Genomic DNA, 41,130 nt, shown 5'->3' on the forward strand with positions numbered 1-41,130 from the left:
CTCTTTCTTCAACAAATTCACATGTCAATCCTTCAAACAGCACCAAGTCACGTTGAGGACCAATGAAAAAAACTTTACGTGGTGCAGCAGAAATGAGATCCCGCGTGACATCCCCTGATGTGATAATGGCATCATAATAGTCACGATGAACCTTCATACTTTGTAATTGGGCTGCAACATCTTCCCGGAGTCGAGGAGAATTGGTCAATAAAATGACCGTTTTTCCCATTTGTCGAATTTTATACAATGCTTTCAACGCTGGTTCAAATGCCTGTACACCATTATGCACAACACCCCATACATCACAAAAAACAGCATCATAACGTTCTATAACAGTCTCAATATGGGTAAGTTCATTCATGGGGGACCTATCTCTATTTGTCATTGATCAAGCTGTTTTTTACTTCAAAACTACTTAGCGAAAGATAAGACTTCTGTCATCTTCTTTCTCAAACCATACCCCAACTTTACATCATTTATTAAAGATTATAAGAAATGATAAAATAAATAAGGGATCAAAAGCCCGTGCAAAATACACAAGTTTTTATTTGGAAAATAAACGGATAAGAACCCCAAATATCTCTTCTTATTTGATTAATAAGTAGAATGAGCAATAAAAAACACTTAAAGATAAAGAATAAAATATTTCTTCCTCTCAAACGCAAAAATTATCGGAGTATTTTGAATTGACAGAGGATTGGAAATATGCACCATTGTATATCTTTTTTTCAGGAAAGATCAAAACATGGCGTTTATCCTATCCATAGAAGCTTTCCCTTGCTACACGCCACGCAGCACCATTCATGAAATGAGTACGAGCCTTGAGAAAGATCTTTTTAAAACAAACAGGTGAATAGATAAAAATCCAATCTATTCTGTTTTTGTGTGTTGCATGAGGGATGTTCACTCATGAAAACTTTTCCCTCTCATTATGATATCTCAACCACATAAGAAAAACCATTTTGGTTATTGATCAAAGACCTCTTTAGTTCTCCCCTAAGACGCTTAATCTTAAAATCCACAGAGAGATTGTTGCTCCCTTCACAAATGCAGAGCTGATGGCATAATTTTGATGAGCGCATCTTAAAAAATTTGAAAGGCAAACAGTCTCTCCTTCAATAAATCTATACCCATTTTAAGAAAAACAATTTTTATTGCCAAGCTCCTAAAATTACTTTACACATTAAAGGATGTTTTGGCCGTCTACGCAACGACCAATAGGGAAAACAAGCCCGAAACCTCGATACATAAATTTATCCCGCTTTGCGTTTTTTTTTCGAATTCCGGGAGATTTTGCTATGTCCAGGTGCTTCCCAGCACTAAAAGCAAAATGCTGACTAGGGTTCAGTATTTTCAAGCTCCCGGAATACTAAATGCGAGGGCGCTCGCAACCGGAGGGGGCAAATGCAAGCTCAGAACCTTAATATTGATCTTTTTGTTGGCAAAAAAATTCGCTTGAAGCGAAAAATGTTGGGAATATCTCAAAAAACCTTAGGAGACGCTTTAGGGGTAAGTTTTCAACAAATTCAAAAGTATGAAAAAGGCTTAAACCGCGTGAGCGCAGGACGTTTAAAGGAAATTTCCGATATCCTAAAAGTTCCGGTTTCCTTTTTTTATGCGGATATTATCACAAAAGAAAACACCTCGTACCCTCATGAAGAAATTGCATCAAGCAAAGAGGAATTTTTGCTTTTAAAAAGTTTTAGAGTCCTGACCTCTGTCAAACAAAAAGCCATTTTAAAATTAATTTCTGATCAAAATTAAAACGTTTTAAATGACCTTTATCCTCTAATCTGCTTTCTATTCTAAGAACAAAGCCCTGCAATTTATAAACAACGCGTTTTTTTACAGGTTCTCCTTGATTGACTTTATAGGATAGAAAGCACGACTTTTTCTTCATAAGCCTTCATGCCACTTCATCAATATTTTTCTGAAAATATCTCGCAACACATCATGGAAAGAGTGCTCTCATTGAGCCATCATGAAAACAATTTATGATATAAGCCTTTAAATATTGAGCGATACTTCTTTTGACTGTTCCAAATTTGAAAAAGTTCTATCCTCTCCCCTGCGTTTAAAAGGACCAGCTTACAATCTGATGTCTTGTCTAACAGTTTCACTGAGCTGACTTCAACATCTCAAAGGACAATGTTCCATGAAGCTCTACGAGCAAAAACGTCCTAAAAAGCTAACTTCCTGCGCACCTAGAAGCACAAAAACGCTTCAATCCAATCCAGTCTGTCAATAATGCAACAATCCAGCTTTTTAAGTGAGCACATTGACTTGATTTATTTCATATCACCAACCTCAAGGAACCGCCTCTCATGAGACTGTAAGGTTTATCCTGATCTCACACATTTTTGCAATAAACATCAAGGAGAATCAATAAAACCAATCACGGGCTTGCAAAGGGGTTGTAAGATCCATTATCTTGCCGCCATTTTGAAGGTTCGGTGAAGTCGCTTGACCAAAGACCAATCTTGTTGTTACGTGCTTTTTCTTCTGCATGATGGTACTGCGTTGGAAGAGGATTTTTGCCCTCCTTTGAGAGCACCAACATCCCTTCTGTAAGACCTGCCTCGGCTAAATCAACCCCTTGAACAAAACATTGCGCATAATACACACCATTGTGCATAAAAGCCCGCTTACAAGATAAATCCTGATCAAGTGTTTTGGTAACAAGCCAAGCCATTGTAACCACACCACAGGGCCATTCTTGATCCTTTAATTTTGCTTTTTGGCGGGGTGCGCATGTGTCCACACCATAAAGATGAATATCACGAGTCATATGAGATCGCCAAGATTGTGCAGAAGGCGTCAGCAATTTAAACGTAACCCCACTGGTAACCGATGCTCTCCCATGAAAAACAACTGTATTATTTACACCATCGCTTGATAAAACTGTCTTCTGCTGATCGAGCGCTGGTCCATTTTTTTCTAAGGACTGTTGGGTGATCGATTGACTTAATTTTTTTTCTTCCCGATAGAGATCCACAATATCTTGGATATCTTGCGTTTTTAATATTTTAAGAAAGCTGAAATCTATTTTATCTCTATATTGGCTTAATCCCCACACTATGGACCCCATAATGTAAATAATAACAATCCATTTAAATAGCATTTCTTAACACGCTCACTCAAAAAGTTCATATTTTTCTATCATTTTACATTATTTATCAGCAATCCCCTTGTTTTTAAAGAAAAAAATATAAATATCTGTTTTGTATATTAACCACATTTTGTAAAAAATAATATTCTCTCTCACCTTATTTTAATATTGTTGTCTTAACCAGAAACACAACTTAAAATTGCCATTTTCATATAACACAATCTCAGTTTGAAAAGACTTCTGTCTCTTTAAGAAAAGCGTTTGAGAGTGAGAAAATCCACGATCAAGACTTTAAAAACAAAAAAAAACAAGGAGTTTAAACTGTCAAAAATAACAGAATTCTCCAGTTGTTAGAGGCAATGAAATGTCAACAGATGAACAAATATTGTTTGTTAAAGAGAGGTAAAATGACAGATAATAGATTTCAGAACATCATTTTTATCGTGACCATGCTGCTTTTTACAGCAGTATTTTTGTCCGATTTTTCTTATGCTGCTCCTTCTTCTACTAGTGGGGATGGACTAGGGAATCTTGATGGTGTTTTAGGCAACATTGTCACAATGATGACGGGTCCAACGGCAAGACTCATTGCCATTATATGTGTTGCTGCTGTAGGTATTGGCTGGATGTACGGCTTTATTGACTTACGCAAAGCAGCTTACTGTGTTCTGGGTATTGCGATTGTTTTTGGGGCTCCTGCCCTCGTCACAAAACTAGCAGGAACCACATAAAATGAACGAAGATACCCTTTTCTTGGCCTGTACACGTCCGGCCATGTTTGCCGGTGTTACAATGGAAGCGATGGCACTCAATGTTATGGCAACATCTATTCTCTTTATTTTGACCAGTGGTTTTACCATGTTTGGTTTAGGCATCGGGATGCACTTTATTTTACGTGAAGTGACAAAATATGATCACAACCAATTTCGCGTATTATTTGCGTGGCTCAATACAAGAGGAAAACAAAAAAATCTCAGCCGATGGGGAGGCGGTTCTACCTCCCCTTTACGCCTTGTCCGCACTTATAAGGAACTACGCTGAAGGAACAAAACCGGTGAAACAGATGTCAATGATGAAACGGGAAACTTTGCCTGAAGAATATATTCCCTATATACGCTACATCAACCAGCATATCATTGCTTTAAACTCACGCTGTTTAATGGTTGTGATGGCTGTTGAAGGTGTCAATTTTGACACAGCAGACATTGATCAACTCAATTCTTTACACAACCAATTAAACACTCTTTTGAAAAATATCGCAGATGAACGGGTTGCTTTATATTCTCACATCATCCGTCGTCGTGAAACAATTTATCCAGAAGGTCATTTTCTTTCATCTTTTGCAACAACATTAGATGAAAAATATAAAAAGAAAATGGTTTCGCAAGAGCTGTATCGCAATGATCTGTTTATTTCACTGCTTTGGAATCCCGCAGCGGACAAGACACAACAACTAGCTTCATTTTTTCAGCGCTTGAGCAAAGCAAAAAAAACACAATCTGAACCCGACGCAGAAGCTATTCGGAAACTCGAAGAGTTAAGCCAAGATCTCATGCAAGGTTTAGAAGAATATGAAGTCCGTCTCCTATCAATCTATGAACATGAAGGACTTTTATTTTCCGAACAAAGTGAATTTCTCCACCAACTGGTGGGAGGAAGACGTGAACGTATTCCTCTTACATTTGGCACCATTGCCTCAACAATTTACTCAGATCGTGTTATTTTTGGGAAAGAAATTATTGAAATTCGCCATGAAAGCAATGAGCGCTTTGTCGGCATGTTTGGCTGGAAAGAATACCCTTCAAAAACCCGCCCAGGGATGACCGATGGTTTGCTTACGGTCCCCTTTGAATTCATCTTAACACAATCGTTTGTTTTTAAAAGTAAAGCAGTTGCCAGTGCCATTATGAGCCGCAAGCAAAATCAAATGATTAATGCCGCCGACCGTGCTAGCTCACAAATTGATGCACTGGATGAAGCCTTGGATGATTTAGAGTCAAACCGTTTTGTTTTGGGCGAACATCATATTTCTTTAGCCGTTTTTGCGGATCACCCCAAAATATTGACGGAGAACTTATCAAAAGCACGTTCTCATTTAACCAATGGGGGTGCCGTAATTGCCAGAGAAGATTTAGGATTAGAAGCCGCATGGTGGGCACAATTGCCTGGAAACTTTAGCTATCGTGCGCGTTCAGGCGCCATTACCAGCCGAAACTTTGCAGCTTTATCGCCCTTCCATTCTTTCCCCGTTGGCAAATTGAACGATAATGTTTGGGGAGCAGCTGTCGCATTGCTCAAAACACAGGCTGGTTCACCTTACTATTTTAATTTTCATTATGGTGATCTTGGCAACACTTTTGTTTGTGGTCCATCGGGATCTGGTAAAACAGTGATTGTTAATTTTCTTCTTGCACAATTACAAAAACACAATCCGACCATGGTTTTTTTTGATAAAGATCAAGGAGCGGAGATTTTTGTCCGCGCTGGAGGTGGAAAATATAAACCTCTCAAAAATGGACAGCCCACGGGGATTGCTCCCTTAAAGGGCATGGAATACAATGAAAAAAATAAAATTTTTCTTCGTCATTGGATCTTAAAGCTCGTCACAGCTGAAGGGCAAATTGTAACAGAAGAAGAGCGACAAGATATCGCCAAAGCCATTGATTCTTTAGAAAACTTACCCCCAACACACCGCTCTCTTGGAGCCCTTCAACTGTTTTTTGACAACACATCCAAAGAAGGGATTGCCATGCGGCTACAACGCTGGATTAGAGGCAATGATTTAGGATGGGTTTTTGACAATGATCAAGATGATCTTAATTTAAATGCACAATTCATTGGCTATGACATGACCGATTTCTTAGACAATGAAGAAATTCGGCGCCCCTTGATGATGTACCTCTTTCACCGCATTCTTGATCTGATTGATGGACGACGCATCATTATTGTCGTTGATGAGTTCTGGAAAGCTTTGGAAGATGATTCCTTTAAAGCTTTTGCGCAAGATCGGCTTAAAACAATCCGTAAACAAAATGGCATGATGCTCTTTGCAACCCAAAGTCCTAAAGACGCTTTAAACTCCACAATCGCCCATACCATTATTGAGCAATGCCCCACCCAAATATTTTTCCCCAATCAAAAAGCAAATTACAATGATTATGTTGAAGCTTTTAAACTCACTGAGCGTGAATTTGAACTGATACAGTCAGAATTAAGTAGAGAATCCCGTCGTTTTCTCGTCAAACAAGGGCAAAGTTCCGTCGTTGCAGAACTTAACTTACGGGGAATGAACGATGAGATTGCCGTTTTAAGCGGCACAACAAAAAATATTGAACTTATGAATGAAATTATAAACGAACATGGCGCAGCCCCTGAAAAATGGTTGCCCATCTTTTATCAGAGGAGAAAAAAACAATGAAAAAATATGGCTTAGTGACACTGTTATCTTTTTCTTTTATTTCTCATGCGCTCTCAGAAATGTCCCCCGATGCAGACGAATATTATAGGCAAGCGCTCGAGAATACACAAAAACTCGAGGCTGCAAAATCAGAAACCGCTGAGACAATTTATAAGACTGCTACTGAAACGACAAAAAAAATTAAAGAACTAAGAGATCAACTTGAACAACTTAAATCAAAAATAGAGGGAACAAAAACTGAAACGACATCAGACGCTGACAAAAACTCTAAACTTGAAGAATTGCAGAATCTTCAAGCTCTTCGACAAGAGCTTCAAGTAAAAGTTTCTCTTCTGCAAGCCGATCTTCAAGCGAATGCTTTAAAACTTCAGTCTCTTGATATGATTCAAGCCAGAGATACGAAGACAAAAGAAGAGCTGCGTGAAGAAAAGGAGCAACAAAAACATAAAACACTTCAAGCACAATTAAAAGAAAAAGAAGAAAAGCTAAAAGAAAAACTTGAAAGTACTAGTGCAGATGTCAGACTATAATTTTCCTACATTTGATAAGTTTTCTCCCTTTGAAAGCATTTCTGGGTATATTTTAAAGCCCCTCGATAATGTGATGGACACAACGGTGAGTGGGTTATCTTCTGCAATTTCAGCGCCCTTAAATCTTGCCGCAATCATTTTTATTTTTCTTTATGGCTATAATGTTATGACAGGTCGCGTTGCCCTTTCCATGCATAGTCTTCTCAATAATGTTGTTAAAATCGTTGTTGTAACAACGATGGCAACGAATGCGGAAACGTTTAATAGTTATGTTAAAGATATTTTCTTCAATGACTTGTCCAACGCTATTGGAAATGCGTTAAACAGCAATCCTGCAAACTCCAATGTTTTTGATTATATTTTGTTAAAGGCAAGTGACCGCTATCAAGAAGTTTTATACAATGCTTGGTTTTTTGAAAAGATCATTGTGGGTCTTCTTGGTTCTATCATGCTTCTTGCTGTTATTCTCTTTTGTATAGGTGGTTTTATTGTCCAAATGTTTGCCCAAGTTGCACTGGTCATGATTATAGGTCTTGGACCTCTGTTCATTAGTTTATATTTGTTCAATGCAACGCGAAAATACACCGATGCGTGGATTACAACTTTGGTTAATTTTACCATTTTACAAGTTCTCGTAATCATGCTTGGAACAATTATATGTCAAGTTATCATACAGGTCCTCAAAGTTTCCTATGAATCAATCTACATTCTTTTTCCCCCTGTCATCGTCATTTCGATCATAGGTGTTATTATCTTCCGGGCGCTTCCTGGTATTGCCACAGCGCTGGCCTCTGGCGGACCATACTTTAGTGCTGGTGTCTCTTCAGGAGGACAGATCTTCACAATGCTTGCCAATAGTGCAAGAGCGAGTGGTAATGCTGTAAAAAGTGCTGCTTCACAAATCTCAGGAGCTGCCGGGAATGCTGCTAAAGGTGCAGCAGGCGCGGCAGCAAAAGCAGGAAGATTTGGAGGTGGTCGTGGTCGGTTTTAAGATAAAGCATTTCTTTAAAAGAAGAAGCATTTTGGTTTTTGCTTTGCGTGCGCCCTTTGGCGCACGCACCATGATCCTGTTCCATGAAAGACTTAACATCTTGGGTCTTACAATAAAACCAATCACAATCTTGCCTCCCATAAACTTGTAAAAGTGTTCAAAATAAAAGGCTCTCATGCATTGTATTCCAAGATATCTGTGAGTTCAAAAAATGAAACGAAAACTAACTTTTGTTATGATCCTAACAATCGCGCTTTCCGGCTGTGCCTCTTTGAGTGGTCCCAAAAAACCACCACGCTGTAATGGCAAACAGACACGTGCTTTAAATAAAGATAAGTGGAATTGGGACAATAAAAACGTTGCCTACCCAGAAAAGGCTGTAAAGCCTGTTACCACACCTATCATTCTCAATACTTTGGAAAGTGAAAAAGCAACAGCCAACTTAGCAATTCACCCAGCTTTATTAAAGCCGGCTATTCATGAAGCACGATCTGACAAAACTGTGGAGGTTCCGCATGAAAAGTGATGCCCTTGAAGAATATATAAAAGAAGCCCGCTCATTTGATATTGATCGCATGCATGGCATGCGTATACGGATGAAAATTTCCATGGCTTTAACAGTGCTTTTTGGATTGATGACGATTGCACTGGCTTTGGCTGTCGCAGCTTTAACGCCTTTGAAAACGGTAGAGCCTTTTGTTATCCGCGTTGATAACTCAACAGGCATCATCGATACTGTAAGCGCCCTAAAAGACTCTCCTAATGACTATGATGAAGCGATAACGCGTTATTTTGCCAGCCAATATGTTCGTGCGCGTGAAGGTTTTCAAGCCTCAGAAGCAGAAAACAATTTTCGCTTAGTCTCTCTTTTATCTTCTCCAAAAGAACAAAACCGTTTTGCAACATGGTACGCAGGCAATAATCCAGAAAGTCCGCAAAATATTTATCATAACATGATTGCAACGGTCACAATCAAATCAATCTCTTTTATAAGCAAAGATCTTATCCAAGTTCGTTATTATAAAACGGTCAGAGACTTTAATGAAAAAGAAAATATTTCCCATTGGATTTCAATCCTAAATTTTTCTTACGTAAATGCACATATTTCAACGTCTGATCGTCTCATCAACCCACTTGGTTTTCAAGTATCGGAATATAGATCTGATCCAGAGGTGATAAAATGATCAGACTTTTACAAATAATCTTTTTAATTTTTACGATCACTCTCAGCTTTCACACAGTTTTCTCATTTGCGGAAACAGCGCCTGTCAGTGCCCGTAAAGATAACCGCATCCGATTTGTCAATTATGACCCCTACAACGTCGTACAAATCATTGGTTCCATTCGCTCTTCCGTTCAGCTGGAATTTGCCGATGATGAAGAAGTAACCTATGTAGGAATTGGCAATTCGGTTGCTTGGCAAGTTGCGCCAGCTGGCCATTTTGTTTTTCTCAAACCGCGTGAAATCCAACCTGTAACCAATTTACAAATCGTCACAAGCCGCCAAGATGGAATACAACGCTCTTATCAATTTGAGCTGCAAATCCGTGACGGCGACGTTTCAGCCGGTAATGAGACCTATTTCTTGGTCAAGTTTCGTTATCCAGAAGATGAAGCCTTGCGTAAAAAATTAGCCGAAGCAGCAAAAGCCGAACAACGTGAAGAAAACTATGTCAATGATATTTTAAATATCCATGAAGATTTTGGACCCCGCAATTGGGCTTATGAAGCTCAAGGCTCATCCCTCATTGAACCTGCTTCTGTCTATGATAATGGGAAAACAACCACCTTTACCTTTTTAGGCAATGTTGAAATTCCCACCATTTACCTTGTAACGCCTGATGGGCAAGAGGCTCTTATTCCTAAATCAATCAAAGGCAACAAGGTTATTGTTCATGCGACAGCGGCACAATTCACGCTACGGCGTGGGAATGAAGTATTGTGCATCTTTAATAAAAGGTTCGTCCCACAAGGAATTAACCCTGAAACAGGGACCACATCCCCATCTGTACAACGTAAAGTGAACATAGGAAACAGCCATGAATAATACCGTGGATGAAAAGAACATTAATGATCGCGATACCATAAAAAATGCTCAAGGAAAAAGTCAACAGAGCAATGTAGGCAAAGCAATTGCCCTTATTATTCTTTTCAGTGTCTGTCTTTATTTAGCCTATTCAACGCTTGTCACAGACAAAACACAACCAACAGAGAAAAAACAATCGATTGAATCTTTAAAAGAAGGAAAAGTTATCAAACAAACAGAACTTTTTCGCCCTGCAAAACCTACCCCTCCCTCCCCTGAACAGGCGCATCGAAAGGACGGTCTGTTACCCAAAGTCGAGCTCCCAACACCCAACATCAATCAATTAAATTCTGATGATCCCCTGTTGGAAGCCGCACAACGAGCTCCTGTATTAGCTTATGCGAATGCACAACAAAGCAAAGGAGATTCACAAACCAATAACAGCGCTTTGCCTCACCAACTGGAAAGCAAGCCCGATGAGACAACACAACGCTTTAATCATCTTCTCAAACCCACACTGCTTGAAGGGATTCGTGCTTCAACCCTTGGCAATCGAAATTATATCATTACGATGGGAACGTCTATCCCTTGTATCTTAGAAACAGCCATCAATAGTGATCAACAAGGTTTTGCCAGTTGTATTGTCTCCAGGGATATTTTATCCGACAATGGTCGTGTTGTGCTTCTTGATAAAGGCACCCAAATTGTTGGAGAATATCGCGCTGGATTGAAAAAAGGCCAAAAACGCCTCTTTGTACTATGGAACAGAGCAAAAACCCCTAATGGTATCATTATATCCTTAGCTTCACCGGCAACAGACAGTTTAGGACGCTCTGGAATTGACGGTGATATTGATAATCATTGGTTAGAGCGGATTGGATCTGCACTTCTTGTCTCCCTGATAAAAGATGTAACAAGCTATACCAATAAACGTTTATCAAAAAAACAAGAAAAAGAAGAGACTGAAACAATCTCTTCAGGACAAAACATCGCCAATATTATTGTCGAAAATTATGCCAATATTCCTCCAACCTTATCCAAAAACCAAGGGGAAATGGTAAACGTTTTTGTTGCCCGCGATTTAGATTTTTCCGGCGTTTATAAATTGAAAGTCATCGAAAACAAAAAACAGATTATCAATCGAGCTGTTTCAAGAAACTTTTACAAAAATTCTGCGATACCTTAAATGACCCAAATCTTACACACCATGAGTGATGAAACCGTCGCGATTGTTCTGACAAAACTTGAACCGATCAGTATTTTTTTGAAAGATGAGAGTCTTTTTGAAATTGTGATCAATCGTCCCCATCAAGTGATGACGGAAGGGATTGATGGATGGAAAACAATAGAAGCACCGGCTCTCTCTTTCAATGAGCTTATGGGAATTGCGAAAGTTATCGCGTCCTATTCCAAGCAAAATATATCAGACAAAAACCCAATATTATCCGCAACTCTACCAGGCAATGAGCGCATTCAAATTGTCATTCCACCAGCTGTTGAAAAAGGCACGATTAGTATGACCATTCGTAAACCATCATCACAGAGTTTTTCTCTCGAAGAACTAGCGAATAAAGGTCTCTTTTCGCACTGTGAGCAGGTTTCTTTCACACCATTGAATGATTATCACACGCATTTTAATGAACTCAAACTCAGCGAGCATAACTTAGCCACTGCCTACTGCAATAAAGACTTTGTTTTCTTTTTAAATCAAGCTGTAAAATGCCAGAAGAACATTTTGATTGCGGGAAAAACTGGTTCGGGAAAAACAACATTATCAAAAGCATTAATCGCTAAAATTCCTCAAGACGAGCGTATTATCACCATTGAAGACACACAAGAATTGGTGATCCCGCACCCTAACCATGTCTCGATGATCTATTCAAAAGATGGACAAGGCTTAGCTTCTGTTGGCCCCAAGGAATTACTTGAATCATCTTTACGGATGCGTCCTGATCGTATTCTTTTGCAAGAACTTCGAGATGGTACAGCCTTTTATTATATCCGCAATGTCAATTCGGGCCACCCAGGTTCCATTACAACGGTCCATGCCTCAACAGCCCTTGCTGCCTTTGAGCAAATGACCCTTTTAGTCAAGGAAAGTGAAGGAGGGGGTGATTTAGAGCGTGATGATATTCGAGGTTTATTGATTTCAATGATTGATATCATCATCCAATGCAAACGGGTTGAAGGGAAATTTAAGGTCACAGAAATTTATTATGATCCCTTCAAACAACGGAACATTTTTGGCGGGGACTAGAATAAGATCACATCGATTGAAGGCTCTTTTAAAGCAACGATTGAACATACATCGCCCATAAAAGGAAAAATGCATGAAAAGCAAAACAACAGGAAACAGAGAAAACCTTTTATTGATGACAGCGGAAGAATTAAAACAACGCTGCCAAGCCGTTGATGCCGCCATCAACACCCATACAATAGAAGGGATAAAGCTTCATTCCACAACGCTAAAAATTTTAGAAGAATACGCAAGGGGAAATATTTCACTCGAAGAATTTAATACGCTTATGGAAAACGCGCCACTATAAGGAGATTAACAATGCCCAAAGCAAAAGCAAAAACAAAAAATATAAACACCCCTTCTCCCCATAATTATCTCTATCCTAAAACTGTTACGTTAAAAAATAAATATGGCACAAAGGACCTTGATACTTTTTTGAAAAAATGTTCGCATGACACAGCAAAGGCGATGATTAATCTGCGCGAAGAGTCCTTACCAGAAAAGTTCGATACCACCTATCTATGCCATATTCATAAAAAATTGTTTAGCAACACATTTGAGTGGGCTGGTTTGACTCGAAATATCCCCGTTACATTTTCAGATGGCACCACAGCCGTCATGCCCGAAATGAAAAGAACAGGCTGGGAAAATGCTTTTGCAATCGGAGATGAGATCCAAGAAGGTTTACAACAATTAGATCAAACGCTTGCCGAAAAAAACAATTTGCAAGGCTTATCGCGCGAAGAATTTAATTCTGAAGCAATAAACTTATTTAACGCTCTCAACCAAATCCACCCATTCAGAGAAGGCAATGGGCGCACACAACGGGCATTTTTTGAAAATCTCGCTCAAGCCGCAGGCCATCAACTTGAATTTTCGCTTGTCACAAAAGAACGCATGCTTCTTGCCAGTGTTGCAGTAGCAGAAAAGGGTGATCTAGAACCGATGCAACACCTGTTTGAAGATATTTCCAATCCAGAAAAGGCATATCTTTTAAAAGAATTCATGGATAACATGAAAAACAGCGGACGCAATGTGAATGATCGTCCTGTTATGGTTGTAAAAGAAGGTGAAACTTACACGGGCATGTATAGAGGTGCTGGCCTTAACAGCTTTGCCTTCAATGTGAAAGGAGCTTACATCATCGGAAATAAAGAACATCTCACACCAGAACAACTCAAAACATTAAAACCCGGTGATAGATTTACCTTCACCGTTCCACAAACACAAGAGTTAAAAGGCATTCTCATTCCTGAAGAGAAATTAGCCCCTTTGACAAAAAGTGAAAAGGCTGAAAGGGTTGCAGAAGATGCCTGTGTTCAAACAGCACGAAACCAAATTCAGCAGTTGGCAAAAATTGTTTATGGCAACACAAAAACATTAGACGAACAAATGGTCGCGATTATTAAAAAACCAAGCTTAGGTCAACAGCTTGCCAACCAGATTGAAAAGGCACCAGACTCTGTTGCTCATCTTGCAGGTTTTAATTTATGTGGGCTCCAAAATCAGACACGTGCAAACGCTAAAAACCATGTTGATCTCCTCTGTACTGCTGTTGCAAATTTCGCTCATGCTGTAAAACATGCGGAAAAGGAAATTGCTCAAGAACATAGAGCAGAACAAGAACGCCTTGCAAAAACAGTAGAAATGCCAAGTCAAAGCTTGCAAGATCTTTTTGCCTTGCCAAAAGAATTACAGCAAGAAGTTTTAGCAAAAAATCTTGGACTTCAAAAAGAGCTGACCAGCTTTGTCAAAAACATCAATAGCCGTCTTTCCACAACTGAACATAAAGCTGTCAAAAATAATGATTATGAAACATTGGCTCAAAGCATTGGTGTCTCAGAAAATAAAGCCAAGCAAATTACACAAACCATTAAGCAAGTCAAAGAAGCACACCAACAAGCTTGCACGCGTACAATCAACCGTTCAAATGTGCTCGCTATGGCCAGCTAAGAATGGATAAAACCTTCCTCTTTCATGAGAAGAGCGCATAAACGAAAACGGGTTAGCGTTATCTTGCGCCTTTGCAAAAAAGAGTACTGCACCCCTGAAAAAAGAGCATTTTACAGCATATTCTAAAAAGAATTGAAAGTAATATACAATGAAATATACCAAGACACAAATGGTTCTTATTTTAACCCCTATTGCTTTAGGTGCTTTAACGATATTCCTTGTCCCTCATTTTTTGTTGCTGATAACAAATGGCCTTAAGAGCGATCAAATGTATTGGACCCTTCGTTCAGAGCCTTTATTAGTCTTAGCACTAACAGCTGCTGTTTCATTGTTGTATAGTCTCTCGCAAAAACTGCACTTGCGTAAAATCATCACTTTTGTTTCCTTGGTCTTTTTTGGCACCATTGCTCTTTACTATGTTGGGGGTGAACTAAAACGTTTAAGTCCCTATGTTGGCCAACAAGGAATAACGTGGAGCTATGCGCTTCAATTCATGGATCCCATGGTTATCTTTGGCATCATCATTGGTGTTTTTTTTTCCATCATTCAATTCATCACAACCTCTCCCCCTAAAAATAGGGTCAAGCGTGCCAAAAAAGGTGTTTTTGGGGATGCCGCGTGGATGAATTTAAATGAAGCAGCAAAAATCTTTCCTGCCAATGGGCAAATTGTTGTGGGAGAAAGATACCGTGTTGATCAAGATAATGTGTGCAAAATTCCCTTTGCCCCTGGCAATAAAACAACATGGGGCAAGGGTGGAACAGCCCCTTTGCTAACCTTTAATCTCGATTTTGGTTCAACCCATATGATTTTTTTTGCTGGTTCTGGTGGTTATAAAACCACAAGCACAGTGGTTCCTACGTGTTTAACCTATCCAGGCTCTATTATTTGTCTTGATCCTTCAACAGAAGTTGCCCCAATGGTCAAATTTGCGCGTCAAAAAATGGGCAATAGAAATGTTATTGTTCTCGACCCTAATTCACTTTTAACAAAAAATTTTAATGTTATCGATTGGCTTTTAGATGACAGCGTCCCACGCACACAACGTGAAGCGAATATTGTAAGCTTTTCCAAACTGCTTCTTACAGATAAAAAATCCGACAATTCTTCAGCGGAATATTTCTCGACACAAGCCCATAATCTTTTAACGGCTCTTCTTGCTCATGTTATATTTTCTGATGAATATGAGGACGATGAGCGCAATTTAAAAACATTGCGTGGCATTCTCTCACAATCAGAAACAGCGGTTGTCAATCAATTACGCATGATTCAAGAGACCACTCCTTCTCCTTTTATTCGCGAAATGGTGGGGATTTTTACAGAAATGGCAGAACAAACCTTTTCAGGCGTTTATACAACCGCCTCAAAAGATACCCAATGGCTTTCTTTGTCCAATTACGCAAATCTTGTCTGCGGCGATGATTTTTCCTCCTCAGATATTGCCAATGGCAATACAGATGTTTTTCTCAATCTCCCCGCCAGCATTTTAAACAGTTATCCAGCAATCGGACGTGTGATTATTGGTGCCTTTCTCAATGCCATGGTCACAGCAGATGGTAAGTATAAAAAGCGTGTTTTATTTGTCTTAGATGAAGTTGATCTTTTAGGCTATATGAATATTTTAGAAGAAGCGCGTGATCGTGGACGAAAATACGGAACATCCTTGATGCTCTTTTATCAATCTTCTGGTCAGCTGGTCAATCACTTTGGAGAAGCAGGAGCACGTTCATGGTTTGAAAGCTGCTCCTTTGTCAGCTATGCTGCCATTAAAGACCTTCAAACAGCGAAAGACATTTCAGAACGCTGTGGTCAAATGACCGTTGAAGTCACCGGAACGAACAAATCAAGAGGTTTATCTTTAGGAAAGAGTTCTTACAACATCAATTACCAACAAAGAGCTCTTATTTTACCCCACGAAGTTATTCAAGAAATGCGTCAAGATGAACAAATTATTCTTATGCAAGGACAACCCCCTCTGCGATGTGGTCGTGCCATCTATTTCAGAAGAAAAGAAATGCTAGCCGCAGCGGCAAAAAACCGCTTTGCCCCACAAAAGAAAAACTAACCCTCATCAATGAGATACTGAAAGAAAAATAACAACAAAAAAGTATACATTGCTGTTTTTTTTAAAAGCCTATGAACAAAAAAACTCCCCGCTACCATACAAGAAAAACAGGGTCAAAAAGCCCGTGATTTTTCTTTTTTATATTTTCCCCTTTCTATTTTGCGTATCATTTTACCAGCGCCCATGATCTTTAAATTTTTATAAAAAACGCCCATCCCCCAACCAAGAGCAATATCAATATCTCCACTTGGAAAAGAAACACCCTCTCACAAAGTTTTTCATATATAATTTATGACAACACATTTATTTATAATGATAATTTATCTAAATTTGTGCTAAGTGAGAGACCCAATAGCCTAAGACGCTCTCATTTCAAATCTATTCTATGATTAAAGAACGCAATCAACAAAAGCGTGCGGCAATGCCTATCTCCTTACAGACAAGCAAAAATATTTAAGAACGCTCATAACCAATCTCAATGACTAAAGAAAAACAAAAGATTTCCCTTTGAGACAAGAGCTCTCCCCCCACAATAAGCATTGATTTTTTCCTAAAAACATTCAGGAGATACACCAAAATGAATAAATCATTCTTATAGAAGCTTCCCCCCCCTTTACGATATCATAATGTGTTCTATTTTAACAACTAAGCGCTGAAAAAGCGCCTTTCTTTCTCACCACAGAAAGTTTTTTCCCTCTTATGGATCTTAAAGGAGCACAATACAATAAGAGTAACAAGACCAAGTAAAAAACATTTTGTTTTAAATATAGACCAACAAGATGTTCACAGAGACCAAGAAGAAAAATATTATGGAGTAAAATTCTTGATGACTGCTTTTATTCATAAACTTCCCAATCTAAGTGCTGTATATGAAAAGTCTCAAAGCCATCCGATCACCAAGAGCAATTCTCTCCGCCATATCCGCATCCTTCATCAAAGCGCTTTTGCAAACAACTTTACTAAAAGTAAAACAGCAAAAATCTTAAACAATATTTTTCTTTTTAGCTTCTTTCCCTTACCTCAAAGAGGGAAGAGCACTTTCTCTCATAGCACCCAAAATCTCAAAAGAATACGCGATGGGGGACTTTCAACATGACCCGCGTTTAAGGGCGCGTATCAATTCCTACCCTACTTTCTCAGGAGAGACGATATGTTAGAGCAAAATTATCTCTATAAAGGAACCCCAACATTAAAAAATAAATATGGCATCAAAGACCCCCAAAAACTGTATGAACGCAGCGCCCACGACAGCGCAAAAGAGGCTGTTAATTTTCGTCATGAACCACCCCCCCTAAAATTTGATGCCGCTTATCTATGCTTAATCCACTGGAGCTTTTTCCACAAAACTTTTGAATGGGCAGGTCAGACCCGCGATACATCCTTTACCTTTGAAGATGGCAGCACTGCCCGTATGCCGGCGATGCGCCCTAAAGGATATGAGGTTCCTTTTGCCATCGGTCCGCAGATAAAAAGAGAGCTCAAACAACTCGAAAAAACACTGAGCGAAAAGGATAATTTAAAAGGCTTATCGCGCCAAGAATTTGCTGAAAGTGCCGCTGAAGTTTTTATGGCGCTCGAGCACGCACACCCTTTCCGAAAAGGCAATGGACGCGTTAATCGAATGTTTATGGAAAAACTTGGACAAGCAGCAGGCCATACCATTGACTTTTCGTTCATCACAAAAGGACGCATGACAGCAGCTTGTATTGAAGCCATGCAATATGGCAATCCTCAACCGATGAAAGATCTTTTTGAAGATGTTACCCATCCGCAAAAATCTCTTGTTTTAAAAGAATTTATCTCTCAAATGCGAGAAGCTAAACTGGATGAAATTAACAATCGCGTTGTTGTTGCAGCAAAAGAAGGTGTTTCCTATGACGGCATCTTTAGAGGCACTTCAGCAGAAGGTTTTGTCATGGAAGTCGGAGGGGGATTCGTCGTGGGCCACAAAGATGATCTTCCCCCAGAACAAATCAAAACGTTACAGAACGGCGACCACCTCTGCTTTCAAAAAACCAACGTTCAAAGTGTAAAAGAAACCCTCATTCCACAAGAAACCTTAGCTCCTCTCACAAACGACGAGTTATTTGCAAGAGTTTCAAATGACACTTATGTTGAAGCAAGCCGAAAAGAGGTCGAAGAACTATCAAGGATTGTTTATGGTAAAGCCCAAGCCTTAAAGACAAAACTAGATATCATAACGGCAGCTCCAAACTTAGGAAATCAATTTGCCGATGAAATTTTAGAAAATCCTCAATCCGTTTCTAAACTTTCAGGGAGAAAAATCCTTGATATGAAAAGTCCAAGTCGCAGACATGCCGAACAGACCGTTCCACAACTCAGCCAAGCTCTTAAAAATTATGGTGCCATAACAAAACAAACAAAAGATGAAGTTTTAGAACAACACCAAAGAGAACAAAAACGCCTAAGCCACGTAATTGAAAAACCTGGAAAAAATTTACAAAACCTTTTTGCCTTACCAGAAGAACGACAAAGGGAAGCTTTATTGCATTCTCCTGCACTCCGACAAGAACTCCATACCTTTTCACGCCAATTACACAATCGTCTCTCCTCAGAAGATCGTAAAGCCATACAAGAAAAAGATCATCCAAGATTGGCTTGCCTCCTTGGAATATCGGAAAGCAAAGCCAAAGAAATTGCACAGGCTGTCAAGAACACCAAAGACGTCCAATGTCAAGCCCGCAGCTTGAAAGTTAGCCGTTCCTCATCACTGGCTCTGACCGGCTAAAAGATGCTATCTTTTGTCTTCCAACGGAAATCTTGACGCCAACCTTCATCGTGATTACTCTCACGAATTGTTTTAGAATATTACAAAAAATAGTCCCCAAAATGAATCCTGTAATTTATTATAACTTATTGATAAAATTTCACAAAAAAACTGTATTAAAGACATAAATCTCCATTAAACTAGGGGCGAATAGCGCGAAATCTTTGGAGAGCATTCAATTTGATATCTTCATTTGCTTTAGATTTATCAAAAAAGTGGGGAATGCACCAAAGAGGTTTTCTAAAAATATTGAAAGGAAACAGCCATGAAAAAAAGCCACCCACACCAAGAATCTCAAAACCCAGAAACCCAGAAGCCAGAGCCTCTCTACGCACAAGTTGATAAATCACGCAAAAGAGGTCCGCGCACCCAAAGTCCAGAAGACTTACAAGCAGCAAATAGAAGTCAACCAACCCTCCAAGAAGATTCCCCCTACAACACACCGAGAACGGAAGCAGCTGGATATGATACCCCTCCTTCTCAACGACCACAAGAAACTGTCTATGCCCCCCAAAATCCACTGGAAGGAACGATCTATGCACCCCAATACCCATTAGGATCCACCCATGCAGCCGTTAGAAGGGGATCGCGTACCCCCTCCCCTGACAAACTCGTAGATCCCTATGCAGTCGTTAATCTAGCGACGGGTGAAACAGAGTCCGAGCAGCGAAGAAACCCCCTCTATGACTCACCAAGCGGAAGCGATCAAGATCTGCGCCATCCCCCAAGACCAGAAGAACATCTCTATGCAGAAATTGATCCGAGAACAGAAGTCAGACGCGCTCCCTATAAACCAGTAGAAACGATCTATACAACATTGGGCATGGGCGCTGAAGGTGGACAAGAATCCCAGCAACGGGAAAATCCCCTCTACGAAGGCGTTGGCAGAGCAACAACGCCCCCTCCCAGAACCCAAAAAGATGTGGTTACGACAAAGCTCTTACAACACACAGACTTTCAATATGGTGTAAGAGAAACCCAAGAGTGGTGTACAGTTGTTTATGGTAATCCACATGCCTTGAATCAGCAACTTTCTGAGATTCTTGAAAATCCTAAAGGGGCAGAAAAAGTCTTATGGAGCCTTGCAGCCAATCCTGAAAGTGTTGGTAGGCTTGCAGGAAGCAAAGTCCTTGGTATAAAAAGCCCTGACCGCAAAGAGGCTGAAGAGGGTTTTCGCCACCTTTGCTCAGCTCTTGAAAGACATATAGATAAGACACAAAGGCTCCACAAAGACTTTACACGTGATCTGGAAAGAGGTCAAAAATACGAAAGCCCAGAAAGAAGCCCTGAACACAGACGTCACCATCACCACCATCGTCACGCCAGAGGGCAAGAACAAAATAGTCCAGAACACAGCCCACAACGACAAAGAAAAACAGAGATTAAAGGAATGGCTCATGCCATGTAAGAGGGTATCAACATAAAAACAGATCAATTTTTGTTTTTCATATCATCTCTTTTTCAGTGAAATTCTTGGCGCAAATTGTTTTATAGCGGTTGCGCCAAGAGTTGTTTTAGAATAGTACAAAAAATAGTCCTAAAAATGAACGCTGTATTTTATTGTAACTTATTGATAAGATTTCATAAAAAAACTGTATAAAAGACACAAAGGTCCGTTACACTGATCTCGAATAGCGCGAAATCTTTGGAGGTCATTCAGTTGGATATCTTCCTTTGTATAAAGGTTATCAAAACTAAAAGTGGGGAATGCACCAAAGAGGTTTTCTAAAAATATTGAAAGGAAACAGGCATGAAAAAACATCATCCACACCCTTCTGCAAATCCAGAAGCCCTCTATGCAACCGTGAATAAACAAAACAGAGGAAACCAGCGCAGTCCAATCCCTGAAGAGGAAGTTCTATACGCATCCGTGAGCACTGTTTCCCCTCTTTCAAGAGGCAGACACCATAATCAAAGGCACCAAGAATCTGAAACAGACTATACAACGGTTGCTCCTCCAAGACGCGAAGAGGAAGTTACATACGCATCCGTAAGCAGCGTTTCTCCTTCAAGGGCTGGACGTCATCAACAAAGACTATCAGAATCTGAAACCGATTACACAGAGGTTTCCCCACAACAAAGAGGAAGAGCTCCCCTTACAGCTGACAAAATGACTGTACAGCTTTTAAAAACCCCAAAGGTGCAAGCCTATGCGGAAGAGGTCGTGTATTGGAGTAAAATTGTTTATGGACAAGACAATATTTTACAGCAACACTTGCAAGATATCCTTACAAATCCCAGTAAAGGAAAAGAACTGTCAGATCAACTTGCTGAAAATCCTGAGACTATTCATAAACTCGCTGGCCGCTCCGCACTTGGCATGAAAACTCAAACACGCAAAGCCGCTGAAGAAGGTTTTAGACCGCTCGTTGATGCTCTTGATGGTTATACAAATGCTGTAAAAGAAACAAGGGATAGGCTCTTGCAAACCCCTCACGCAGAACAAAGACGCCAGAAAGAACTTTCTCAGCAAACTGAAAGGGCTCACCATCGTCATCATCACACAAGAGGACAAGAACAAAATAGTCCGGAGCACAGCCCTCACCGACAAAGACATGGAATGGCTTATGCCATGTAAAGGGACATTAATATAAAAAAAGATCAATTTTTGTTTTTTATTTAATCTCTTTTGCAGTGAGTTTCTTGGCGCAAATCGTCTTCTTACGATTGCGCCAAGATTTGTTTTAGAATGGTACAAAAAATAGTCCTAAAACGCTCCTAAAAATGACCCCTGTTATTTATTGTAACTTATTGATAAGATTTCACAAAAAAACTGTATAAAAGACATAAATATCCGTTACTCTGATCTCAAATAGCGCAGGTCTTTGGAGCACATATTAGTTCGATATCTTCCTTTGTCTCAAAGTGATCCAAGCATAAAGAATGAGTATGCACCAAAGAGGTTTTCTAAAACAATTTTTGAAAGGAAACGTGCATGAAAAAAGATCACCCTCACCCTTTTCCATCTTCTTCAATCAAAGAACTCATAGAACTCTATGAAAAAGCAGCAGCAGAGGTCTCAGGCACCCCCCCTCTCCCTAAAGAAACGTCTTCAAAAAGCAAAAGATTATCAACGATACTGGAACAAGATGAAGAAAGGCACTCTGTTTTAGAAGAAGAAACGATTATGGAGACAAGTGCACAGGCATCTGTTAGAATGACGCACTCAACAACGCCTCTTTCAAGCACGCGCGCGACCCAAAGACCGCAAGAAGCTGAAACAACACGCACAACAGCTGCTCCACAGGTTACCCAAGGAGCAGCAAGAATTCTCTCAGAGGAAGAAATCTCTCGATTACTTCCCCACCATTCATTGGTTAAAACCTATCAAGAAGAAATCGAGCGTTTATCCGCAAGAGCCTATGGCAACCCCAACATTTTGCAAGAGAAAATGCAGGAAATTCAAAGAAACCCTCAAGCGGGAGATGAGCTCTCATGGCGCATGGCAGCCCATCCTGAAAGCATTGCTAAACTTTCCGGCAAAAGCATTTTGGGCTTAAAAAATCAAGCACGCAGACAAGCAGAAGAGAGTTTTTCCGCCCTCTGTGTCACCGTTGATTGTTATACAGAAGCCGTAAGACAGGCAAGAGAGAGCCTCTCACAATCTCCAGAGCAAGAACTCAAAAACTATCAACGCCTCATGGGAAAAAACGCCGTCTCTGAACTGCTGAAAAAACCGGGTCATTCTGAAAAGGAAAAAGAAAGTCTTTCAGAAGCAGACATGTTCACCCAAATTCATCAAAATTCAAAAGTCAAAAGACACCATGCACAAATCCAATATTGGTGCAAAGTTGTTTTTGGCAACGCAAACACTTTGCAATCACAAATAGAAGAGCTTTTCCAAAACCCTGAAACAATAGAACAGCTCGCCCAGCAACTTGCTGGAAATCCTAAGTCTTTTAACAAATACGCTGGTCACAACTTTGCGGGCTTTAAAAATCAAGCGCGCAGACATGCTGAAGCGGGTCTTTCTCACCTCATTGATGCTGCTGACAATTATGCAACGGCTGTCGCACAGGTCAGAGAGAGCATTTTACAAACTCAGCAGGCAAAACAAGAACATCGTGAAACATCTGAGCAAACACAAAGCTTGCAGCAGCAACAAAACGTTTCACAATCTGCTCAACACCTTGAACCTTCAACAATAACACATGAAGGAATAACGCCCTCTGGCTCACAAAGAGAAACGGATTTGCATCCTCGCAAAACTGTTGCTCCAAAAGCAATGGCTTTTGCCAGCTAAGCAGACATAAGTTTTCACGTTGAATCCAACATCTTGGCGCAACACAAGAGAAAGGTGACTTGCGCCAAGAAAGAGAAACGTTGGAACACAGTTCATCTCCCCACCACTTAATCTAAGCTATTGATAAAACAGTCTTTAAAGAGTGATCATAAACGACATCAAAAGAGTGAAATCGTGTGAGACCGCTCAGTTTCACATCCTCCCTCATAAAGTGAAAAGGCATAAAACAGAATAAACACCAAGACACATTTTTAAGTAATATTAAAAAACAATATTGGAAGAGTTTGAAAGGACCATGTATGAAAAAAAGAAATCCCTCCCCTTTTATCGCCGAACTGATGGAAAAATTTCAACAACAGTCTGAACAATCCCCCACCAGAACCCCCCCTCCCCAAGTTTCTTCAAAACCGCAAAAACCATCTGTACAAAAACACCCAGAAAATTTGTCCCCCTCGCCAAAGGTTGCACCACCGCCCCCCCCACGCGTAAGAGAAAAAACACCAAGCGACATAAAAATCCAAAAGCCTGAAATTCAAGAGACGCCTCCTCTAGTAGCGCCGCAAACCCCCCCACGTGCAAAAGAGAGACAACAACACAGCCCACAAGTTGAATCCTCGCCCACCACCACAAAAAGAATGGCCCCCCCCCCCTCCTCCTCCACGTGGAAGAGACAAAACACCAATAGACACAAAAATCCAAAAGCCTGAAACCCTCGAGCGCCCCTCCGCACCCATAAAAACCGCGCCACAAAGACCACCGCGTGCAAAAGATAGACAACAAAACGCACAAACAGCTCCAGAGAGCGCCCCCCTCTATGCAAGGCTTCCTTCACAAATGCCCTCACGCATGAGAGAAAACACGCAAACCAGCACAAAAAACCAAGAGATACCTCCTCTACAAACAAAAATGGCACCGCCAAAACCCCCACGTGTAAAAGACAAAACCCCAACCGGCGCAAAAATCCAAAATCCTGAAATCCTCGAGCGCCCATCCGCGCCCATCAAAATCGCGCCACAAAGACCACCACGTGCAAAAGATAGAATTCAGCACAAAGCAACAATTCAAGAGAGCCCCCCCCTCTATGCAAGGCTTCCTTCACAAACGCCCTCACGCATGAGAGAAAACACGCAAACCAGCACAAAAAAACAAGAGATGCCTCCTCTACAAACAAAAATGGCACCGCCAAAACCCCCACGTGTAAAAGACAAAACCCCCACCGGCGCAAAAATCCAAAATCCTGAACCCCTCGCCCAAAGTGTTAGACCCAAAACATTACAGCATAGAACAGTCAGGCAGCAAAGCAGTTCATCATCACAAGATAGTGAAATATATGCCGTCCCTCGTTCAAGAAAATCGCATCGAAGAGGAGACAGACAAAAAAGCGACGCTGTCGTGCAAAAAACGGGCTCTCAACAAACAGCAAGTGAACCACCAAAACCGTCTCAGAAACAAAAAGCCTCTATTAATACAATGGAAAAAGAGCTCTTGCTCATAGCATATCAAGAAGAAATACGATTTTTGTGCGAAAAGGTTTATGGTGATCGGCTTATTTTAGAACCAAGAATAGAAAAAATCAAAGAAAACCCCGCTATGGGAGAACAGCTCTTATGGGATATGCAAAAAAAACCTCTGTCTATTTCTAACCTTGCGGGTAAAAAAGTTCTTGGCATAAAAAATGGAGCGCGCAAACAAGCTGAAGAAACGCTCCCTAATCTGTGTGAAGCCATTAACGGTTTTGTATATACCTCAAAATATATACAAGAGAATATTTCACAGAGTCCTCACAGGGAACAACGACAGCAGCAACACGCGCAACAGGAAGAAGCAATCACTCAACACACACAAAGTCGGCTTAATTCAGAAAAGAAAATCCAGCCTCTGTCAAATCAGGAAATTGCCCGCAGAGTACAACAAGATCCATTGGTTCAATATGGTCAAAGAGAAGTCCAATATTGGTGTCAAATTGTCTATAAAAATCCATTTATTTTACAATATCAAATGGAAGATATGCACAAAATTCCAGATATGGGAGAAGAACTTGTCTTTCAAATTAAAAAGGATTCGACATTTTTTGCTCCGCTTGCTGGTAGAAAAGTCCTTGGCATAAAAAACGGAGCGCGCAAAGCTGCTGAAGAAAATCTTCCTACCCTTTGTACCGCCATTAAGGATTATGCTGATACGATAAAGCAATTAAGAGAAACCATTGTGCAACACCATCAGACAGAACAACAACAACACCATCAACCGCTTACCGATCTCGATAAAAAATTGCAAAAGCAGCAAAACCTATCGCAGCCTCCGCAGCTGCCTGAGCGCTCAACAACAAGGCGACTCCAAGAGCTTTCTGAAACATCGAGACAAGAAGAGAAACCGCCTATTCAACCACGCAGAAGTGAAGCATCAAAAGCCATGGCTATGTCGTGATAGTCTCATCACCTTTGGCTTTTCATACAAAATTTTGGTGCAATTATGCAATTATATTGCCAAAATTGCACCAAGGATAGCGTATAACCTACAGAAAAATTTGAATAAACTCTCCTATGCCAATTTGAAAAAATCATTCATCCCTTTCATTGCCTATAGTGCTCTTGCTTGTAGGGCTAAAAACAGGCAAGACGCTGTTGAAAAATTACGTCTTGCCGTCCTCTGTTTATAGAATCTCTGAAACGGGAAGGTGTCTTCATTTAGGAGAACATAAAGCTGTAAAGCCGTAAAAGTGAAAACCCATCACACGGCTTTGCCATCTCGTTGAGCTCAACCTGATAAGCTTTTAAAAGCCTCAAAAGCCCTCTATCTTTTTCAAAAATGAAAATGGCGCATTGCTTCACGCTTTTATTTGCGTTCTTTAAAATAGGGGCACGCCTCTCATGTAATAAAACACAGCGCCATTGGAGTACACGCTTCACGAACATCACTCCCCTAGAGAGAAATGATCATTCTATATCCTTAAATTGTGATGACATTACTCCCATATTCCAATTTGAAAAAGAAATTTTAATGATTTTATGGCAACAATAAAAATTGTAAGGCAACAATAAAACAAGGAGCATGTTAAAAGTCTTCACGCAACCATTGTTGACAGAAAGACAAACACCGTCGTAAAACGCTGCACAAATATATTCTTGTATAGGGAATACAGATCAGATTTTTACGATTTAAAACGGCTTATTTTTCCTGTCACCGCTTCTCTTTTACCACGAACCTGATAGATCTTTATGACATTGATTAAAAAAATTGCAACAGTTGCTTCCGGGATCCTTATGAGCCGTATTTTTGGCTTCATCCGTGAAATGCTTATGGCAGCAGCACTAGGGACGGGTCCTGTTTCTGATGCCTTCAATGCTGCTTTTCGTTTTCCCAATACATTCCGCCGTTTTTTTGCTGAAGGTGCCTTTAATGCTGCTTTCATTCCTCTTTTTGCTAAAAAAATCACTGAAGATGGTCAAGAATCTGCCTGCAAATTCGCAGAAGAAGTCTTTGGTGTTCTCTTTTCGCTGCTTTTACTGTTAACCATTGCGATGGAACTGAGTATGCCTTTTTTGGTACGAACCATTATTGCTCCAGGCTTTAGTGAAGACGCAACAAAATTTAATGCCACCATTCATTTCACTGCGATCATGTTTCCTTATTTAACCTGCATGTCGCTCGCCGCGATGATGGGAGGCATGCTCAATGCTCTGCGCCGCTATTTTATTGCCGCCGTTGCGCCACTCTTTTTAAATATTATTCTGATTGGTGTGCTTGCCTATGCTTGGATCTATCAACTTGACGCTTGGCACATCGGCTTAAATCTCTCTTGGGGAGTGTTGGCGGCAGGCCTTCTTCAACTTGTCCTAATTGCTGTTGCTTTACGTCAAAGTGGCATGAAAATTTTCTTCCGTCGTCCCCATTTAACCCCTAATGTTCGCAAGCTCTTAACCTTAGCCTTCCCTGCAGCCATCACGGGTGGTATCACGCAAATTAATTTGCTCATCAATACCAACATTGCTTCTAGTCAATCAGGGGCTGTCTCTTCTTTGATGTATGCTGATCGGCTTTATCAATTGCCTCTAGGCGTGATTGCCATTGCCGTTGCAACCGTTCTTTTACCAGAATTAACCCGCGCGTTGCGGAGCAAAAATCAGGAAGAAACCCACCATTTGCAAAACCGCTCTATTGAATTAACACTCCTGTTAACGCTTCCAGCATCCATCGCTTTTTTGCTACTGTCCACCCCCATTGTTAGTTTACTCTTTGAACGTGGACAATTTACCGATCAATCAACACAGCATGTTGCACAGTTATTGGGACTTTATGGACTAGGTCTTCCAGCTTTTGTACTCATCAAGGTCTTTATTCCTAATTTCTTTGCCCATGAAGATACCAAAACACCGATGATTTTTACGGGCATTTGTGTTTTCATCAATATCAGCCTCGCTTTAACATTATTTCCTTATTTTTCCGCACGCGGCATTGTTATTGCGGAAATTACTTCTGGATGGGTCAATACCCTACTGCTTTGGGGTGTCCTCATCAAACGGGGGGATTGGAAATACGACGCCCAACTGATCAAGCGAATATTATGCCTCATGATCGCTTCCCTTTTGAGTGCACTCGCCCTCTATTACGGATTACATGTGTTTGGATTTTTATCTTTTCCTTTATCCTCAAAAGCCTCCTTTTTCTTGCGTTTCAGCACCTTGGCAGGGATCATGCTGAGCATATTCCTGCTCTATTTTAGTGCCTATTTTTTATCCAACCCCCGTTCCTTTTTTCATACGCTTAAAAATTTGAAAAAACGTCCATAATCTCTATACTTTGTCAAAAATAATAAAATGAATAACCTTAAATTAGAAAGCGCACTCCTATGGATACCTTCACTCCCCTTGTTTTTTCCGGCGTACAACCGAGTGGTCACTTACATCTTGGCAATTATCTTGGAGCCCTTCAAAATTGGGTTGAACTACAAAACGCTTATCATTGCCTTTATTGTGTTGTGGATATGCATGCGCTCACCGTCAACCCAGCCCCCCTTATTTTACGCGAATCCACCAGAACAGTGACAGCCGCCTTTCTAGCCGCCGGTATTGATCCCCAAAAACACATTATTTTCAACCAATCACGTGTTTTTCAACATGCTGAACTTGCCTGGATTTTGAATTGTGTTGCCCGTATCGGTTGGCTTCAACGCATGACACAATTTAAAGATAAAGCAGGAAAAGATCGCGAAAAAGCATCCCTTGGGCTTTTTGCCTATCCCACATTGATGGCGGCTGATATTTTAGTCTATCGTGCAACGCATGTTCCGGTGGGCGAAGATCAAAAACAGCATGTTGAACTCACACGCGATATTGCACAAAAATTTAACAATGATTATGCACACCGTATTGCTGACTTAAATTTTGGCATCTCTATGCAAACGGATAAAGAACAAAGACCAGGCTTTTTCCCCCTCCCAGAAGCACTGATTGGGACAACAGCCCCACGCGTTATGTCTTTGCGTGATGGGACAAAAAAAATGTCAAAATCAGATCCTTCAGATTTCTCACGCATTAATTTGACCGACGATGCAGATCTTATCGCACAAAAAATACGTAAAGCCAAAACGGATTCCGCGCCTCTTCCTGATTCTCTTGACGCTTTAAAAGAACGACCAGAAGTGGATAACCTGCTTGGTATTTACGCCGCCTTTGCCAAAGTTAGTAAAGAAAAGGTTCTTTTAGAGTTTTCTGGTCAACAATTTTCATATTTTAAAACAGCGCTAGCCGACCTTGCCGTCCATAAGCTTGCCCCTATAACAGAAGAATTACGTCGTCTTCATCAAGAAAGCAGTTATATTGACTCTGTTTTGCATGATGGCGCAGAACGTGCTAGTATGCTCGCAGAAGAAAATATGAAAAAAATTCGTGAAATTGTTGGATTTTTGCACAATACATAAAAACAATAAACTTAAAAAACTGTAGAGAGCAAAAAAATCGTTTGTACAAAATAGAGAAAGTGCATGATTTCTAAACCCAAAAATCCGAAAAAAGAGCCCAAGAAAAAAAACCTCGTCATCATCGATGAGACACCAGAGTGTCGGCGTGCCGTTGCGTTCGCCGCACAACATGCCCAAAACACCAAGAGAACTTTGGTCTTGCTTTGTGTTGTTGATAGTGCAGAATTTCAACATTTTCTGGGTGTAAACAATGTTATGCGCACAGAATCAACGCAAAGTGCTCATAAAATATTAGGAGACATTGCCAGTGATGTCCGCACCTCCCATGCCCTTGAAACAGAAATAGTAGTGCGTGAAGGAAAAAAAATTGATGAAATTTCTAAACTGGTCGACGAAGATAAAAGAATTGCACTGATTGTTTTAGCCGCCAGCGGACATGCAGAAGGACCAGGCCCTCTTATCCAACTAATCGGGAATAGAGGAACGGCTTTTTCAATTCCTGTCATTGTCATTCCTAGCAATCTTGCTGATGAAGATATTAAGTCTATTGCCTAAAAAATATAATATTTTAAAATGGTATGATCTTATCCAATTCTTCATGATAAAAGGAGAGTTTATGTTTATTCAAACTGAAACCACCCCAAATCCTGCGACACTTAAATTTCTCCCAGGGCGGGTGGTTCTCTCTGAAGGCGTCTTAGAATTTCGTGACCGTGAAGAAGCAGCTAAAAACTCACCTTTGGCAGCCAAACTGTTTAATATTCCCAATGTCAATGGTGTCTTTTTAGGCTATGACTTCATCACCGTCAGCAAAAAAGAAGGGGAATGGCAACATCTCAAACCCGTCATTTTAGGCACAATTATGGAACATTTTTTGTCCAATGAGCCTGTTATCACCACCAACGCGACAACACAAGCAAAAGCCCATGCCCTTAATGAAGAATTTTATGACGAAAAAGACGCTGATATTGTTTTAACCATTAAAGAGCTGCTTGAAACGCGTATACGCCCAGCCGTTGCCAATGATGGGGGTGATATTACTTTTCGTGGGTTTGAAAATGGGATTGTTTATCTCAATATGCGGGGTGCCTGCGCTGGATGTCCCTCTTCAACGGCAACGCTCAAACATGGGATTGAAAATCTTTTACGCCATTTTATCCCTGAAGTTTTAGGCGTTGAAGCCATGCCACAATAAATATTGACACTTCAATAGATAAAACCACCACACAGATTATCTTTCTTCACCAACATTCAAACATGGGGTGCAAAAATCTTACACCATTTTATCCTGCATCATTCTAGATGCAAGCCATGCTGACCATAAAAAATACAATACGGCTTCAAAAAAATCCTAGAAAATGATAGGTTTTTCTTTCACTTCCTCCTATGCCTTAAAATGTTTTTCCTCCCCTTTAGAGACATATTTTAGAGACATCATTTCCACTAACCCATCACATACATACAAGAATAACGCACCGGCAGAGCGTACTTTAAATTTATTCTGTTTTATAACCTTGTCATACAATTTTATCCCCCCAAAAATAAGGAATCCATTACAGTAAAAAGAAAAGAATATAAGACAGAGCACAAACTTGTCCCCTTGCATCCCATCATTTTTAGTATTTCTGACAATAAAATTCCGTAAATTTCTTCTTGTAACAACCAATCAACAAAGACCATACTTTCACACCTTTCGTGGGAATCCTAACAGTCTTCTCATTTCAATTGTCTTTATGGCATCAACCAAAATCATTCACGAACACATTACAAACTGGAAGATAACAAAAACGATTTTTAAAATACCTCTTATGAATATTTTTTAATAGAAAAACGCAACATAAGAGCAAATATAAGTCCTGTTGCAACGATGAAAACTAACAAAATATGCAAGAGCATGATGGTTTGCCCTTTTAAATGATAGTGCTCAACAACGCTTTCCCTATACCATGCATAAGTTTCATTGCAAAATAGGTTTAAACATCTTAAGAAAGATATTTTTTAAGAACATACCGACCTTTCCTCTTCTTGAAATCAAGAATTCCGCCTCTAGCCCCTTTACTCTTATTTCCATAACTGAAGACACAAAAGCTATTAAGACCTTAAAAAAAAATCAATCAAAGCCAAATCGTTGAGGGTTGTTTTGGAAATGATCTGATAAAAGGGGGAAAAATTCCTTCAATTGAGCCGTCATCAATTTCTCACTTTACGGCATTATTCTTCTCATAAAGCGCGTGCTTTTACTGTTTTCTTACTCAATAAACATCCAGTCCCTATCACCAACAGACATATCTGAAAGGAAAGACAGCTATTTCTCTCACAAGACATGACTTTTGGATCCTCATATAAGGGCAAAGATATTGTATCTATCGGATGAGCACAATTTATGAAATAAGAAAAGAACGATTGGAAAAGAACTCTATTGAAGCAGAATATGAAAACAGAAACCCAACGAAAGGCAAAAAGAATGGCAAGAGAGTAACTGCCTAAACTTTTTTAACAAATTCCGACTTTAACCCCATCTGTCCAATCCCAGGAATTTTGCAATCAATATTATGATCCCCATCCACCAAGCGAATATTCTTGACCTTCGTTCCACTTTTTAAAACAGAGGAAGCACCTTTTACCTTCAGATCTTTTATCACCATAACGGTATCTCCGTTGGTCAAAATCTGACCATTGGCATCATAAACAATCTCGGAAAGAACAGTATCATCATCCTTTTGGGGCCATTCATGTGCGCATTCAGGACACACAAAATTTTCACCCTCTTCATAACTATAAAGGCAATCACAACGAGGACACTTGGGATATTGGGTCATAAATTTCCCCTTTATTTAAGAAAAACCATTCATGACGATGGGTCATAAAGCAAGAAGAGCTTATTGTCCATTATTTTAGAAAAACATGTTCTTTTATTTCCTCTTGATCTGCCATCTATGTTCATAAATGCGATCATCCCCTACAATCGCTGCGTTTATAACATTATACAATACCCCTCATAGACCATAAGATCCTCTTATATAGAATCAATCAAAACCTTTCGAATGTGATCAATCATCATATCTTTGCAAAAAACATTCCCATGATCTCATGTGATAATATCAGGGTGGTCTCGTCCCAATTCTTGTTGTATGTTTAACAGTTTTAGGGCCACCTGTTGCAAAGGTTGAAGAACGTCTTGCGGATTTAAATTGTGTCTGCGCGGATCCCCTTCATATTGTTCAAAATAAAGCCGTAAGGTCGCACCACACGTCCCTGTTCCCGATAAACGAACCACCAATCGTGCGCCATTCTTGAAAAAAATACGGATCCCTTGCCGCGTGCTCACGCTCTGATCAACAGGATCATGATAGGTAAAATCATCTGCTTTTTTGACTAAAAATCCAGAAATTTCTGTTCCAGCTTGTGGTAAATGCGCCCGCAAGTATTCGAGTAAAGCCAAAGCCTTGTCTTCTTCAACTTCTTCATAATCATGACGCAGTGCATAAAAGCGCCCATAGGTGCGCCAATGCTGTTGAACAATTTGTGTAACCGTTTTTCCTGTTACCGCTAAAAGATTTAACCAAAATAAGACAGCCCATAAACCATCTTTTTCACGGATATGATGAGAGCCAGTTCCAAAACTTTCTTCACCACAAAAGGTTACTTTCCCAGCATCCAAAAGCGTTCCAAAAAACTTCCATCCCGTTGGCGTTTCAAAAAAGTTTAATCCGCGTTTTTCAGCAACCAAATCTGCAGCAGGTGTTGTTGGCATAGAGCGAGCAACCCCCACAATGCCTTGGCGATACCCTTTTATAAGATGGGCATGCTCTAGCATAATTGCCAAAGAATCAGAAGGTGAGACATATTGCTGACGTCCAATAATGAGGTTACGATCACCATCACCATCAGACGCAGCGCCAAGATCTGGACCTTTCTCTAACATCAATAAATCATAAAGAGGCTTAGCATACACCAAATTGGGATCTGGGTGATCGCCTCCAAAATCTGGTAACGGAAGACCATTGACCACTGTCCCTTTAGAAAATCCTAAGCATTTTTCAAAAATTTCATGGGCATAAGGTCCAGTTACCGCATGCATAGCATCAAAGCGTAAAGTCAAACCTCGTTCTACAGCCTTAGCAATACAATCAAAATCAAAAATTTCCTGCATCAAAGCAACATAATCGGCAACAGGATCAATAATCTCGATCTGCATCTCTCCCATAAAAGTCATCCCTTGCCGCTCTAAATCAACATCTGGCGCTTCAAGAATTTTATAAAAGGAAAGACGTTGCGATGTTGCAAAAATAGCCTCACATAAAGAATTAGGTGCAGGTCCCCCATTGGCAATATTGTATTTTATCCCACAATCTCCATCTGTCCCCCCAGGATTATGGCTTGCAGAAAGAATAAGTCCACCATGCGCATGGTATTTACGAATAAGATGCGAAACAGCAGGTGTGGAAAGGATACCGCCCCTCCCCATTTTAACACGAGAGACACCATGCGCCGCTGCCATCTTCAACACAATCTGAAGAAGTGTCCGGTTAAAGGTGCGTCCATCGCCCCCAAGAATCAACAGCTTTCCGTCAAGAGGTCCAATATTATCAAAAAGAGACTGTATAAAATTTTCCACATAATGGGGTTGTTGAAAAACAGACACCTTTTTGCGTAACCCAGATGTTCCCGGTTTTTGCCCCTCAAAAGCCGTGGTCAAAACTGTCTTTATGGTCATTGGTCATACCTTCATATTCTTTCCTTTAATTTTAAAATGAAGAGTAATCAAAGTCGATCATTAATTCCACTTGACGGAACAATGAAATATTTGCACACTTGTGAGGAGTCAGAATTTTTTAGGAAGCCCTTTTATTTAAAACGCTCTTTCCCCATATGCTTTTAAAGATGAAGACTATTTTAAAACACAATTTTCGTAAAAAAATACAGGAGCATCCATATGATGAAAAAAACAGTTCCCAATGTTACATTTCATACACGTGTCCGCGATGAATCAGTAAGTGGAGATAATCCTTATCGATGGCAAGAAGTTAAGAGCGATGCTTACTTTAAAGGAAAGCGCGTTATTCTTTTTTCTCTTCCTGGCGCTTTTACCCCTACGTGCTCAACCTTTCAACTGCCTGATTTTGAAAAACTCTATGATGAATTTAAACAAGCTGGTATTGATGAAATTTATTGTCTTTCCGTCAATGATGCTTTTGTCATGAATGCTTGGGGAAAAGCACAAAATATCAAAAATGTGAAATTAATTCCCGATGGTTCTGGTGAATTCACACGCAAAATGGGTATGCTTGTTGCAAAAGACAATGTTGGTTTTGGCATGCGATCATGGCGCTATGCTGCTGTGATTAATGATGGTGTGATTGAACAATGGTTTGAAGAAGCAGGTTTTTCAGACAATTGCGCAACCGATCCTTATGAAGTTTCTTCACCACAAAATGTTTTAAAAGCTTTAAAAAGCTAATCCCAATCCAAATTCCTCTATTTAAATTTTACGACACAGATTTCTCTAGAAAAGGAAATTTGTGTCGTTTGTATTTTTTTAAAACCTTTTAATTGATCATGATTATTTAAGCGTTATCCAACTTGAGTTCGAGCCTGAAATATCGTCATATTTTTTCATTTTAAATCTGTTTTCTGTTGAAACCATTAAGATCACTTGGCTTACATGTCACAAGCGGGATTGGGGTGTGGATAAAAAATGTACAATAAAAATGCCTTTTCATGAATCATCGAGAAATACCAAGGAATAGTCCGCAACATTCTAGAGCTGGAAAAGTGTGAGATTGTGCCGGTTTACTCCTTCACACGGGTAAAGATGGGAAGCTCAATAGACTTTATATTATTGGGGCTTTATCCTTATCGCATTCATGGACAAATACAGTGAAATTGAAGGAGAAATATTCAAGCTCTTTCCTGCCATTCTTTAAAAAAAACCATTAGCGTTTTTGGGCTTCCAAAATATCTTGTACTGTTTGCACCAATTGCTCTTCACCCACCATCACTTGCGCAGGACGGCTTTCACGCCATGTTTGATTATCCTTAATTTCATGAGACAAACGCGCCCCTTCAATCAAATCTTTGATCTGTATTTTTCCACTCTCACGTTCTTGTGTCCCTTGAATCACCACACAAGGAGCTTTTCGCCGATCAGCATATTTCATCTGCGCTTTAATTCCCGATGCCCCTAAATAGAGTTCTGCACAAATTCCTGCATTTCGCAATTTCATGACCATTTTCTGATAGCGTGCAACAGCTTGTGGCTCTTTATCCATCATCAACACCACAACGGGTCCACGCGTATTTTTTGCTGGTAATTTTCCAAGATTTTGCAAAGCAGCGATCAAACGTGAAATGCCTATTGAAAAGCCTGTTGCCGGAATATTTTCCCCACAAAAACGCGCAACCAGCCCATCATAACGCCCTCCCCCCCCAACAGAGCCAAAGATAACTTTTTGCCCATCATCATTGAGGACATCAAAAAGCAATGCCGCCTCAAAAACAGGTCCCGTATAATATTCCAATCCACGCACCACCGAAGGATCAATTTTAATGCGATTGTGATACCCATTGGCGGCAAAGATTGTTTGCATTTCCTCAAGTTCGCCAACCCCTTCAAGACCTTGCACACTCTGACCAACGATTTTTCTGAGAGCATCAAGGGTTTCTTCTGCCGTTTTTGCTTCTATCGTGAGTAAGGAAAGAATACATTCAATCTCTTTATCTTGAAGTTCAGCCCCTTTTGTAAAATCACCACTTTCATCCAAACGTCCCTTGCCTAAAAGCAAACGCACACCTTCAGGACCAAATTTATCCAGTTTATCCATGGCTCGAAGAACAGTTAAGCGCCGATCAAGCTGCTCCTTTTCTCCTAAACCAATCATCTGCAAAACACTTTCCAAAATCTTTCGATTATTCAAACGAATGGCATATTCATGGCGTGCAATACCTAATTTTTCCAGACTATCGGCTGCCATCATGCAAATTTCCGCATCGGCTGCAACGGTTGGTGTTCCAACGATATCTGCATCAAATTGCATAAATTGTCGAAACCGCCCTGGACCAGGCTTTTCATTGCGAAAAACAAGCCCCAACCGATAACTGCGATAGGGTTTTGCTAACGTTTCGAAGTTTTCAGCAAAATGACGAGCAAGAGGAGCCGTTAGATCATAGCGTAAAGACATCCATTGTTCATCATCATCTTGAAGCGAAAAAACCCCTGCATTGGGACGATCGGAATCCGGTAAGAATTTCCCCAACACATCCGTATATTCAAAAATGGGTGTTTCAAGCGCTTCAAAACCGTAAAGTTCATAAACTTCACGAATTTTCGTAATCATGGTTTCGGTTGCATACAATTGTGCACTTGTACGATCCACAAAACCACGGGGTAAACGGGCTTTGGTTTTTTCTTGTTTTAATGACATGTTATTCTCTAGCAACAATATGTGTTTACGGATAACCATTATCCCATAGAAACAAACGCTGCAATGACTTTATCGTCCTTAAAGCTTTTAACAACATGTTAGAGGCTTTCTATTGTCTACGGTTCAGTAAAACTTTAAAAATCTTTATTCTTGAAAACCGTTAAAAGATCAAAGCGAAACAAGCGCATTATTGCCATAAGATGTTTCTAGATACTTTCATAAGTCTTTATGAAGAGACATCACTCATCTATTCATATAAAGACAGCAAAGCATAAGTAAGACAAGACAGCGGACTGTTTACAAATGATTTTTTTAAAAAATCAGTGTGCGTGAAAAATCCTCATCTTTTAAGATAAGAAGGAATAGAGAGAAGGGAGCGCTATCGATCCTTTAAACCGTTTTAATTCTGGTCAGAAATCAACTTTAAAATGGCTTTTTGTTTGACAGAGGTCAGGACTCTAAAACTTTTTAAAAGCAGATATTCTTCTCTGTTTGAGGCGATTTCATCATAATGGTATGAAGCATTTTCGTTTGTGATGATATCCGTGTAAAAAAAGGAAACCGGAACATTTAAAATATCGGAAATTTCCTTTAAGCGTCCTGCGCTCACACGGTTTAAGCCTTTTTCATATTTCTGGATTTGTTGAAAACTTACCCCTAAAGCGTCTCCTAATGTTTTTTGAAACATTCTCAACATTTTTCGCCTAAAGCGAATTTTTTTGCCAACAAAAAGATCAATATTAAGGTTCTGAGCTTGCATTTGCCCCCCTCCGGTTGCGAGCGCCCTCGCATTGGTATTCCGGGAGCTTGAAAATACTGAATCCGAGCCAGCATTTTGCTTTTAGTGCTGGGAAGCACCTGGACATAGCAAAATCTCCCGGAATTCCGGGACCCCCACAACAGTGGGGTTATTTTCACGCTCGGATTTAGGGTTTTCAAGGCCCACTTGGTCGTTGCGTATGCGACCAAAAACATTTTTTAATGTCTAAAGTAATTTTAAGATTTTTGCAATAAAAATAGTTTTTCAGGAGATCGCAGAATTTCTTTTTCATGAGAAGTTATCGTCTTCTCAAATTCTTGAACACACACACATCAAAATCATATCCTCAAGCCCCTGCGTTTTATGAAAAAATCTCACCTTAATTCTTCATCTAGACAGCATCCTTAACCAATAAAACAGCTTTTATTTTATCCTTTACGCGAGCTCTGAGCGAATGATTATTCTGCTCTCCCACAAAAACATTGTCATTGAAAGAAGAGAGCCCCCATACGTAATCAGAAAGTGAAATCTTTTTTATAAGGAAGAACCTTCTCTCTTAGAGCAAGAGCCCAAAAATTTAAAAGAGAAGCGTATTTTTAGATTGTTCAGCAAAATTATGAATGGTATTTTTTAAATCAACAGGATTTCGGCCAACCTCTGTAATCGACCTTGAAATTGAAGGAATAATATTCTGCCATAGCCTTTGAGGAAATTGCTGGGTTAATTGTGTTATAGTTCCCCCTTGAGCCCCAATGCCCGGAACAAGAAACAGACTATTTTCTAGCTGTTCAATTGTCTCTTTTGCTTCATTGCCTAATGTTGCGCCAATCACAGCCCCGATAGGACCAATGTGGCGATATTGACTTAAAGATTGGCTATTATAGTCATAAATATGCTGCGCCAAATGGACCGAAACCGTTTGATCCCCAATGCGAGCATTTCGAATTTGTCTTCCCTCTGGGTTAGACGATTGAACAACCATAAAAACCGCTGTTTTTGTTTCTTCTGCAATCCTTATCAAAGGAATAAGAGCATCAAACCCTAAAAAAGGATTGACTGTTATCGCATCGGCTTTGAAGGGACTATTGAAACCAAGCCAAGCTTGTCCATAAGCTTCAGCAGTAGAGCCAATATCTCCTCTTTTTGTATCAACGAGAACCAACAAACCTTGTTTTTGTGCATTTTCAATGAGTTCTTTCAAAACTTGGAGACCTTCCACCCCATATAACTCAAAAAATGCAGCTTGCGGCTTTATGATCCCCACCTTCCCCACAACCGCTGTTAAGAGGATATCGCAAAAATCTTTTAGACCTTTATCATCGCAGCTCAAATTCCATGCTTGCAAAACTTTATGACTCGGGTCAAAACCAACACAAAGGGGGCCATATTTTTCACTGTTTTTAAAAAAAGCTGAACAAAACATTTAATATCCTAACACGGTCTCTCTTTAAACTTTTTGATACAATCAAAAAGAGAAGCATTTGTCAAAAGAATACACGCCTCCCCCCCCTTAAGAAAGCTCTCTCGTATTGCTCTTATAGACAAAACCTGCGTTTGTTTATAAAAGATATTCCCATTCATAAGGCTTATCGCATGTTGATCGATCAAGATACTTGTATCAATCAAGACGTTGTCATGAGATGAAAAATTCAAACGTGATGACAGAACACGAACAAAAAACACTCCATATTATTTCGTTCAATAACCTCGTAAAGCCCCCATTTTTCTCTTTCACGCCCCTTTTCTAGGCTCAACCAAAATTCCCGATAAATGCGCTTTAAACAAAAGTTAAAAAACGTTCCACCATGATGTTTTCAATCTTAACTTTAGATCTCTCCGATTTACCTTGTAGCAGCTAAATTATCCATAATGGGCTATAAACTTTGGAACCTAATTGGCAATAAGGCATTGTATCTCCAGCAAATTCAAGGAGATACAACATGGAAACCCGCATTCCTGAAAAAACACCTTTCGATACGAATCTTCTAGGAGAAACATCCCTAGAGACAGAATATCCTTTTTTTCCCTCCCCCATTTCATGGTCCGCCATTTTTGCTGGATTGATAACGGCTCTTGCCACCTCAATCTGCCTCTTTTTTCTGGTAGGCGCATTAGGATTGAGCCAAATGGATTTCACTTCGTCCTCGCCTTTTGAAGGCTCGTTGCTCTCCATGGGCACACATTCTCTTATCGTTATACTGATAAGCCTTGCTTTGGGAGGTTTTGTTGCAGGGCGTTTTGCTGAAACCGCTGGCGCTCTTCATGGTTTCTTAACCTGGGCTCTCATAACACTACTGATGACCCTTCAAGCTATTTACGTGATTTCAAACACAGCAAAAATAGGGGCTAAAGCAGCCCTAGAAAACAGCTCGATGATCGAAAAGACCATAGACAGTTTCAAAACAAATATTTCCCCCCTGCTTACAAAATTAAACAGCGAGGATTTTGCAAAGTTTTTCACAAAAAACAGTGATGGTGACATCAATTTTGACCAACTTGGCAATGAGTTGCGTACCCTTCTCCATAAAAGCGACATTCCTGCCCTCAATCCTGAGCGCTTAAAAACATCCTATCAGGCTGCGTTCAGTGATATTGGGGAGGCAATCACAGCTTTTAAAAAGGATCCTTCGCATTACCGTACCACTTTGAAAAATCTAGAGGAACGCCTTTCTGATCGTGTAGAAGATTTGACAGAAAAATTTAATCGAAGCGATATCATCAATGCCCTCACAAAAGATGGCATGAGCCGTGCGGATGCACAAAGGGCAGCTAACCGTGCCGTTCAACTTTATCAAAGTGCAGAGGAAAAAACTGCAAAAGCGATAAAAGTGCTTGAAGAACGGGCTGAAACCCTCTCTGACAATCTTGAAGGAGCTATCAAAGGTGCCCAAAACACCGCCACAAAAGTCACGAACACAGCCTCACACATGGGATGGTGGGGCTTTTTAGGGAGTTTGATAGGCGCTATCATTTCCAGTATTTGTGGCTATTATGGTTACAGAAGCCGTAAGGATATTTTCAAACTTTAAAACTTTTAGCTTTCAAGCGAGCGTAAAAAAAGCTGTACATTTTTGTACAGCTTTTTATTTTTTTAAATATTTTAGGGTTCTTTATGTTTCATTGCTCCCATACTCCTTAAACAAAAGACCTGCGAACATTAAAAAGAGTGTTAAAGAGATATCTATTCTCCATAAAAATGCTCAATTGCCATATCCTTAAGCTCTTAAAATTTTTCACCACTATCTGGTTGTTATGTTTCCTTTGTGCTCCAGGGTGATCAAATTTCTTGCCCTATGGGATCCCTTTCTGTCCTTGAAGATTTTCATAGGATTAAGCATACATTTTAATGCGTAATAATCCCATAAGTACGCTAAAAGCTACCTCCTCCATCCATAGCACACTAACCCCTCTCTAGCACGCGACGGTAATGGGGAACATCACACCGCACGCCCAAAATCAATAGACAAAACAAAACCCCACATCCACTCCTTGCAATGATCATTGGCGCAAGCAAACCTCCTCCACAGAGTGAAAGAATTGAAGGTTAATGTAAAGATTTCAATGTTTTTTCCATTTCAGCGCAGGCAAAAATCTGCCTCATGACAGCGAATAGAGATAATATGATGGATGATAACCAAATGTAGCCGCAAAAAGGAAGCATATTGTG

At 40.1% G+C, this 41,130-nt stretch carries 33 protein-coding genes (1 of these 33 only partly in view); 25 read left to right on the forward strand and 8 right to left on the reverse strand.

The features are described from left to right. Positions 1-361 carry the 5' end (the start) of a TIGR01459 family HAD-type hydrolase gene (locus tag NNJ85_RS06430; protein ID WP_254474531.1) on the reverse strand. Its footprint begins 485 nt before the window's first position, so 361 of the gene's 846 nt are visible here — the first part of the coding sequence; the start codon lies at positions 359-361; its stop codon lies beyond the left edge, outside the window. Between the two features lie 1,043 nt (positions 362-1,404). Here NNJ85_RS06430 and NNJ85_RS06435 point away from each other — a divergent pair. Further along, positions 1,405-1,764, forward strand: coding sequence for a helix-turn-helix domain-containing protein (locus NNJ85_RS06435; protein WP_254474533.1), 360 nt, complete (start codon positions 1,405-1,407; stop codon positions 1,762-1,764). A gap of 631 nt (positions 1,765-2,395) precedes the next feature. Here NNJ85_RS06435 and NNJ85_RS06440 read toward each other — a convergent pair. Continuing rightward, positions 2,396-3,121, reverse strand: a complete 726-nt coding sequence (locus tag NNJ85_RS06440; protein WP_254474535.1) for a hypothetical protein — start codon at positions 3,119-3,121, stop codon at positions 2,396-2,398. A gap of 395 nt (positions 3,122-3,516) precedes the next feature. Here NNJ85_RS06440 and NNJ85_RS06445 point away from each other — a divergent pair, with 395 nt between their 5' ends. The 17 genes from NNJ85_RS06445 to NNJ85_RS06525 all read left to right on the forward strand — a co-directional run bounded on the left by NNJ85_RS06445 (position 3,517) and on the right by NNJ85_RS06525 (position 23,362). Then, entirely contained in the window at positions 3,517-3,840 is a 324-nt protein-coding gene (locus tag NNJ85_RS06445; protein ID WP_254474536.1) for a TrbC/VirB2 family protein, read from the forward strand. 1 nt (position 3,841) lies between these two features. After that, complete coding sequence (locus NNJ85_RS06450) at positions 3,842-4,150, forward strand: type IV secretion system protein VirB3 (protein ID WP_254474537.1); 309 nt, start codon at positions 3,842-3,844, stop codon at positions 4,148-4,150. A gap of 22 nt (positions 4,151-4,172) precedes the next feature. Continuing rightward, positions 4,173-6,527 (forward strand): VirB4 family type IV secretion/conjugal transfer ATPase, encoded by a 2,355-nt coding sequence (locus NNJ85_RS06455; RefSeq protein ID WP_254474538.1) that lies wholly within the window; start codon positions 4,173-4,175, stop codon positions 6,525-6,527. Further along, positions 6,524-7,057, forward strand: coding sequence for a type IV secretion system protein VirB5 (locus NNJ85_RS06460; RefSeq protein WP_254474539.1), 534 nt, complete (start codon positions 6,524-6,526; stop codon positions 7,055-7,057). Before NNJ85_RS06455 ends, NNJ85_RS06460 begins: the two co-directional genes overlap by 4 nt. Continuing rightward, entirely contained in the window at positions 7,044-8,048 is a 1,005-nt protein-coding gene (locus NNJ85_RS06465) for a type IV secretion system protein (protein ID WP_254474540.1), read from the forward strand. The genes NNJ85_RS06460 and NNJ85_RS06465 overlap by 14 nt, the downstream gene beginning before the upstream one ends. Before the next feature lie 211 nt (positions 8,049-8,259). Next, positions 8,260-8,574, forward strand: coding sequence for a type IV secretion system protein VirB7 (locus NNJ85_RS06470; RefSeq protein ID WP_254474541.1), 315 nt, complete (start codon positions 8,260-8,262; stop codon positions 8,572-8,574). Continuing rightward, positions 8,528-9,232, forward strand: coding sequence for a virB8 family protein (locus NNJ85_RS06475; RefSeq protein WP_254474548.1), 705 nt, complete (start codon positions 8,528-8,530; stop codon positions 9,230-9,232). Before NNJ85_RS06470 ends, NNJ85_RS06475 begins: the two co-directional genes overlap by 47 nt. Next, the gene (virB9, locus tag NNJ85_RS06480; protein WP_139412254.1) at positions 9,229-10,095 is read left to right on the forward strand and encodes a P-type conjugative transfer protein VirB9; all 867 of its coding nucleotides are present in this window, start codon (positions 9,229-9,231) and stop codon (positions 10,093-10,095) included. Before NNJ85_RS06475 ends, virB9 begins: the two co-directional genes overlap by 4 nt. After that, the gene (gene virB10, locus NNJ85_RS06485) at positions 10,088-11,260 is read left to right on the forward strand and encodes a type IV secretion system protein VirB10 (protein WP_254474549.1); all 1,173 of its coding nucleotides are present in this window, start codon (positions 10,088-10,090) and stop codon (positions 11,258-11,260) included. Before virB9 ends, virB10 begins: the two co-directional genes overlap by 8 nt. Continuing rightward, on the forward strand, positions 11,261-12,331 hold the full coding sequence (gene virB11, locus NNJ85_RS06490; protein ID WP_254474552.1) for a P-type DNA transfer ATPase VirB11: 1,071 nt from the start codon (positions 11,261-11,263) through the stop codon (positions 12,329-12,331). It begins immediately after the preceding gene. Between the two features lie 73 nt (positions 12,332-12,404). Beyond that, positions 12,405-12,620 (forward strand): antitoxin VbhA family protein, encoded by a 216-nt coding sequence (locus tag NNJ85_RS06495; protein ID WP_254474555.1) that lies wholly within the window; start codon positions 12,405-12,407, stop codon positions 12,618-12,620. A gap of 11 nt (positions 12,621-12,631) precedes the next feature. Then, complete coding sequence (locus NNJ85_RS06500; RefSeq protein WP_254474561.1) at positions 12,632-14,266, forward strand: BID domain-containing T4SS effector; 1,635 nt, start codon at positions 12,632-12,634, stop codon at positions 14,264-14,266. Positions 14,267-14,414: 148 nt separating this feature from the next. Further along, positions 14,415-16,331: a Ti-type conjugative transfer system protein TraG gene (gene traG / locus NNJ85_RS06505; protein ID WP_254474563.1), complete on the forward strand. Its 1,917-nt coding sequence runs from the start codon at positions 14,415-14,417 to the stop codon at positions 16,329-16,331. Between the two features lie 1,150 nt (positions 16,332-17,481). Beyond that, the gene (locus NNJ85_RS06510) at positions 17,482-19,080 is read left to right on the forward strand and encodes a BID domain-containing T4SS effector (RefSeq protein WP_254474568.1); all 1,599 of its coding nucleotides are present in this window, start codon (positions 17,482-17,484) and stop codon (positions 19,078-19,080) included. Between the two features lie 304 nt (positions 19,081-19,384). Next, positions 19,385-20,527, forward strand: coding sequence for a BID domain-containing T4SS effector (locus NNJ85_RS06515; protein ID WP_254474573.1), 1,143 nt, complete (start codon positions 19,385-19,387; stop codon positions 20,525-20,527). 342 nt (positions 20,528-20,869) lie between these two features. Next, positions 20,870-21,697 carry a BID domain-containing T4SS effector gene (locus tag NNJ85_RS06520; RefSeq protein WP_254474583.1) on the forward strand — a complete coding sequence of 276 codons (828 nt, stop codon included), beginning with the start codon at positions 20,870-20,872 and terminating at the stop codon, positions 21,695-21,697. A 357-nt stretch (positions 21,698-22,054) separates the two neighbouring features. Beyond that, positions 22,055-23,362 (forward strand): BID domain-containing T4SS effector, encoded by a 1,308-nt coding sequence (locus NNJ85_RS06525; RefSeq protein ID WP_254474595.1) that lies wholly within the window; start codon positions 22,055-22,057, stop codon positions 23,360-23,362. A 324-nt stretch (positions 23,363-23,686) separates the two neighbouring features. On the opposite strand, the gene NNJ85_RS06530 is transcribed toward NNJ85_RS06525, so the two are convergent. Beyond that, a complete protein-coding gene (locus NNJ85_RS06530; protein ID WP_254474600.1) occupies positions 23,687-23,965 on the reverse strand; it encodes a hypothetical protein in 279 nt (92 codons plus the stop codon). Between the two features lie 3 nt (positions 23,966-23,968). On the opposite strand from NNJ85_RS06530, the gene NNJ85_RS06535 reads away from it, so the two are divergent. The 5 genes from NNJ85_RS06535 to NNJ85_RS06555 all read left to right on the forward strand — a co-directional run bounded on the left by NNJ85_RS06535 (position 23,969) and on the right by NNJ85_RS06555 (position 30,474). After that, positions 23,969-25,786: a BID domain-containing T4SS effector gene (locus tag NNJ85_RS06535; protein ID WP_254474610.1), complete on the forward strand. Its 1,818-nt coding sequence runs from the start codon at positions 23,969-23,971 to the stop codon at positions 25,784-25,786. A 791-nt stretch (positions 25,787-26,577) separates the two neighbouring features. Beyond that, entirely contained in the window at positions 26,578-28,149 is a 1,572-nt protein-coding gene (gene murJ, locus NNJ85_RS06540; RefSeq protein ID WP_254474612.1) for a murein biosynthesis integral membrane protein MurJ, read from the forward strand. Between the two features lie 59 nt (positions 28,150-28,208). Then, a complete protein-coding gene (gene trpS, locus NNJ85_RS06545; RefSeq protein ID WP_254474614.1) occupies positions 28,209-29,279 on the forward strand; it encodes a tryptophan--tRNA ligase in 1,071 nt (356 codons plus the stop codon). A 63-nt stretch (positions 29,280-29,342) separates the two neighbouring features. Continuing rightward, a complete protein-coding gene (locus NNJ85_RS06550) occupies positions 29,343-29,834 on the forward strand; it encodes a universal stress protein (RefSeq protein WP_254474615.1) in 492 nt (163 codons plus the stop codon). A gap of 61 nt (positions 29,835-29,895) precedes the next feature. Next, positions 29,896-30,474 (forward strand): NifU family protein, encoded by a 579-nt coding sequence (locus tag NNJ85_RS06555; RefSeq protein WP_254474617.1) that lies wholly within the window; start codon positions 29,896-29,898, stop codon positions 30,472-30,474. 1,288 nt (positions 30,475-31,762) lie between these two features. On the opposite strand, the gene NNJ85_RS06560 is transcribed toward NNJ85_RS06555, so the two are convergent. Together NNJ85_RS06560 and NNJ85_RS06565 are read right to left on the reverse strand one after the other, a co-directional pair. Next, positions 31,763-32,098, reverse strand: a complete 336-nt coding sequence (locus tag NNJ85_RS06560; RefSeq protein ID WP_254474619.1) for a zinc ribbon domain-containing protein YjdM — start codon at positions 32,096-32,098, stop codon at positions 31,763-31,765. 269 nt (positions 32,099-32,367) lie between these two features. Beyond that, the gene (locus tag NNJ85_RS06565; protein ID WP_254474620.1) at positions 32,368-33,996 is read right to left on the reverse strand and encodes an alpha-D-glucose phosphate-specific phosphoglucomutase; all 1,629 of its coding nucleotides are present in this window, start codon (positions 33,994-33,996) and stop codon (positions 32,368-32,370) included. Between the two features lie 219 nt (positions 33,997-34,215). On the opposite strand from NNJ85_RS06565, the gene NNJ85_RS06570 reads away from it, so the two are divergent. Then, positions 34,216-34,740 (forward strand): peroxiredoxin, encoded by a 525-nt coding sequence (locus NNJ85_RS06570; protein WP_005774794.1) that lies wholly within the window; start codon positions 34,216-34,218, stop codon positions 34,738-34,740. Positions 34,741-35,215: 475 nt separating this feature from the next. Here the strand turns inward: NNJ85_RS06570 and hisS are convergent, their stop codons facing one another. The 3 genes from hisS to pyrF form a co-directional block, all read right to left on the reverse strand. Further along, positions 35,216-36,703 carry a histidine--tRNA ligase gene (gene hisS, locus NNJ85_RS06575; protein ID WP_254474622.1) on the reverse strand — a complete coding sequence of 496 codons (1,488 nt, stop codon included), beginning with the start codon at positions 36,701-36,703 and terminating at the stop codon, positions 35,216-35,218. A gap of 400 nt (positions 36,704-37,103) precedes the next feature. After that, the gene (locus tag NNJ85_RS06580; protein WP_254474624.1) at positions 37,104-37,463 is read right to left on the reverse strand and encodes a helix-turn-helix domain-containing protein; all 360 of its coding nucleotides are present in this window, start codon (positions 37,461-37,463) and stop codon (positions 37,104-37,106) included. A gap of 577 nt (positions 37,464-38,040) precedes the next feature. Continuing rightward, entirely contained in the window at positions 38,041-38,886 is an 846-nt protein-coding gene (pyrF, locus tag NNJ85_RS06585) for an orotidine-5'-phosphate decarboxylase (RefSeq protein WP_254474625.1), read from the reverse strand. A 517-nt stretch (positions 38,887-39,403) separates the two neighbouring features. Here pyrF and NNJ85_RS06590 point away from each other — a divergent pair. Continuing rightward, positions 39,404-40,492: a DUF3792 domain-containing protein gene (locus tag NNJ85_RS06590; RefSeq protein ID WP_254474627.1), complete on the forward strand. Its 1,089-nt coding sequence runs from the start codon at positions 39,404-39,406 to the stop codon at positions 40,490-40,492. Positions 40,493-41,130 lie beyond the last annotated feature (638 nt).

Source organism: Bartonella sp. B1098 (assembly GCF_944896145.1).
In the GTDB taxonomy this organism is placed as follows: domain Bacteria; phylum Pseudomonadota; class Alphaproteobacteria; order Rhizobiales; family Rhizobiaceae; genus Bartonella.

What these genes read in the sequence shown, in the direction of transcription:
- trpS (WP_254474614.1), top strand. Translation starts at nt 28,209, where the DNA reads ATGGATACCTTCACTCCCCTTGTTTTTTCCGGCGTACAACCGAGTGGT.
- NNJ85_RS06565 (WP_254474620.1), bottom strand. Translation starts at nt 33,996, where the DNA reads ATGACCATAAAGACAGTTTTGACCACGGCTTTTGAGGGGCAAAAACCG.
- NNJ85_RS06590 (WP_254474627.1), top strand. Translation starts at nt 39,404, where the DNA reads ATGGAAACCCGCATTCCTGAAAAAACACCTTTCGATACGAATCTTCTA.
- murJ (WP_254474612.1), top strand. Translation starts at nt 26,578, where the DNA reads ATGACATTGATTAAAAAAATTGCAACAGTTGCTTCCGGGATCCTTATG.
- NNJ85_RS06570 (WP_005774794.1), top strand. Translation starts at nt 34,216, where the DNA reads ATGATGAAAAAAACAGTTCCCAATGTTACATTTCATACACGTGTCCGC.
- NNJ85_RS06525 (WP_254474595.1), top strand. Translation starts at nt 22,055, where the DNA reads ATGAAAAAAGATCACCCTCACCCTTTTCCATCTTCTTCAATCAAAGAA.
- virB10 (WP_254474549.1), top strand. Translation starts at nt 10,088, where the DNA reads ATGAATAATACCGTGGATGAAAAGAACATTAATGATCGCGATACCATA.
- NNJ85_RS06450 (WP_254474537.1), top strand. Translation starts at nt 3,842, where the DNA reads ATGAACGAAGATACCCTTTTCTTGGCCTGTACACGTCCGGCCATGTTT.
- NNJ85_RS06560 (WP_254474619.1), bottom strand. Translation starts at nt 32,098, where the DNA reads ATGACCCAATATCCCAAGTGTCCTCGTTGTGATTGCCTTTATAGTTAT.
- NNJ85_RS06470 (WP_254474541.1), top strand. Translation starts at nt 8,260, where the DNA reads ATGAAACGAAAACTAACTTTTGTTATGATCCTAACAATCGCGCTTTCC.
- virB11 (WP_254474552.1), top strand. Translation starts at nt 11,261, where the DNA reads ATGACCCAAATCTTACACACCATGAGTGATGAAACCGTCGCGATTGTT.
- NNJ85_RS06580 (WP_254474624.1), bottom strand. Translation starts at nt 37,463, where the DNA reads ATGCAAGCTCAGAACCTTAATATTGATCTTTTTGTTGGCAAAAAAATT.
- NNJ85_RS06550 (WP_254474615.1), top strand. Translation starts at nt 29,343, where the DNA reads ATGATTTCTAAACCCAAAAATCCGAAAAAAGAGCCCAAGAAAAAAAAC.
- NNJ85_RS06440 (WP_254474535.1), bottom strand. Translation starts at nt 3,121, where the DNA reads ATGCTATTTAAATGGATTGTTATTATTTACATTATGGGGTCCATAGTG.
- traG (WP_254474563.1), top strand. Translation starts at nt 14,415, where the DNA reads ATGAAATATACCAAGACACAAATGGTTCTTATTTTAACCCCTATTGCT.
- NNJ85_RS06435 (WP_254474533.1), top strand. Translation starts at nt 1,405, where the DNA reads ATGCAAGCTCAGAACCTTAATATTGATCTTTTTGTTGGCAAAAAAATT.
- NNJ85_RS06510 (WP_254474568.1), top strand. Translation starts at nt 17,482, where the DNA reads ATGTTAGAGCAAAATTATCTCTATAAAGGAACCCCAACATTAAAAAAT.
- pyrF (WP_254474625.1), bottom strand. Translation starts at nt 38,886, where the DNA reads ATGTTTTGTTCAGCTTTTTTTAAAAACAGTGAAAAATATGGCCCCCTT.
- virB9 (WP_139412254.1), top strand. Translation starts at nt 9,229, where the DNA reads ATGATCAGACTTTTACAAATAATCTTTTTAATTTTTACGATCACTCTC.
- NNJ85_RS06500 (WP_254474561.1), top strand. Translation starts at nt 12,632, where the DNA reads ATGCCCAAAGCAAAAGCAAAAACAAAAAATATAAACACCCCTTCTCCC.
- NNJ85_RS06455 (WP_254474538.1), top strand. Translation starts at nt 4,173, where the DNA reads ATGTCAATGATGAAACGGGAAACTTTGCCTGAAGAATATATTCCCTAT.
- NNJ85_RS06465 (WP_254474540.1), top strand. Translation starts at nt 7,044, where the DNA reads ATGTCAGACTATAATTTTCCTACATTTGATAAGTTTTCTCCCTTTGAA.
- NNJ85_RS06495 (WP_254474555.1), top strand. Translation starts at nt 12,405, where the DNA reads ATGAAAAGCAAAACAACAGGAAACAGAGAAAACCTTTTATTGATGACA.
- NNJ85_RS06555 (WP_254474617.1), top strand. Translation starts at nt 29,896, where the DNA reads ATGTTTATTCAAACTGAAACCACCCCAAATCCTGCGACACTTAAATTT.
- NNJ85_RS06460 (WP_254474539.1), top strand. Translation starts at nt 6,524, where the DNA reads ATGAAAAAATATGGCTTAGTGACACTGTTATCTTTTTCTTTTATTTCT.
- NNJ85_RS06445 (WP_254474536.1), top strand. Translation starts at nt 3,517, where the DNA reads ATGACAGATAATAGATTTCAGAACATCATTTTTATCGTGACCATGCTG.
- NNJ85_RS06475 (WP_254474548.1), top strand. Translation starts at nt 8,528, where the DNA reads ATGAAGCACGATCTGACAAAACTGTGGAGGTTCCGCATGAAAAGTGAT.
- hisS (WP_254474622.1), bottom strand. Translation starts at nt 36,703, where the DNA reads ATGTCATTAAAACAAGAAAAAACCAAAGCCCGTTTACCCCGTGGTTTT.
- NNJ85_RS06515 (WP_254474573.1), top strand. Translation starts at nt 19,385, where the DNA reads ATGAAAAAAAGCCACCCACACCAAGAATCTCAAAACCCAGAAACCCAG.
- NNJ85_RS06520 (WP_254474583.1), top strand. Translation starts at nt 20,870, where the DNA reads ATGAAAAAACATCATCCACACCCTTCTGCAAATCCAGAAGCCCTCTAT.